Origin of the sequence: Streptosporangium sp. NPDC006007 (assembly GCF_040614315.1) — a bacterium.
In the GTDB taxonomy this organism is placed as follows: Bacteria; Actinomycetota; Actinomycetes; order Streptosporangiales; family Streptosporangiaceae; genus Streptosporangium.
The window spans coordinates 114,076-171,175 of the sequence record NZ_JBEXUG010000008.1; the positions used below are offsets into that span (position 1 = coordinate 114,076).

The following is a 57,100-nucleotide window of genomic DNA, read 5'->3' on the forward strand; positions in this document are numbered from 1 at the left end:
ACGCTCATCAAGATCCTGCTGGGCCTGCTCGAACCCTCCGGCGGAAGCGCCCAGGTGCTCGGCATGGACGTGACCACCCAGGGCGCGGAGATCCGGCGGATCGTGGGATACATGCCCGAGCACGACTGCCTGCCCCCCGACCTGTCCGCCACCGAGTTCACCGTGCACATGGGCCAGATGTCGGGCCTGCCCCGTACGGCCGCCCGGGAGCGCGCCGCCGACGTGCTGCGCCACGTGGGCCTCTACGAGGAGCGCTACCGCGCGATGGGCGGTTACTCCACCGGCATGAAACAGCGGGTCAAGCTGGCTCAGGCCCTGGTGCACGACCCGCGCCTGGTCTTCCTGGACGAGCCGACCAACGGCCTGGACCCGCAGGGCCGCGACGAGATGCTGGCGCTGATCCGCAGGATCGGCACCGAGTTCGGCATCAGCGTGCTGGTCACCTCACACCTGCTGGGCGAGCTGGAGCGGGTCTGCGACCACGTCATCGTGATCGACGGCGGCACGCTGCTGCGCTCCTCGTCCATCTCCGAGTTCACCCAGACCACCCAGACCGTCACGGTGGAGGTGGAGGAGGGGCAGGCCGCCCTGGCCGCCCGCCTCACCGAGCTGGGCGAGACCGTCACCCCGCACGGCCGGATGCTGCTGGTCCACGTCCGCGCGCCGGAGACCTTCGACGCGCTCCGCGACGCCGTCTGCGAGCTCGACCTCTGCCTGATCCGGATGGAACAGGGCCGCCAGCGCATCGAGGACGTCTTCCGGGAGCCCGCCCATGTCTGAGCCCACGGGTGTCATTCACGACATCGGATACCGCCACTACGACGGGGTACGGCTCGGCCGGGGCCACGCCGCCGTGGCGCTGGCCGTGCACAGCCTGCGCGGGGTGTTCGGGCTGGGCCGCACGGCTCGGGCGAAGATCATCCCGTTCCTGCTCGTGGGCGTCATGCTGCTGCCCGCGGTCGTCTCCATCGCGGTCATGGCGATGCTCAAGCAGGAGGCGATCACCTACACCTCCTACGCCGTCACCATGCAGGCCGTACTGGCGATCTTCCTGGCCTCCCAGTCCCCCTACACGGTCGCCCCCGACCTGCGTTTCCGGGTGCTGCCGCTCTATCTGTCGCGGCCGGTGACGCTCTGGGACTACGTCGGAGCCAAACTCACGGCGATGATCACGGCGATGTTCCTGCTGCTGGCCGTGCCCCTCACCGTGCTCTACATCGGCGAGCTGGTCATCGACCTGCCCGGGCCGCCCCACACCTCCGACTATCTGACGAGCATGGCCGGAGCCGTCGTCTACGCGGCGCTGCTCTCCTGCATCGGTGTGGCGATCGCCTCCTTCACTCCCCGGCGTGGCCTGGGCGTGGCCTCGGTCATCGCGTTCTACCTGCTCACCTCGGCCGTCTCGGCCGTCATCGCCGCGACGATGGAGTCGGTGAACAACTACACCGCCGCCGCGTGGGCCTGGATGATCAACCCGTTCTTCCTGGTGGACGCCGCGGTGCAGGTCGGGCTGTTCTCCGCGAAACCCTCGGCGCCCACCGTCTACCCCACGGGAGCGGGCGTCACGGCGGCGATCCTGCTGGTGGCCGGGCTGATCGCCCTGTCGGTGACCGCCCTGATCGCGCGCTACCGGAAGGCGGCCTCACGATGAACCTCGAACTGGCCCAGGTGTCCCGCTGGTACGGCAACGTGGTCGCCGTCAACGACGTCACCATGACCATCGGGCCCGGCGTCACCGGCCTGCTCGGCCCCAACGGCGCCGGCAAGTCCACACTGCTGCACATGATGGCCGGGTTCCTCGCCCCGTCGGGCGGCACGGTCACCCTGGACGGCACGGGCATCTGGCGCAACCACGAGATCTACCGCTCGATCGGCCTGGTCCCCGAGCGCGAGGCCGTCTACGGCTTCCTCACCGGTTGGCAGTTCGTGCTGTCCAGCGCCCGGCTCCATCACCTGCCCAACCCCGACGACGCCGCGCGCAAGGCACTCGCCACGGTCGAGATGGAACCCGCCAAGGACCGCAGGATCGAGACCTACTCCAAGGGCATGCGTCAGCGGATCAAGGTCGCCGCCGCGCTCGTGCACGACCCGCAGGTGCTCCTGCTCGACGAGCCGTTCAACGGCATGGACCCCCGCCAGCGCATGCACCTGATGGACCTGGTCGGCAACATGGGCGCCGCGGGCAAGACCATCCTGTTCAGCTCGCACATCCTGGAGGAGGTGGAGCGCGTCGCCCAGCACATCGAGGTCCTGGTCGCCGGCCGCCACGCCGCCTCCGGCGACTTCCGCGAGATCCGCCGCAGGATGACCGACCGGCCCCACGTGTTCCGGGTCCGCTCCAGCGACGACCGCCGACTGGCGTCGGCCCTCATCGGCGACGCCTCCTCCAGCTCGGTCTCGCTCACCGAGACGGGCCTGGAGGTGCAGGCCGTCGACTTCCGGCGGTTCACCTGGCTGCTGCCCAGGGTCGCCAAGGACGCGGGTGTGCGGATCTGGCAGATCTCCCCCGCCGACGAAGACCTGGAGAGCGTCTTCTCCTACCTGATCAACAGGAGCAGCTGACCTATGAACGGTGTCATCGCCGGAATCTCCTACCGCTCACTGCTCGGCCGGAGAAGGATCTGGCTGCTGGTCGTGTTGCCGCTGGTGCTGATCGGCCTGGCCGTACTGCTGCGCGCCGTCGGCAACGGGAGCGAGGCGACCACGGTCACGCTCATGGAGAAGTTCGCCCTCGGCACCATGCTGCCGCTGCTCGGCCTGATCGCGGGGACCGGTGTGATCGCCCCCGAGATCGACGACGGCACGATCGTCCACCTGCTGGCCAAGCCGATCTCCCGCCCGGTCATCGCGCGGACCAAGTTCCTGGTCGCCGCCTCGATGCTCGCGCTGTTCGCCGCCGTGCCGACCTTCGTCGCGGCCTACCTGCTGGTCAACCTCGAATCAGACATCGCGTACGGCTTCGCCCTCGGTGCCGGAGTCGGCGGGGTCGCGTACGCGGCGGTGTTCATGCTGCTGGGCATCCTGACCCGGCACGCGGTCACGATCGGCATCGCCTACGCGCTCATCTGGGAGGGGGTGGTCGGCAACTTCGTGCCCGGCGCCCGCAGGTTCTCCATTCAGCAGTGGGCCCAGACGGTCGCCGACCAGGTCTCCTCCTCGCCGTTCCTGTCCACCGAGATCACCATCGGCTTCGCCGCGACCGCCCTGCTGCTCGTCACCGTCGGCGCCGTCCTCTGGGCGGGCAGGCGCCTGCGGAGCTTCTCCCTCACCGGCGACGAGTAGCCCTCCCCTCGTGTGCGCCCCCGCCGAAGAGGGCGCACACGTACGGTTCACCAGCGCGGACGCCGGACGGGGTCAGGGGGATCGCCGGAGGCGGGCGGGGAGGTTCGCGCGGCGGCCCGCTCGGACGCCGAGGACCACCAGGATCAGCAGCCCCACCCCCGCGGGGACGTACCACAGGCGGCCGGCGAGGGGGGATGCGTCCCGCCGGGTGGCCTCGGCCGCCGCGGCGCCGGCCGGCAGCTGGTCGGAGTGGGCGGCGCAGACGATGGGCTTTCCCCCGCTTCCGGCGGCGGCGCAGGCGACGGTGGCCAGGCGCAGGAGGTCCTCCGGCGTGGCCTGCACCTGAGCCGTGGTGTGGAAGGTGACGTCCTTGCCCGCCGGCACGTCCACGGTCCACACGACCTGCCCGTCCCGGACCGAGCCGTGACCGTCGGCCGAGACGAACCGGAGGCCGGGGGGCATGCTCTGGGTGAGATGGAGTTTCCGGGCGTCGGTCGTGCCGATGTTACGGATGGCGACGGTGTAGGTCAGCCGGTCGCCCTCCTTGGTGGTCGTACGGCCGTTGTCGACGCTGATGCTCAGCTTGGGGGTGACACCGGCCGCGTCTTTGCCGCCGTTGGTCTCCGGAGGCGGCTTGAGCGCGGACGCCGCCGCCGCGGAGGTGGCGAGGGCCGCGACGAGGACCACGCCGAGCCCGCACAGCGCGGCGGCACGCCTCACGGTGCCGGACGTGGTGGCGCCGGTCGAGGTGATGGCGCCACCGGAAGTGGTGCTGCTGCTGGAAGGGGTTCCTGCCATGGCTTCTCCTTCGCGTGGTTCGTTTCGGGTGCCGGGAACGGCGGCATGTCAGTTGGCCGTCGCGATGTAGTCGAGCGTGGCCGAGTAGCCGCCGGAAGGGACGAACGGAATGTCGACCTCGTAGTCGTTGCCGATCGCGTCCCCGCCGGGGACGGACGCGCCGGACTGCTGGTGGACGAGGAGCGGGGTGGTGGAGGAGAGGGGGGAGAATGTCTGCGCGCCGTTCTCGCGCACCCGCAGATTGCCGATCGGGATGCTGAACGTCTCGCCGGACATCACCGCGGTGAGCTGGGGGGAGTTGGCCCGCACGGTGACGCTGTAGCCGTCGGAGCTGTTCGTGGTGACCGTCATCGTCACGGCCCCGTCGCGCCGCGCGGTCGTCCCCGGGGTGCCGGACAGGGTGAAGGCGTCGGTCAGGTCGGTGAGGGTGATGGTCTCGTCCGTCACGGCGGTCGAGACGGCGCAGCCGGGGTCGGTGCCGCCGGTCGGGCAGGTGCTCCCGGTGATCGCCGAGGTGACCCGGTTGTCGAGGACCCTGTCTCCGGTGACGGGGCCGTCCCGGAGTGCGACGGTGAAGGCGACGACCGTGCTCGCGCCCACGGGCAGCGCCCCGGCCCAGGTCAGACGGTCACCGGCGTAGGTGAGGGTGCCGGTGGTGGCGGTCGCGTCCCCGTTGTAGACGGCGTCGTCCAGCACGCCGCCCAGCAGGCCGACGAAGGTGGCCGCGGTGTAGGGGACCTCACCGGTGTTGGTGGCCGTGATCGTGTATCCGACCCGCCCGTCCTCGACGATGGTCCCGCTGTTGTCCGAGGTCACGGTGATGGTGAGAGCGGGAACGAGGACGGTGACGGTCGTGGTGCACCGGGTGTCGGTCCCTCCGGCGGGGCAGGTGCTCCCCTGCGCGGATGAGGTCACGGTGTCGGTCAGGGTCTTGTTCCCCGGCGGGGGGTAGGAGGCGGTGACCGAGTAGGTGACCGTCGCGGTCGCGCCGACCGCCAGGTCACCGCTCCAGGTCAGGGTGGAGCCGGCGTAGGTCACCGTGCCGGTGGTGGCGGTCGCGTCACCGTTGTAGACGGCGTCGTCCAGCACGTCGGCCAGTGGGTCGGTGAACGCCGCCCCGGCATACGGGGTCTCGCCGGTGTTGGCGAGTGTCACCGTGTAGTGGACGGCGTCGCCCGCGGCGACGGTGCCCGTGTCGGCGATCTTCGTGATCGTCAACTGCGGGACCAGCACCCGCACGAGCGTGGTGCACGCGGGGGCGGTGCCGCCCGCCGGGCAGGTGCTGCCCGGTGAGGACGAGGTCACGGCGTTGGAGATGGCCTTGTCCCCGGTGTCCGGGTCCTTCACCGTGATGGAGTAGGTGATCGTGGCGCTCGCGCCGACCGCGAGGGCACCGGTCCAGGTCAGGGCGGGTTCCGTGTAGCCGACGACACCGGTGGAGGCGCTTATGTCACCGTTGTAGAGAGCGTCGGTGAGCACCCCGTCGAGGCTGTCGGTGACCGAGGCGTTGGAGTAGGCCGTCTGCCCGGAGTTGGTGACCGTGATCGTGTATCCGACCGTGCCGCCGGGGGTCGTGGTCGCCACATCGGCGGTCTTGACGATGCTCAGGGCGGGAACGAGGACGGTGACGGCCACGGCACAGGTCGGATTGCCATTCCCCACGGGGCAGGTGCTCCCCTGGGCGGAGGAGGTGACCACACTCCTCATGACCTTGTCGCCCGGGTCGGGGTCGCGCACGGTGACCGAGTAGGTGACCGTCGCGGTCGCGCCGACCGCCAGATCCCCGGTCCAGGTCAGGGTGGAACCGGTGACCGTCACGCCACCGGAGTCGGCGATCACGTTCCCGTCGTAGACCGCGTCGTCCAGCACCCCGGCCAGCGCGTCGGCGACCTGCACCTCCGTGTACGGGGTCTGCCCGGTGTTCGCGACCGTGACCGTGAACCGTACGGTACCGCCGGGGGTGGTGGTCACCGCGTCCGCGGTGGTGGAGACGGCCAGCCCGGGGATGAGGACGGTCACCGTGGAGGAGCAGGCGGAGGCGGAGCCGCCCGGCGGGCAGGTGCTGCCCGGCGCGCTCGACGAGGCGACGCCGAGCAGGGTCCTGTCGCCCGGGTCGGGGTCGAGCACGGTGACCGAGTAGGTGACCGTCGCGGTCGCGCCGACCGCCAGATCCCCGCTCCAGGTCAGGGTGGAGCCGGCGAAGCCGACCGTGCCGACACTCGCGGTCGCGTCGGCGTTGTAGACCGCGTCGTCCAGCACCCCGGCCAGCGCGTCGGCGACCTGCGCCCCCGTGTACGGGGTCTGCCCGGTGTTCGCGACCGTGACCGTGAACCGTACGGTGCCGCCGGGCGTGGTGCTGACGGTGTCGGCGGTCTTGGTGATGTCCAGGACGGGAAGGAGTACGGTGACCAGCGCCCAGCACTCCGGGGCGGTCGCGCCCGCCGGACAGGTGCTGCCCAGCGTGTCGGAGACCACCGCGTTGATCATCTGCTTGTCACCCGGATCGGGGTCGCGGACGGTGACCGAGTAGGTGACCGTGGCGGACTCGCCGACCGCCAGATCCCCGTTCCAGGTCAGGTGGGAGCCGGTGAGGGTGACCGTACCCCTCGTCGTGGCGGCGTCGGCGTTGTAGACCGCGTCCGTGAGCACCCCGGCCAGGGCGTCGGTGAACGTCGCCCCGGCGTACGGACTCTCCCCGGAGTTGGTGACCGTGATCGTGTAGTGCACCGTCCCACCGGGCGTGGTGGTGGCCCGGTCCGCGGCCTTGACGATGGCCAGGACGGGGGTCAGCACGGTGACGGCGGTGGCGCAGACGGGGTCGGTGCCGCCGACGGGACAGTTGTTCCCGGAGGCGGAGGAGGTCGCGGCGGTGGTCATCAGGTTGTCACCGGTCCGCGGGTTGTTCACCCTCATCGACGCGGTGACGGTCGCCACCTCGCCGACGGCGAGGCCACCGCGCCAGGTCAGCCTGCCCTCTCCGGGGATCAGGACGACGCCGCCCGCCGAGGCCGCCGCGTCACCGTTGTAGGTGGCGTTGTCGAGCGCCCCGGTGAGGAGGGTGTCCACGCTGAGATCGGGATACGGTGTCTGCCCGCTGTTGGTGATCGTGATCGTGTAGTGCACCGTCCCGCCGGGCAGGGCGGTGACGACGTCGGCGGAGTTCACGACCGTCACCCGTGAGACGAGGACCGTCCCGGCGCAGCGCGGGTCCGTGCCGCCTGCCGGACAGGTGCTGCCGGGAGTGGCGGAGGTGACGGTGCCGGTCAGCCTCTCGTCTCCGGTGTCGGGGGCGTTCACCGTGACGCTGTAGGCGATGGTGGCCGTCTGGCCCGGGTTGAGGTTCCCGGTCCAGGTCAGGTCCGAGCCGGCGAAGCCGGCCGTGCCGACGGTCGCGGTCGCGTCGGCGTTGTAGACCGCGTCGTCCAGCACCCCCGCCAGCGCGTCGGTGAACGTCGCCCCGGCATATGGAACCTGTCCGGAGTTGGTGACCGTGACCGTGTAGGGAACCGTCCCCCCCGGTGCGACCGAGGCGACGCCCGCCGTCTTGGCGATGGTCAGGGCGCGGGTGAGGACGACGACCTTCGCGCTGCAGGCCGCGTTCGCGCTGGCGGGCGGGCAGGTGCTTCCCGCGACGGTGGAGACGACCGAGTTGATCAGCAGTTTGTCGCCGGTGTCGGGATCGTTCGCCGTGACCGAGTAGGTGACCGTCGCGGTCGCGCCGACCGCCAGATCCCCGGTCCAGGTCAGGTCCGAGCCGGCGAAGCCGGCCGTGCCGACGGTGGCGGTCGCGTCGGCGTTGTAGGTCGCGTCGTCCAGCACCCCGGCCAGCGGGTCGGTGACCGTCGCCCCGGTGTAGGGGACCTGCCCGCTGTTGGTGACGGTGACCGTGTAGGCCACCGTGCCGCCCGGGACCGTCGCGTTCACGTTGGCGCTCTTGGTGACCGTCAGTCCCGGGGTCAGGACCGTGACGGTGGTCGTGCAGTCGGGGTCGGTGCTCCCGGTGGGGCAGTTGCCTCCCGGCGCGGAGGAGGAGACGGAAGTGGTGATCACCTGGTCGCCCGGGTCCGGGTTCTTCACGGTCAGGGTGCCGGTCACCGTGACGCTTCCGCCCACGGGGATGTTGCCGGTCCACTCCAGCGCGGTGGCGCCGACGGACAGCGATCCCGAGGTGGCGCTCTGGTCCCCGTTGGGGACGGCGTCGTCGAGGGCGTCGGCGGCGTGGAAGAGGACGGTGATCCCGAGATACGGGGTCCTGCCCACGTTGGTCATCACCCCGGTGAACCGGATCACGCCTCCTGGCTGCACGGTGGTCACGTCGGCGGTACTGACGATCTCCAGTCCGGAGACGGTCACCCTGGCCGCGCAGCGGGGGTCGGTACCGAGCAGTGGACAGTTGCCGCCCAGCGAGACCGACGTCAGGGGGTTGGTGAGGATCCCGTCGCCGGGGTTGGGGCTGCGGACGGTCACCGAGTAGGTCACCGTGGCCGATCCGCTCGCCGGAACCGTGCCGGTCCAGGTCAGCTCCGAGCCGATGACGGCGACGAGACCGGTGCTCGCGGTCGCGTCCCCGTTGTAGGTCGCGTCGTCCAGCACCCCCGCCAGCGCGTCGGTGAACGTCGCCCCGATGTAGGGGATCAATCCGGTGTTGGTGACCGTGACCGTGTAGGTGACCGTCCCCGCCTCGACGGTCGAGGTCACGCCGGCCGACTTGACGAAGGTCAGCGTGGAGGCTTGGACAACCGCGACGGTGGCCGTGCAGCGAGAGTCGGTTCCGCCGGCCGGGCAGGTGTTGCCGGGGGTGGCCGAGGAGACGGTGCCGGTCAGCGTCCGGTCACCGGTGTCGGGGTTGTTGACGGTGACCGAGTAGGTGACGGTCGCGGTCGCGCCGACCGCGAGGTTCCCGGTCCAGGTCAGGTTCGGGCCGGCGAACGAGACAGCGCCGGTCGTCGCGCTGCCGTCGGCGTTGTAGACCGCGTCGTCCAGCACCCCGCCCAGCGCGTCGGTGAACGAGGCTCCGACGTACGGCGTCTGACCGGTGTTCGTGGCCGTGACCGTGTAGGTGACCGTGGCGCCCGGTGTCGCCGTCGCCGAGGCCGCGGTCTTCGTGATGGTCAGCGCCGGGGTCAGCACGGTGACGGTCACCGAGCACCGCGAATCACCGCTCGCCGGAGTGCAGTTGGCCCCGACGTTGGTGGAGGTGACGGTGTCGACCAGCGTCCGGTCACCGGTGTCGGGGTTGTTGACGGTGACCGAGTAGGTGACGGTCGCGGTCGCGCCGACCGCCAGATCCCCGCTCCAGGTCAGGGTGGAACCGGCGAAACCGGCCGTACCCGCGCTCGCGGCCACGTCCCCGTTGTAGACCGCGTCGTCCAGCACCCCCGCCAGCGCGTCGGTGAAGGACGCCCCCGCGTACGGGGTCTGGCCGGAGTTGGTGACCGTGACCGTGTAGCCGACCGTGCCGCCGGGGGTGGTGACCGAGGTGTCCGCGGTCTTGGTGATCGTCAGGCCGGGGACCAGCACGGTGAGCAGGGCCGTGCAGCGGGGGTCGGTGCCGCCGGAGGGGCAGTTGTTGCCGGGCGCGGCGGAGACCAGGGTGCCGGTGAGGGTCCTGTCGCCGACGGGCGGGTTCTTCACGGTCAGGGTGCCGGTGACCGTGACGACGCCGCCGACGGGGATGTTCCCCGTCCAGGTGATCGTGCTGGCGCCGAGCACCAGGGTTCCCGAGGACGCGGTCTGGTCCCCGTTGGGGATGGCGTCGTCGAGGGTGCCCGCGGTGGGGCTGGAGACGGTGATCCCCGTGTAGGGGGTCTGCCCGGTGTTGGTGAACGTGGCGTTGAGGCGCACCACGGAACCGGGTGTCGTGGTGGATCCGACGTAGCTCTGGGAGAGGACCAGCCGGGCGACCGGCACGGGAGCCGAGCACCGGGTGTCGGTGCTCCCGCTCCCGCAGTCACTGCCCGGCGTGGCCGAGACGACGGTACCGGTGAGCAGGGCGTCTCCGGTGTCGGGGTTGTTGACGGTCACCGAGTAGGTGACGGTCGCGGTCGCGCCGACCGCCAGATCCCCGGTCCAGGTCAGGTTCGGGCCGGCGAACGAGACACCGCCGGTCGTCGCGCTGCCGTCGGCGTTGTAGACCGCGTCGTCCAGCACCCCCGCCAGCGCGTCGGTGAACGTCGCCCCGGCGTACGGCGTCTGCCCCGAGTTGGTGACCAAGACCGTGTAGTGCACGGTCGATCCGGGCGCGGTGGCGGCGGTGTCCGCGGTCTTGACGATGGTCAGGGCCGGCACGAGGACGGCCACCGTCGTGGTGCACCGGGGATCGATGCCACCGGCCGGGCAGGTGCTGCCGGGGACTCCCGAGACCACCGTGTTGACCATCTGTTTGTCTCCGGGGTCGGGGGCGCGGACGGTCACCGAGTAGATGACCGTCGCGGTCGCGCCGACCGCCAGATCCCCGGTCCAGGTCAGGGTGGAACCGGCGAAACCGACCGTGCCCACGCTCGCGGTCGCGTCGGCGTTGTAGACCGCGTCGTCCAGCATCTCGGCCAGCCGGTCGGTGACGACGGCGCCGGTGTACGGTGTCTGCCCCGAGTTGGCGATGGTGAGCGAGTAGCCGACGGTGCCACCCGGCGTGGTCGTCTGGGTGTCCGCCGTCTTGGTGATGACCAGTGCGGGGACGAGCACGGTGACCCTGGTGTTGCAGGCGGAGGCCGTGCCGGCCGGCGGGCAGGTGCTGCCGGGGGCGGTGGAGGTGACGGAGGTGGTCAGGATCCTGTCACCGAGGTCGGGGTCGTGCACCGTGATCGAACCGATCACGGTGACCGACTGGCCGATCGCCAGATAGCCGGTCCACACCCCCCTGCCGTCGGCGGTCAGGGCGAGGTTGCCCGAGCTGGCCGTGAGGTTGCCGTTGTAGTTCGCGTCGTCGTTCACCCCGGCGCCGTCGATCGTGAAGTCCACCCCGGTGTAGGGGGTCTGCCCGGTGTTGGTCAGCGTGATGGTGTACGACACGACCCCGCCCGGTGTGGTGGTGGTCACGCCCGCGGTGTTGGTGATCGTCAACTGGGGGAGCAGGACGGTCACGGTACTGGCGCAGCGCGGGTCCGTGCCTCCGTCCGGGCAGGTGCTGCCGGGGGTGGCCGAGGAGACGGTGCCGGTCAGCGTCCGGTCACCGGTGTCGGGGTCCTTCACCGTGACCGAGTAGGTGACCGTCGCGGTCGCGCCGGCCGCGAGGTTCCCGATCCAGTTCAGGGCGGATCCGGTGAAGGACACGCTGCCGCTGGTCGCGCCGCCGTCGGCGTTGTAGACCGCGTCGTCCAGCACCCCGCCCAGCGCGTCGGTGAACGCCGCCCCGGCATACGGCGTCTGCCCCGAGTTGGTGACCGAGACCGTGTAGCGCACGGTCGATCCGGGCGTGGTGGTCGAGGTGTCGGCCGTCTTGGAGATCGTCAGCCCGGGGATCAGGACCGGGACGGTGGTGGTGCAGGCGGGGGCCGTACCGGTGGTCCGGCAGGTGCTTCCCGCCGCGGTGGAGGTGGCGGTGGCCGCCAGGAGCCTGTCACCGGGGTCGGGGCTGGTCACGGTGACCGAGCCTGTCACGGTGACCACCGCGCCCAGGGCCAGGTCACCGGTCCAGGTCAGGGTGCCGTTGGCGAAGGTGACGCCGCCCGATGTCGCGACCGCGTCGCCGTTGTAGGTCGCGTCGTCCAGCACACCCGCGAGGGAGAGGGTGAAGCCGGTCCCCGCGTAAGGTGTCTGGCCGGTGTTGGCCGCGGTGACCGTGTAGCGCACGGTCGATCCGGGGGTCGCGGTGGTGACGTCCGTACCGGTGGTGATCGTGAGCGCCGGGACCAGAACCGTGACGGAGGCGGTGCACGGCGCGCCGGGGTTCCCCGCCGGGCAGGTGCTGCCGGGGGTGGCCGAGGAGACGGTGCCGGTCAGCGTCCGGTCACCGGTGTCGGGGTCCTTCACCGTGACCGAGTAGGTGACCGTCGCGGTCGCGCCGGCCGCGAGGTTCCCGATCCAGTTCAGGGCGGATCCGGTGAAGGACACGCTGCCGCTGGTCGCGCCGCCGTCGGCGTTGTAGACCGCGTCGTCCAGCACCCCGCCCAGCGCGTCGGTGAACGCCGCCCCGGCATACGGCGTCTGCCCCGAGTTGGTGACCGAGACCGTGTAGCGCACGGTCGATCCGGGCGTGGTGGTCGAGGTGTCGGCGGTCTTGACGATGGAGAGCCCGGAGACGGTGACCGTTGCGGTGCAGCGGGGGTCGGCGCCGCCGGGCGGGCAGACGCTGCCGAGGGTCGAGGAGGTCACCGTGTTGGCCAGCGTCTTGTTACCGGTGCCGGAGCCGGCCACCGTGACGGAGTAGGTGACGGTGACGGTGGCACCGGCCGCGAGGTTCCCGCTCCAGGTCAGGGTGGGGGTGGTGAACGAGACCGTGCCCGCGGTCGCGGTGGCGTCCGCGTTGTAGGCGGCGTCGTCCAGCACGTCGGAGAGCGGGTCGGTCACCGTCACGCCGGTGAGCGCGCTCGATCCGGTGTTGCCGACGGTGACGGTGTAGGTGACCTTGCCGCCCGGCGTCGCGGCCGAGAGGTCGGCCGTTTTGACGATGACCAGGGGTCCCGCGATGACGGCGAGCGTCACCGCCCTGGTGGCCGTCTGGCCGACCGCGTCGATCACCTGAACCGTGAACGGGTAACCCCCCACGGTGGTGGGCGTGCCGGACAGCACCCCGGTGGCGGTGTTAAGGGTCAGACCCGGCGGCAGACTACCGGCCGTCACAGACCACGCGAACGGCCCCGTCCCCCCGGTCACCGTCAGCGGAACACTGTAGGCCACCCCCACCTGGGCCGCCGCGAGCGCGGGGAACGTCAGCGTCGGCTGCGCCGCGATCGTCAGGGCGACCGTCTTGACGGCGCTCTGGTTCTGGGCGTCGAGCACCTTCACCGTGAAGGTGTAGGCGCCCGCCGTGGTCGGCGTGCCGGACAGCACCCCGGTGGCGGCGTTGACGGTCAGACCCGGCGGCAGACTACCGGCCGTCACAGACCACGCGAACGGCCCCGTCCCCCCGGTCACCGTCAGCGGAACACTGTAGGCCACCCCCACCTCCCCCGCCGGCGGCGCGGGGAACGTCAGCGTCGGCTGCGCCGCGATCGTCAGGGTGACCGCCTGGGTCGCGCTCTGGCCGACGGCGTCGGTCACCTTCACGGTGAAGGTGTAGGTGCCCGCCGTGGTCGGCGTGCCGGACAGCACGCCCGTGGAGGCGTTGAGGGTCACTCCCGGAGGGAGCGTGCCGACGCTGACCGACCAGGTGAACGGCGACGTGCCACCCGTGACGGTCAGCGGGACGCTGTAGGCGGCTCCCACCTCCCCGCTCGGCGGCGCGGGGAAGGACAGGCTCGGCGAGGGGTTGGGGACGACGCTCGCGGAGAGGGCGGACGGCGGGCCGGATCCCGCCGCGTTCTGGGCGGTGACGGTGAACCGATAGGTGGCCCCGGGGGTGAGACCGGTGGCGGTCTGGGTGGTCCCGGTGCCGGTGAACGTCTGGGGCGCTTGCGCCACACCGTTGATGTACGGCGTCACGACGTAGCCGGTGATGGTGCTGCCGCCGTTGCCGGGGGCGGTCCAGGTGAGCGTCGCGGCGGAGTCGCCGGCACTGACCGCGGTGATGACGGGCTGGCCGGGGACGGTGTAGGGGACGACCGCCGCGGACGCCGGACTCGCCGATCCGGTGCCGAAGGCGTTCACCGCCGCCACGGTGAAGGTGTACGACACGGCGGGCGTGAGACCGGTCAGCGTCCTGGTGGTGGCCGAGGCGTCATAGGACACGGGGGTCTGGGCCACGCCGCCGATGTACGGGGTCACCACGTAGCCGGTGATGGTGCTGCCGTTGCCGCTCGGCGCCGTCCAGGTCACCGTGGCGCTGGTCACCCCGGCCGTGGCCGTGGGGGCGGCCGGGGCCGCGGGCGCGGCGGCGTAGACGTAGGTGGCGGCCGAGGCGAGCCCCTGGGTGACGACGGTGACCTTCACCGTCGCGGCGGTGGAGCGGGCGGGCATGGAGGAGATGCCGAGCGTGCCGTCGCCGTTGACGGTGAAGCAGCCGGCGGCGGGACCGGACGCGCAGGGCAGCAGGACCACGGGGGTGCCGGCCTGCTGCTCGGCGGTCGTGCCGATCTCGATGGCGGTCGCGCCCGCGATGTTCGCCCCGCTCACGACCACGGCGTTGCCGCCGGCGGTCGAGCCCAGGGTCGAGCTCAGCGTGATGCCGCTGGGCGCGGTGGGCAGCGTTCCCACAGTCGTGGCCGACGAGTAGCCGGGGTTGGCGTCGATGGACGACGCCGTGGCCACGGTCGTGCTCTGGACCAGCGCCGGTGTGACGGAGCCTCCGGTGACGACGCCCACCACGGTGAGCGAGGGTAACGTCGCCCCGGCCGCGAACGGGGTGTTGCCGTTGGTGCACGTTATGGACCGCCCGGACGGCGCCGCGCAGACCCATCCCGTGCCGTACGCCCCCACGGGCACCGTCCCGGCAGGCAGGGTCTGGGTGATGGAGACCGGGGAGGTCTCCGGCAGGCCCGCCGCGACACCGGCGACGACGTTGTAGGTCACGGGGTCACCCTGCTGCAGTGTCGCGGCGTTGTAGCTGGTCTGCGCGACGGTCAGCTGGGGGACGGCGCTGATGGTGGCCACCTCCGCCTCGTCGACCTCGTGGAAGTCGGTCAGGGCTCCGGTGGAGCCCACCCAGCCGAACACCAGCTGCCGGGGGATCCCGTTGCCGTTCAGCCAGCTCGACGGATAGAGGCCGGCGGGGACCGTGGGCAGCGTGCCGGTCAGCGTCCTGGTCGCGCCGCCCACCAGGGTGACCACCACCTTGTAGCCGCCTGCCGGGATCGTCATGCCGGCGGCGGTGGTGAGGACCGCGTTGGTGGGGTTGACGCCGACCTGGACCGGGACGGCCGTGCGGGCGGTCGCCCGCAGGGCGAGAGCGGTGGCGCTCGTCGAGGAGGCCGTGCTGTTGATCGCGCAGTAGCCGACGGTGCCGTTGCCGGGGCCGCGCACCACGACCTGGCCGGGCACCCGGACGCTGCCCGTCCCGATGTAGGCCGGGTTGGTGCAGCCGCTCCCCTGGTAGGTGGAGTTGCTGAAGTTTCCGTACACGTCGAGGCCGACGCCGAGATAGCCGTAGGCCATGCCGGAGAGGCTGCTGGTCGAGGAGTAACCGAGCCCGCCGCCCAGCTGGCCGATGTTGGCCGGCGACTGGGGGTTGGCCGGGTCGACCGCCGCCAGCACGAAGCCCAGACCGTCGGCGGCGGTCCCGCCGTACTGGTAGGTGCTGAACGTCACGTCGAGGCCCTGCGAGGTGGGCACGCTGGTGGCGCCGAAGACGCCGCCCGCCTTGCTGGCCGCCGCGTTCGTCAGGCGCAGCTTGCCCGAGCCCTGGCTGTCCAGGTTGCCGCTGCAACTGCGCAGTACACCGGTGGTGATGTTTCCGGAGGCGGTCAGACACGCGAAGTTCGTCGTGCTCGAACCGCTCGGCATCGCCGGCAGCACCACGCTGCCGGTGCCGTTCGCCGTGTTGTTGTGGAACGGCTGGTCGAACAGGACGGTACCGGCCGCGGAGGCGGGCGTGGGTGTCACCGTGACCGAGGTGCCGGTCAGCGCCGAGGCGGACAGGGCCAGCACGAGAGTCCTGGCGATCCCCCGCCCGCGCCGGAACATCGGTCCCCTGCGGCCGGGCGTGCGGCGGCGCGGCGGCGCGGATCGCTTTCCCCCGCGGGCGTCGTCAGTCATCGCCGCCCCCGTGGGCGGCACCCATCGCGCCGGCCACCGCGACGACACGGGCCCGATGGCCTCGGCGCACGGACCGGACGAGCAGGAGCGCCAGGGCGAGCGCGATGAGCGGGACGGCGAGGAGATGAGCGGGGAACACCACGATCGTCACCGTCAGGGCCCGGACCAGGCCGCCGGGGAGTGGCACCGAGACCGTAGCCCGGCAGACGCACATGGTCGGTGGATCCCATCGGGTGGTGACCTCGCGGGTCGCGCCGCGCGTCACGGTGAAGCCCGGGAACGGAACGTCGGCCCCGTTCACCCGGACGCTCAACCGGCCGGCGCCGAGGAAGTCCCGGTGCGCCGTCCCGGTGCTGCGGATCCCGGCGGTGATCGGCACGGGCCCGCCCACGGCGAACCCGGGCGCCCGTAGCGCCGTCACCTCCGCCGTGTCGTGGGCGTACCCGGGAACGCCGATGAACAGTGGCACGCCGACCCCCCGGTTGATCCTGATGGCGCCCTCCCGCGCGCCCGCGTCCACCGTGAAGACCAGGGCGACCTGGTGGTCACCGGGCTCCGGGGCGTCCGGCACGGCGATCCGGACCCTGACCCGCCGGGTCGCCCCGGGCGCCAGACGGAACTCCCCCGGGACCGCGGTGACCCAGGTGGACGCCGAGTAGGGCGCCCTCTCCCGGAGGACCACAGTGCCGCCCTTGTCCGTGGTGAAATCCGACTTCTCGACGTGGACGTCGATCGGGGCGTCGCCGCCGTTGGTGACCCGGAGGACCCGGGGGGCGCCAAGCTCTCCGGGAGGGACGACGAGCCGGGCCGGGGTCACCGACAGTGAGAAGCCCGGTCCGGAATCGGAGCCGGCCAGAACCCTCTGGACCACCGGAGCCGCTGAGGCCACCGGAACGGCCAGGACCACCGGAGCCGTCGCCCAGAGCGGGCCCATCGCGACCAGGCCGGATGCGGTCGCGACCGTGAACCGGCTGCGCTGGATCACCGTGAACGCCACGATATGGGGTCACGCCCTACAGGAGGACCACGTGGTGTCCGAGCGGCCGGACGGGCGCCCCTCGTGACGGACGGGCATGGGCATCCGGCCACCGACGAACCCGGCCTGGGAGGGGTACGGCTCCGCGCCGGAGGAGATCACGGCACCCGCCGTCATCGTGACGCCCGCCCCGGCCACGGGCCCGGCCCCGGCCACGGGCCGCCTGAGGCGTGGCCGCCGAATCTCCAAGGGTCCCAGCATTCGTTCCTCATTCACTCGCCGGTGGCATTCCTCCCGACAGGAGGGATCACTACAACCACTGAGAGTTTCTGATCAACTACTGAGAGTGTCAACGAATGCGGGGATTCGGCGTGGCGCCGGACAGGATGTTCCGGCTGTCCCGTCTTCTCCCCCGGCGCGCGGGGCACGCCGGGGGAGAAGACGAGCGTCGTCTCAGACGCAGGCCGTACGGACGACGTGGGCCAGCCGGTCCGCCATCTGCTCGGCCTGCTCCGCGGAGGAGGCCTCGACCATGACGCGGATCATGGGCTCGGTGCCGCTCGGCCGGATCAGCACCCGGCCGGTCTCCCCGAGCTCCGACTCCACCACGGCGACCGCCGCGGACAGCTCCGGAGCCGAGGCCTTCGCCCGGTCCACGTCCTTGACGTTGACCAGGACCTGCGGGAGCCGGGTCATCACCGAGGCGAGCTCCGCCAGCGGCCTGCCCTCCCGGGCGACGACCGCCAGCAGGTGGAGCGAGGTCAGCAGACCGTCCCCGGTGGTGGCGTGGTCGAGCATGAGGACGTGACCGGACTGCTCACCGCCGAGGTTGTGGCCGCCGGCCCTCATGGCCTCCAGCACGTAGCGGTCGCCCACGGCGGTCTCGATCACGTCGATGCCGGCGTTCCGCATCGCGATCTTGAAGCCCAGGTTGGACATGACCGTGGCGACCACTGTGTCGCCCGCCAGCCTCCCCTCGGCGTGCATGGCGGTGGCGAGCACAGCCATGATCTGGTCGCCGTCGATCACCTCGCCGGTGTGCGAGACCGCCAGGCAGCGGTCGGCGTCCCCGTCGTAGGCGATCCCGGCGTCCGCGCCGCGGGAGATCACGATCTGCTGGAGCCTGTCCAGATGGGTGGAGCCGCATCCGGCGTTGATGTTGAGTCCGTCGGGACGTGCCCCGACGGTCTCCACCCTGGCTCCGGCCCTCATCAACGCCTCGGGAGCCACCATGTGGGCGGCGCCGTTGGCGCAGTCGAGGACGATGTCCAGGCCCTCCAGGCGGCCGGAGACCGTGGACAGCACGTGGGACACGTAACGGTCGGCCTCGCCGTACGCCTCGCGCACGCGGCCGACCGAGGCGCCGACCGGGCGGTCCCACTCCTCGCCGAGCCGCCGCTCGATCTCGCCCTCCACCGTGTCGGGCAGCTTGTAGCCACCTTGGGTGAGGAACTTGATCCCGTTGTCCGGGGCGGGGTTGTGGGAGGCGGAGATCATCACGCCCATGTCGGCTCCGAGAGCCGTGGTCAGGTAAGCGACCGCCGGGGTGGGCAGCACGCCGAGCCGGAGAACGTCCACGCCGGACGACGCGAGGCCGGCGACCACGGCGGCCTCCAGGAATTCCCCTGAAGCCCGCGGGTCCCGGCCCACGACGGCGATCGGGCGGCCTCGCCGCCCGACGCCGGCGTTGAACGCCCCGGCGTCGCCGAGGACATGAGCCGCGGCCACGGACAGGTCCATGGCGAGCTCGGCCGTGAGGTCGCGACCGGCGACCCCACGTACCCCGTCGGTGCCGAACAGGCGCCCCAACTTAACGCTTGCTGTACTGCGGAGCCTTGCGGGCCTTCTTGAGGCCGTACTTCTTGCGCTCGGTGGCGCGGGCGTCACGGGTCAGGAAGCCGGCCTTCTTCAGCGGAGCGCGGTTGACCTCGACGTCCAGGGCGGTGAGCGCACGGGCGAGGCCCATCCGCAGAGCACCGGCCTGGCCGGTCACGCCGCCGCCGTCGATCCGGGCGATGACGTCGAACTGGTCCTCGGCGCCGAGCGTCACGAAGGGCTCGTTGACGATCTGCTGGTGGACCTTGTTCGGGAAGTAGACGTCCAGCGGACGGCCGTTGATCGTCCACTTGCCGGTGCCCGGCACGATGCGCACGCGGGCCACGGCCTCCTTGCGGCGGCCGGTGCCGTAGGAGTTGCCCGTCGTGATGGGCTTACGGACGGCGGCCTCGCCGCCGGCGGTGGTGGACTCGGAGGTGTACTCGGAGGGGAACTCCTCCGCGGAATAGGCTTCCTGCTCGCCCTCGACGGGCGTCTCGACACCGGTGGGCTCAGCCACGGTTCTCCTCTTACTTTCCTACTTGGCGTCGGCCGTCGGCCAACGCTACTGGCGATAAGCAGCTAGCGACTACTGGGCGATCTGGGTGAGCTGGAAGGGCACCGGCTGCTGGGCCTGGTGCGGGTGCTCGGAACCCGCGTAGACCTTGAGCTTCTTGATCATCTTCCGGCCGAGGGCGTTCTTGGGCAGCATGCCCTTGATCGCCTTCTCAACGGCGCGGTCGGGACGCTTGTCCATGAGCTCGCCGTAGGTCACCGAACGCAGACCACCGGGGTAGCCCGAGTGACGGTACGCCTTCTTCTGCTGGAGCTTGTTACCGGTCAGTGCGACCTTGTCGGCGTTGATGACGATGACGAAGTCACCGGTGTCGACGTGGTTGGCGAAGGTCGGCTTGTGCTTACCGCGAAGCAGGATCGCGACGTGGCTGGCAAGCCGGCCGAGCACGATGTCGGTGGCGTCGATGATGTGCCACTGACGCTCGACTTCGGCAGGCTTAGGTGTGTACGTGCGCACGGTCGTATGCCTTCTTTGCTCGCGTCTTCGGGGCCGCCGGAGATGACGGCAACGTGGTCGGTAGGTGCGGGCACACGACAGCCCGGACCTTCCGTCTCCCACGGTTCAGGAGATGACGCCGGACGCGCCGCGTATCGGTCCACGGAGGAGACCAATTCGCACACAACGAACTAGCAGGATACCGGCGGGGATGAGCACGGGTCAAAAAGACGGCACACTTCACCGGTGTCCCCGGACAGTCTACCCACGTCCGGGGAGTGCCCGGGGCCCGCCGCACCCCGGCCGGCCCCTCAGCCCTCACAGAACGGTTCCGACACGTTCTCGACATTCTCTTCTTCCTCGCCACAAACATCTCTATCTTTGGCAGCGGTATGTGGCAGTCCTCCAATCCTTGGCATACCCAGCGGACCAGCCTGCGCCGCATGGGGCTGTTCACGTGCCTGATGACGGTGCTGCTGCTCGGGTTCCTGATCGGCCGGGGGAGCCGCGACGAGGCGACACCCGACCAGATCTACCTGAACAACACCGGGCCCGCCAAACCCACCGCCACCCCCGGGGCCGAGTACGGCGGCGCCGACCGCCGCGCCCCGCTCGGCCGGGTCCTGCGCCCCACCGCGTCCCCCGTGGCACCTCGGGAGCAGCCCAGCCCACGCGCCAGCCGGTCCCCCCGCACCTCGGTCGAGGGCTACCAGGGCGACGACGAGTCCCGCCCCATCATCAGCGGCGGGCAGCGGGAGAACGCCGCCCCCTCCTATCCGCTCAGCGCGCTGGAGAACGAGGTCGTCCGGCTGGTCAACATCGAGCGCCGGCGGTCCGGGTGCGCGCCGTTCCGGATCGACCGTCGGCTGACCCGGTCGGCCAGGGAGCACTCCGCCGAGATGGCGCAGGAGGGTGTCTTCTCCCACAGCTCCCCCGACGGCGCGTCCCCCTGGGAGCGGATGGAGGCCGCCGGCTACCGCGACGGGGGCGCGGAGAACATCGGCCGGGGCTACACCTCGGCCACCGAGGCGGTGCGGAACTGGATGACCACCGGCAGCAATCGGAGCAATCTCCTCAACTGCCGGCTGACCACCACCGGCGTCGGGGTCGTGGACGGTCCCGGCGGCCCCTGGTGGACACAGGACTTCGGGTACTCCTGAGTGAATCGGCCGGTGATCAGGGTTAGTCTCTGCCCATGGGTTTTCCGGGGGAGCCGCCGCGCCGCCAGCCGTACGTCCAGCCGGAGGGACAGGTGCCGCCCGCGCAGGGCGAGCGCTGGTTCGAGTCGCCGCAGCCGGGCCACGCACCCGGACGCGCGCCCGAATCCACGGCCACCCCCGGACCGTCCGCTCCGCCGAGGCGCGCCCAGCCGCCGGAGCAGCCGCAGCAGGCGATGTGGAGCCCCTACGACGACGGCCCGCGCTCCCGGCGGCCGATCCTCATCGCGGTCGGCGCGCTCGGCGCGCTGGTCGCCGCGGGCGTCGGCCTGGCCATGCTCGCCGGCTCCGAGGAGCCTCCGGCGTCCGGTACGGCCAGCCCCCCGGCCAGCGCGTCCAGCGCCCCCGCCCCGCACACCCCCGGCGGCAAGTTCGGCTTCGCCGCCGCCCGTGCCACCGACCCTCACCCGCTCACGCTGAGCGAGCTGTTCAAACACAGGAAGGCGTCGTACGGCGGGCAGACCTACCTGATGACCACTCGCAGAACCGACAAGAAGTGCAAGGACGCCGTGGTGGGCGACAAGCTCCAGAAGGCGCTCACCGACGGCAAGTGCACCCAGATCCTGCGGGCCAGCTTCCGCGACGCCTCGGGGAAGATCATCGGCACCGTGGGCGTCGCCAACCTCAGGACGTCCGCGGCGGCGGCCAAGGTCGTCTCGGTCGGGGCCGGCAAGTCTCGGGAGGAGTACCTCAAGGCGCTCCCCGGTAAGGACACCGTCACCAAATTTCTCGGCACGGGTGAGGCGTTCGCGGGAGGGTGGCGGCACGGGCACTACGCGGTGATGGTCTGGTTCCAGTACAAGGACGGCCACCTGCCGAAGAAAGCCGAGGTCAAGCCGCTGAATCGGGCCGCCTTCGGTGCCGCCGACGCGACCGTCACGCCCGCTCTGGAGTCTCGATCGCTGACCGGCAAGCGCCCCTGACCAAAGGTTCAAGCAGTCGTTTTTCCCAATAAAACTGGCGGGCGATACGGCCAGGAACGCCCATACCCGCGTGCCGATCTCCGGCTGTCGCTACGCTTCCCCGTATGCGTGGCCAGGAATCCGGGTCCGAGCACGAGCGTGCAGCCGACGGTTCGGCCGTACCGGCGACGCCTCCGCCGAGTTTCGGCCAGCCATCGCCACACGTGCCACGGGCCGATCTCGCGGGTGACGACGCCCCCTCCTACGCCCCTCCGGCATGGCCGGAACAGGCATCGGGGACGGCCAGGGCGTGGACGGCCCCCGGTGACGACGGCTCCTCCTACGACTGGTTCTCCGACCCCGAGGACGACCTGCCCGCTCCATGGCCGGACACCCCCTACCACAGCCCGCGGCCGGACACCCGGCCCGGCGGGCGTTCAGACCCGCGTTCAGGCGCGCCCGAGGAACCTTCGGACCCGGGTTCAGGCACTCAACCCGGCGTGCGGCCCGTCCCGGGATCAACCCCTCGGCCGGGGGCGCGGTCCGGTCCGCAACCACCGCAGCCCCCGCCCCCTCCACCCGGCTTCCCGGTTCCCGCCCCGGCCCCGGGGTGGTCGGATGTCCCGCCTCCGTGGAACGGCGCACCGGGCGAGACGCCGCTGTCCACCGCGCCGATCGTGCCCGGAGCCCCGCCGTGGCAGCCGCCCCCCGCCTTCACGGCCGCGGCGGCGGGCATGCAGGTGTGGCCCTCCCCTGTCCCGGACGCGCACGGCACCCCGCGCCGGCCCGCGGCCACCGGGGAACCGATCTGGTCCGACCCCGAGGAGACGACGGGCCGACCGGCCGAGCCGGGCGACGTTCCCGTCTGGCCGCCCTCCGCGATCCCCCCTCACGACCCCGGCGCGGACACCGTCGGCGTCCGCACGGCCGGGCCCGCCGTACCCGGCCACCGGGAACCGGCGGATCCCGCGCCACCGCCCGGCCCCGCGGCCCAGCCCGCCGACCCCGCGGCCCAGCCCGCCGGAGCCGCGCGAGACCCCTCACCCGCACCGGAGCCGTCGCCACGGCCCCCCGCCCCTCTCCCCGCCCCCACCTCGGCCCCCGCCTTCGGGCCGCCGCTCCAACCGTCCATCCACCCCCCCGTTCCGGCCGCGCACGCCACCGAGCCGGGCGACCCCACGTCGCCCTCGGAGTCCGTGGAGTACGTGGAGTCCGTGGACCAGCCAACCCCTCCGGGAGGCATACCGGTGATCTCGCCGTCGTTCCCCCCCACCCCGACACCGCCGGCCTCGCCGCCCCCCACCTCCGGTGAGGTGGCGCTCCGCGGCGCGTTCACCCCGCCGTCGGCGGTCGTGGTCAAACCCCCCGCCGAACCGCCACCCCCGGTTCGCAGCCGGGGCGACATCATGCTGATCGCCACCGTGGTGACGCTGGTGATCAGTGGCATCGGCACCGGCGCCTTCTTCGCCTACGAGTCGTTCAGCGCCAAGAAGTCGGTCAGCGCGGCCGATCCGCCCTCCGGCTCCACCCCCTTCGACTCCGAGGGGGGTGTGACGAGCCCGATCGAGCCGGATCCGATCAACACCGAGGTACTCAACTCGGAGAGGACCGATCCGGGCAGGCTGACCGTGGCCGACGCCTTCGCCAAGAGGGTGACCCTGGCCGGGACCGTGTTCGTCCGGGTCAAGGCCGAGACCACCCAGAGATGCCAGGAGGCAGCGGCCGGCCAGTTCGCCGACACGTTGCGCAGCCAGGACTGCCGCCAGGTGCTACGGGCCACATACGTGGACGGCAGGAAGAAGTACGCCGTGACCACGGGGATCGCGGTGCTGCCCACCCGGGAGTCGGCGGTCGAGGTCGACCAGGCCAAGAACCTGAACAGCAACCTGTGGTTCCGCGGCCTGCCCGGGGCCTCGAACAGCGGAGCCGAGCGCGTTCACATGGCGGGCGGCTACGCGGCCGGGCTGCTCTGGGGCCGCTACATCGTGTTCAGCTACGCCACCTTCAGCGACGGCCACACCCCGACGGTGAAGGAGAAGGCGCTCGGAAGGGTCAGCGGCGCCTTCCGGGACGAGACCGCCAAGGTGGTGGAGCACCGCCTGACAGGCTGAGCGGGCGCCCGCCCGCCGGGCACACCCCCCGGGGGTTTCCCCGGGCGCGGCCCGCTCGGGGCGCAGGGCGGTCTCAGGCGCCGAGGGTACGGACCCGGCGGGTCTCGGCGGCCCGCCTGGCCAGCTCCCCCGCGTCCGGGTAGCGCACCTCCTCCAGGCAGAGGCCGTGCGCCGGTGCCACGTGCACCCCGGAGTCCCGTACGGCCCGCGTCAGCACCTGGCCGGGCCAGGCGGCCGGCAGGCGTCCCTCTCCCACCGGGAGCAGCGACCCGACGAGCGCCCGGACCATCGAATGGCAGAAGGCGTCGGCCACCACCGTCGCGACCAGGAGGTCGTCCCGCCGGACCCAGTCGAGCCGCTGGAGTTCGCGGATCGTGGTCGCGCCCTCGCGTTTCCTGCAGAAGGCGGCGAAGTCGTGCTCGCCCAGCAGGGCGGCGGCCGCCGCGTTCAGCCGGTCGGCGTCGAGGGGGCGGGGGTGCCAGACGACCTCGTGGCGGCGGAGCGGGTCGCCGCCGCCGGGGGCGTCGCAGATCCGGTAGGCGTAACGCCGTGACATCGCGGAGAACCGGGCGTCGAAGCCCTCGGGGGCCCTGGTGACACCGTGGACCCGGACATCGGACGGCAGAAGACCCGACAGTCTCCTGACGAGCAGAGGAAGGCGCTCGTCGACGCCCTCGGGGGTGGTGGGGTCGGCGAGGCCGTCGCCGGCGGGCGCCCCCCGCCGCTGCCGCCACTCCAGCGCGCCCAGCGCGCCGGTCTCCAGGTCGACGTGGGCCACCTGGCCTCGGGCGTGGACCCCGGCGTCGGTCCGCCCGGCCACGGTCAACGTCGGCGGCTCGGGAAACCTGAGGATCCTGCCGAACGCCTCCTCGATCTCGCCCTGGACCGTCCGCCGGGCCGGTTGCTTGGCCCAGCCGGAGAAGCCGGTGCCGTCATAGGCGAGATCCAGGCGCAGCCGTACCACGATGTTCCTTTCGGAGAACGTAAAACGGGTCCGGCGTCTCCCCCTAGGGGATGCCGGACCCGTTCACAGAGCCTGAAAAATCAGGCGTTGTCCTTCTTGGCCTCGGTCTCCTCGGCCGGAGTCTCGGCGGCCTCCGGCTCCTCGGCGGCCTCGGCCTTGGTCTCCTCGACGGGAGCCTCGGTGACCTTCGGCTCCTTCTTGGCCGCGGCCGGGGCCTGGCTGCCGACGCGGACCGTGTTCAGCGGCTCGGCCACCAGCTCGATGACGGCCATGGGGGCGGCGTCGCCCTTACGGAGGCCGATCTTCGTGATGCGGGTGTAGCCACCGGGGCGCTCGGCGAAGGTCGGCGCGATCTCGGTGAAGAGGTGGTGGACGACGCTCTTGTCACGGACGACCCTCAGCACCTGGCGACGGTTGTGCATGTCGCCCTTCTTCGCCTTGGTGATCAGCCTCTCCGCCAGCGGACGGAGGCGCTTGGCCTTCGTCTCGGTGGTCTTGATCCGGCCGTGCTGGAACAGCTGGGTGGCGAGGTTCGCCAGAATCAGCCGCTCGTGAGCCGGGCTGCCGCCGAGACGGGCACCCTTGGTAGGCCTGGGCATTTCGTTCTCCTTGAGAGTTAACCCGCCGCGGCCGTACGAGGTACCGCGGTCGGGCCGGGGATCCGCGGACCCCCGTCAGTAGTAGAAAATCAGTACTGCTCGGTCTCGGCGTACGCGCTGTCGTCGTCGTCGTAGCCGCCGCCGGCCACCGCGCTGGGGTCGAACCCGGGCGGGGAGTCCTTCAGCGCGAGCGTCATCTCGTGCAGCTTCTGCTTGACCTCTTCTATGGACTTCGCGCCGAAGTTCCTTATGTCGAGGAGGTCCTGCTCGCTGCGGGCGACGAGTTCACCCACGGTGTGGATGCCCTCGCGCTTGAGGCAGTTGTAGGAGCGGACGGTGAGGTTCAGCTCCTCGATCGGCAGCGCCAGGTCGGCGGCCAGGGCCGCGTCCGTCGGCGACGGGCCGATGTCGATGCCCTCGGCCTCGACGTTGAGCTCGCGGGCGAGACCGAACAGCTCGACCAGGGTCTTACCGGCCGAGGCCACCGCGTCGCGGGGCTTCATGCACGGCTTGGTCTCGACGTCCAGGATCAGACGGTCGAAGTCGGTGCGCTGCTCGACACGGGTCGCCTCGACCTTGTAGGTGACCTTGAGGACCGGCGAGTAGATGGAGTCGATCGGGATGCGGCCGATCTCCTGGCCGGGCTGCTTGTTCTGCGCGGCGGAGACGTAGCCGCGACCGCGCTCGACGGTCAGCTCCATCTCCAGCTTCGCCTTGCCGTTCAGCGTGGCGATGCGCAGCTCGGGGTTGTGCACCTCGACACCGGCCGGGGGCGCGATGTCGGCGGCGGTGACGTCACCGGGGCCCTGCTTGCGCAGGTACATGACCACCGGCTCGTCGTGCTCCGAGGAGACGACCAGTTCCTTGAGGTTCAGGATGATGTCGGTGACATCCTCCTTGACACCCGGCACGGTGGAGAACTCGTGCAGCACGCCCTCGATGCGGATGCTGGTCACGGCCGCACCCGGGATGGACGACAGCAGGGTGCGCCGGAGCGAGTTGCCGATGGTGTAGCCGAAACCCGGCTCCAGCGGCTCGATGATGAACTTGGACCTGGTCTCCTCAAGGGCTTCCTCAAGAAGGGTCGGTCGCTGAGCGATCAGCATGTGGGATCTCCCCCTGAATGGCGACGCCCGCTATTTGACGTCGCTCGTACAACAGCATAGGTGCCGTACGGCGAACCGCACGGCACCTGGCAGGAGCCGCTACTTGGAGTAGAGCTCGACGATCAGCTGTTCCTGGACCTGGGTGTCAATCTGCTGACGGACCGGGAGCTGGTGCACCAGGACGCGGAGCGCGTCCGGGACGACGCCCAGCCACGCCGGGTACGTCTTGTCACCGGCGGTGGCGCGGGCGACCTCGTAGGGCAGAAGGTTGCGCGACTTCTCACGGACCTCGACGATGTCGTGCTCACGCACGCGGTACGACGGGATGTCGACCTTCTTGCCGTTCACCAGGATGTGGCCGTGCCGGACCTGCTGACGGGCCGCGTCGCGGGACTCGGCGAAACCGGCGCGGTAGACCACGTTGTCGAGACGGCTCTCCAGGATCTGGAGAAGGTTCTCGCCGGTCTTGCCGGTCTTGCGGTTGGCTTCCTCGTAGTAGTTGTGGAACTGCTTCTCAAGGACGCCGTAGATGCGACGGGTCTTCTGCTTCTCGCGGAGCTGGAGCTGGTACTCAGACTCCTTGGGCCGGCCGCGGCCGTGCTCACCCGGCGGGTAAGGACGGATCTCGATGGGGCATTTCGCGGACTCGCACTTCTTGCCCTTGAGGAAGAGCTTGGTCTTCTCCCTACGGCAGAGCTTGCAGTCCGCACCCGTGTAACGAGCCATTTTCTATCTTCTCCTGGGCGTCAGACGCGACGGCGCTTGGGCGGACGGCAACCGTTGTGCGGAACGGGGGTGACGTCTTGGATGGAACCGACCTCAAGGCCGGTCGCCTGCAGCGAACGGATCGCGGTCTCACGGCCGGAACCGGGGCCCTTGACGAAGACGTCGACCTTGCGCATGCCGTGCTCCATGGCCCGGCGCGCGGCGTTCTCGGCGGCCATCTGCGCGGCGAACGGGGTGGACTTACGGGAGCCCTTGAACCCGACGTGGCCGGCGCTGGCCCAGGAGATCACGTTCCCGCTCGGGTCGGTGATCGAAACGATGGTGTTGTTGAACGTGCTCTTGATGTGGGCGTGCCCGTGAGCGACGTTCTTCTTTTCCTTGCGGCGCACCTTCTTCGGGGCACCCTGACGGCTCTTAGGAGGCATTCTTTGCCTTCACTCCTGAGGTCTTCGGTCCTGCGGCTACGCGGACTACTTCTTACCGGGCTTCTTCTTGCCGGCCACGGTCTTCTTCTTGCCCTTACGGGTGCGTGCGTTGGTCTGCGTGCGCTGACCGTGCACCGGAAGGCCACGGCGGTGCCGGATGCCCTGGTAGCACTGAATCTCGATCTTGCGACGGATGTCGGCCTGAACTTCGCGGCGGAGGTCACCCTCGATCTTGAAGTTCGCCTCGATGTAGTCGCGCAGCGGCACGAGCTCTTCGTCGGTGAGCTGGTGAACCCGGAGGTCTCCGCTCACGCCGGTGGCCTTGAGGGTTTCGAGCGCGCGAGTGCGACCGATCCCGAAAATGTAGGTGAGAGCGATCTCCAGCCGCTTGTCGCGGGGGAGGTCGACGCCAACCAGGCGAGCCATGGTCGGGCATTCTCCTTCGTTGTGGCGGAGGTCCTGCGCCTCACCTCCCCTCCCCATGCCCGGGGTGAGGGCCCCGGCCTCCGACCGGGGGTCTCCTGCGGGGTACGGCCGTGGCCGCCTGCGCAGGTGTGAAACGCGATTACTTTGTGGCCCCACATGGGTCGAGTCCGCCACTGATGAGCGGACTCCATGGGGACCTGTTGGCTGCGACTAGCCCTGACGCTGCTTGTGGCGCAGGTTGTCGCAGATCACCATGACACGACCGTGCCGGCGGATCACCTTGCACTTGTCGCAGATCTTCTTGACGCTCGGCTTGACCTTCATAGTCCCTTGTTCGTCCCTCAGACGCTTACTTGTATCGGTAGACGATCCGCCCACGACTGAGGTCGTAGGGGCTCAGTTCGACGACAACCCTGTCGTCAGGAAGGATCCGGATGTAGTGCATCCGCATCCGCCCGCTGATGTGGGCCAGGACCTTATGGCCGTTGTCGAGCTGCACCCGGAACATCGCGTTCGGGAGCGACTCAACCACAGTGCCCTCGATCTCGATGGCGCCGTCCTTCTTGGCCATGTCCCTCGCGTTTCACTGATCGGTCGTCTGAGGCTTCGGAACACTAAGCAGCCGCGACCCAGCGCTTCGATGAGAGCGGCGGTTGCGACACCGCCGACGCGCAATGGGCCATAGTGAACCGAAAAAGGAGTGTACGGCACCAGGCGAGGAAATACGAAGCAGACGGCCGGTGCCTTGACACAACCGCTATTCAGGATACCGCAGATCTGAGGTGAGATATGCCGCACGGTACACCGCGTGGACGATCACGTTGTCGGCATAGGAGCGTCTTGCCTGGTCGAAGGCGCCGCCGCAGGTGACAAGCCTGAGCCGCCTGCCGCCCGTCGACCCGTACACCCGGTCGGCGGGAAACCGGCTCTTGGGGGCCTGCTCCAGCCGTTCCACCGCGAAGACCGCCACGGTGCCGTCCCCGCGCGCCACCCCGATCGAGTCCCCGGACCTCAGCTCACCGAGCCGGGCGAACACCGCGGGCCCGGTCCTGGTGTCGAGGTGGCCGACGATGACCGCGGAGCCGGGCTCTCCCGGCGTCGGGCCCTCGCCGTACCAGCCCGCGGCGTCGGCGTGGTCGAGCGGCGGCACGGCCAGCCGGCCGCCGCCGTCCACTCCGAGCACCACCAGCGGGGCGTTCACCCCGATCCTCGGGATCATGACGCGGGTCGGCTCGGCGCGGCCCGGCAGCCGGGTGAGCGGCGTCGGCCAGCCGGGGCCGCCGAACCCGGTCCACCCCGGTGACGCGTCCACCCGGACGCCCACCGGCCACCGCGCCCCGTCGCCGGGCACGGCTCCGCCACACCCGGTCATCAGGATGAGGCCCGCCAGCGCGCAGGCGAGGGGGATGGATCCGTGCCCGCCCGGAGCGCGGTCCCGCCGATGACCCGCGTAAGCAGTCCCGGACGGGCACGGAAGTCTAGTGATCGCTCCTTCTGCGGTGTCCGCGCGCCAGCGCGAGACCCGCCCCCAGAACCGTCACGACCATGACGAGCGCCCCGAAGAGCCAGGCCGTGCGCGCGGGGCTGTCGGAGACCGTCATGGCGAGGCCGCCCCCGCCGGTGTCGGGGGCGGCGGTGGGGTGCAGGTCGTCCACGACGAAGGTGCCGTTGTACGGCCCGCCCCTGACGCAGCGGACGGTGATGGCGTAGGTTCCGGGCGCGGCGTGCGAGCTGATGCGGGCGGTGCCCCGCATCGTCTCGGCGCCCTCCCTGAGCCGTGCCGAGGTGGCGTGGAACGCGGCCGAGTAGGCGGTCGCCGGAGCGACACACGAATTCGCCGAGATGCTCACAAGCTGCCCGGGACGGACCGTGGACGGCGTGACCCGCACATCGCCGGCCCCGCCACCGGTCCCGGTGGCGCCGGCGACCCCGGCCGTACCGCCCACGAACACGGAGAACACGGCGACACCCGCCGCCGCCGCGCCCGTCACGGCCCTGCCCGACGCCACCGGGTCTCGCCTGAGGCCCATCCCCCACCTCCACCTCACGGCGTGCCCCGACAACGATCACCTACCCTGCCTCACCTGCCCCAACTGCCCCTGGCGGTAAAGTTCTGACAGAACGCGAAAAGCCCTCCGATGACCTGATCATCGGAGGGCTTGCCGACGTTGTCAGTGTTGGCGGCCCGGCCGGCGCCGGTGGGCGGCGCGCGCCCCGGTGAAGATCCGTGATCACCGCATCAGAAGGCGTCACCCCAGCCGCCGCAGTCGTCGAAGCGGTTGCCGCCCTCGCAGACCCGGACCTTGAAGTCGTCGAAGCCGTCGTCCTTGCTGAAACCGCCGAACCTGTCGAAGTGCCGGCCGCCGGAGGTCTTGTAGTACTTGACGTGGCTGCCGGAGTCGTCATGCCACTTGAACCACACGTAGCTGGACTCGCGGTCGTGGTCCCGGTCGGACAGGTCGCCGAAGAACCAGTAGTGGCCGCTCTCCTTGTACCAGTACCCCTTGAACAGGGACCGGTGACCGGAGTCCTCGCCACCGCCGAAGCGCGAGTAGTAAGGGCCGAAGAAGTGTTTGCCCGGAGCCTGCGCCGACTGGGCGGCGGCCGTGCCGGCGGTCGCGGCCTGGGCGGGCGCCGCGGCCAGGCCCGCGGCGAGGAAACCGACGAGGGCGGTGCCGACGACAAGGGTGGGGATCTTTCGCATGTCTTCCTCCGGTGAGGGGTGCCGCTCTTCCGAACACCGCCCACACTAGGAAGCCCTCTCGCCCCGGTCTGCGGAGGAATACGCACTCACCCCGCAGAGTGGACTATTACCGCTTCGCCTTGCCGTCCGGGTCGGCGAAGAACGTGCTGAGCAGCAGCACCACCCCCCACGGCCCCATCACCCAGAGCGGCCACGGATAGGGGAAGTCGAGGCCGTTGGTCACGCCGAGGATGAACCAGATCGTCCAGTTGACACCGCTGGCCACCGCCCAGGTGGCCCAGAGCGCCTTGACGCCCTTGTGCCGCGCCTCACTCCGCCGCTCCGGGTGGTTCTGGGAGGTCGCGGGGAGTCGTCGCAGGTCGACGTCGGGAAGGTCGGAGGTGAGCGTGGCGAGCTCGCCGTACGTCTTGCTGGTGTAGAGCCGCTCCAGCCGCTCGTCGAACTCCTCGCCGGTGAGCCGGCCCTGGGCATAGTGCTCGCGCAGCACGGTGGCGACCTTGTCCCGGTCTCCATCCGAGGCTCGCATCTCCGGACCAGGCACCATCGTCGACCACATCCACTCGTGAACGGGCAGGTCAGCTACCCGTATCTCCCAACAGTCCGGTAAGCCGCTCTTTACCTCCGTCAAGGGCGGTCAGTACCCAAGGTCCATTATGTGTCACGGCGACGCTGTGCTCGAAGTGCGCGGACGCTTTGCCGTCCACGGTGACAACGGTCCAGTCGTCGGCCAGCACCTTGGTCCGGTCGGTGCCGAGGTTGACCATCGGCTCGACCGCGAAGCACATGCCCGGCTCGAAGCGCGGCCCCCTGCCCGGCTTGCCGTGGTTGGCGACCCAGGGGTCCATGTGCATCTCGGTGCCGATGCCGTGCCCGCCGTACTCCTGGGGGATGCCGTAGCGGCCCTGGGAGCGGACGTATCTCTCCACCTCGTGGCCGATGTCGGACAGGTGGCGGCCCACGGTGAGCGCGGCGATCCCCCGCCACATGGCCTCCTCGGTGACCCGCATCAGCTCGGTCAGCCCGGGGCTCACCTCGCCGACCGGGACGGTGATGGCCGAGTCGCCGTGCCAGCCGTCCAGGATGGCGCCGCAGTCGATGGAGATGACGTCGCCCTCCCGCAGCGCACGCCGGCTGCTCGGAATGCCGTGAACGACCTCGTGGTTCACCGACGCGCAGATCGTGGCCGGGAAACCCTGGTAACCCTTGAAGGAGGGAACGGCGCCCTCACCCCGGATGGCCTTCTCCGCGATCCCGTCGAGATCCAGGGGTGTCATCCCCGGCTGGACGCTCTCGCGGAGCAGCTGCAGGGTCCGGCCGACCACCAGGCCCGCCGCCCGCATCCTCTCCAGTTGCTCGGGCGTCTTTATCTGGATTCCGTGCCTGTTCTTTTTGAACACGTGCTCCCCCCCTGGGGTGATTCAACGGACAATTCGGGAGCCCAATTCCCCCAATTGTGCCCTAAACGACAGCACGCCATCCATGAGACGTCATGGATGGCGTGCTAGAGAGACGCAGCTAACCCGCGAAGGGGCTCAGAGCCTCCATCGCGCGCTGGGTGACCTCTTCCACCGGACCGGTCGCGTCCACCCCGACCAGGATGCCCTCGTCGGCGTAGAAGGAGACGAGCGGGGCGGTCTGCTCCTGGTAGACCTCCAGCCGGTGCCGGACGGTCCGTTCCTTGTCGTCGTCGCGCTGGTAGAGCCGCCCGCCGCAGGCGTCGCAGATGTCGTCCTTCTTGTCGTCGAAGTCGACGTGCCAGATACGCCCGCACTGGCTGCAGGTCCGGCGCCCGGCCAGCCGGCGCACGACCTCCTCGTCGTCCACCACGAGCTCCAGGACGAGGTCCAGGCCGACCCCGAACTCGGCGAGCATCTTCTTCAGGATCTCGGCCTGGGGCACGTTCCTGGGGAAGCCGTCGAGCAGGAAGCCGTCGAGCGCGTCACACTCGGAGAGGCGGTCTCGCACCATCGCGATGGTCACCTTGTCGGGTACAAGGTCGCCACGGTCCATGTACTCCTTGGCAAGTCTGCCGAGTTCCGTGCCACCCGAGACATTGGCGCGGAAGATGTCACCTGTCGAAATCTTCGGGATGGACAGGTTCGATGCGATGAACTGGGCCTGCGTCCCCTTACCCGCTCCGGGGGGCCCGACCAGGACAAGGCGCACTATTTCAGGAAACCTTCATAGTTGCGCTGCTGGAGCTGGCTCTCGATCTGCTTCACGGTGTCCAGGCCGACACCAACCATGATCAGAATGCTCGTCCCTCCGAACGGGAAGTTCTGGCTCGCACCGACGAGGGCTAGAGCGACGATCGGCACCATGGAGATCAGGCCCAGATAGAGCGCACCAGGAGCGGTGAGTCGCGTGAGCACGTAGTTCAGGTACTCAGCCGTCGGCCGGCCCGGGCGGATACCCGGGATGAACCCACCGTACTTCTTCATGTTGTCGGCGACTTCAACGGGGTTGAAGGTAATGGACACATAGAAGTAGGTGAAGAAGACGATCAGCAGGAAGAAGGTCAGCATGTAAGCCGGGGTGTCGCCCGAGACCAGGTTCTGGTTGATCCACTGGACGACGGCGTTCGGCTCCTCCTGGGAGTTGGTGAAGAGCGTGGTGACCAACTGCGGGAGGTAGAGCAGCGAGGAGGCGAAGATGACGGGGATGATGCCCGCCTGGTTCACCTTCAGCGGGATGTAGGTCGAGGTCCCGCCGTACATCCGGCGCCCCACCAGGCGCTTGGCGTACTGCACCGGAATCCGGCGCTGGGCCTGCTCGACCATGACCACCAGGCCGATCATCGCGATGCCTGTGACGATCACCACGCTGAAGACGAAGAGGCCCTTGGTGCGGGCGATGGTCATCAATTCGACCGGGAAGACCGCGATGACCTGGGTGAAGATCAGAATGGACATGCCGTTGCCGACGCCTCGGTCGGTGACGAGCTCACCCAGCCACATGATGACCGCGGTACCGGCGGTCATGGTGAGCACCATCGTGAGGATGGCGAAGATGTTGTCCTTGTCCAGCAGGATGTCCTCGCGGCACTGCGGGAACAGCTGCCCGCTGCGCGCGAGGGCGATGAAGGCGGTTGATTGGAGAACCGCAAGGCCGATGGTCAGATAACGCGTATACTGTGTGATCTTGGTCTGGCCGGCCTGGCCCTCCTTCTTGAGGGCCTCCAGACGGGGGATCACCACGACCAGAAGCTGAAGGATGATGCTTGCGGTGATGTACGGCATGATGCCGAGGGCGAACACCGACAGCTTCAGCAGCGCGCCACCGCTGAACAACTGCACCATTCCATAGATGTTGCCCGCGTCTCCGGCCTTCGCCTGGTTGAGACAGCGGCTGATGTTCTCCGTATGCACGCCCGGAGTCGGAAGAACCGAACCGAGTCGGAACAGCGCGATGATGCCCAGGGTGAAGAGCAACTTCTTGCGCAGGTCCGGCGTACGGAACGCTCGGGTAAACGCGGTCAGCACGGTCCCTCCTGCGCGCCTAAAAGGCGAGGTCGGTCAGCGATGGTGCGGGGGTGTTCCATCTTTGCCACATCAAGTCAACGAGCTCGTGGAAACGAGTTGAGTCTTGCTGTCCAGCGAACTCTAACGCACTACGGGCGCGGGGGCCCATAATGAGCCCCCGCGCCGCGTATTCATGCCTACAGCTTCATCTACAGCTCGGAGACGGAGCCCCCGGCAGCGGCGATCTTCTCCTTGGCACTGGCGGAGAAGGCGTGCGCCCGCACGTTCAACGCCACAGAGAGATCACCGGTTCCCAGGACCTTCACCAGCTGATTCTTACGGACCGCGCCCTTGGCGACCAGCGCCTCGACGGTGACGTCGCCACCCTCGGGGAACAGCTCGCCGAGCCTGTCCAGGTTGACGACCTGGTAGGTCGTCTTGAAAAGGGCGTTGGAGAAGCCCTTCATCTTGGGCAGGCGGCGCTGGAGCGGAACCTGGCCACCCTCGAAACCGAGGGGAACCTTGTTCCTGGCCCTCGTGCCCTTGGTACCGCGACCGGAACTCTTGCCCTTGGACGCCTCGCCACGACCCTTGCGGACCTTGGACTTGTTGGCGCCGGGGGCCGGACGCAGGTGGTGGATACGGAGCGGAGTGTTCTCTGCCATGTCAGTCGACCTCTTCCACGGTGACGAGGTGCGTCACCACGGAGACCATGCCGCGGATCTCCGGGCGGTCCTCCTTGACGACGACGTCGCCGATTCGCTTCAGACCGAGCGAACGCAGCGAGTCACGCTGGTTCTGCTTGCCGCCGATCTTGGAGCGGACCTGCGTGATCTTCAGGCGTGCCATCGGTTCAGCTCACCGCCTTGGCTGCCGCGGCCTCGGCGAGGCCCTCGGCGCGAGCCTTGAGCATCGCCTTGGGGGCGACGTCCTCGATCGGCAGGCCACGGCGGGCCGCGATCTCCTCGGGGCGGCTGAGGCCCTTCAGAGCGGCCACGGTGGCGTGCACGATGTTGATCGGGTTGTCCGAGCCAAGCGACTTGGACAGGACGTCGTGGATGCCGGCGCACTCCAGGACGGCGCGCACCGGGCCACCGGCGATGACGCCGGTACCGGGCGAGGCCGGACGGAGGAAGACGACACCCGCGGCCTCTTCACCCTGCACGATGTGCGGGATGGTGCCCTGGATGCGGGGCACCCTGAAGAAGTGCTTCTTGGCCTCTTCGACGCCCTTGGCGATGGCGGCCGGAACTTCCTTGGCCTTGCCGTAGCCGACGCCGACCATGCCGTTGCCGTCACCGACGATGACGAGGGCGGTGAAGCTGAAGCGACGACCACCCTTCACGACCTTGGCCACTCGATTGATCTTTACGACGCGCTCGATGTACGAGACGCCCTTGTCGGCGTTGCCACCGCGGCGATCGTCACGACGACCATCACGCCGCTCGCCACCGGCGGCGCCACCGCGACGCGGAGCTCCAGCCATCAGTGGTTCCTCTTCTCGTTGCTCTTGTTAGAACGGGCCATCAGAACTCCAGCCCGCCTTCACGGGCACTGTCCGCGAGAGCGGCCAGGCGGCCCGCGTAACGGTTTCCACCACGGTCGAACACGACCGCGGTGATCCCGGCGGCCTTGGCCCGCTGAGCGAGAAGCTCGCCGACCTGCTTCGCCTTGTCGGTCTTGGCGCCCGGCGCCGTGCGCAGGGAGGCGTCCATGGTGGAGGCGCTCACCAGCGTGTGACCCTGGGAGTCGTCGACGATCTGCACGAACAGGTGTCGCGTGGAACGATTGACGACCAGGCGCGGACGCTGGGCCGTACCGACCACCTTCTTGCGGACTCGGCCGTGGCGGCGGGCCCGCGAGACGGCGCGGGCGGCCGTGTGCTTGCCGAACGCAGTCTTGCCAGCCATGCCTACTTACCAGCCTTTCCGACCTTGCGGCGGATAACCTCGCCCTGGTAACGCACGCCCTTGCCCTTGTAGGGGTCGGGCTTGCGCAACTTACGGATGTTCGCGGCGATCTCGCCGACCTTCTGCTTGTCGATGCCGTCCACATGGAACAGGGTCGGCTTCTCCACGCGGAAGGAGACACCCTCGGGGGCGTCCACGATCACCGGGTGGCTGAAGCCGAGAGCGAACTCAAGCTGAGTCGGGCTCTTGGCCTGCACACGGTAACCGACACCCACGATCTCCAGGGTCTTGGAGTATCCCTGGGTCACACCGGTCACCATGTTGGCGATCAGCGTGCGGGACAGCCCGTGCAGCGCACGGACCTTGTTCTCGTCGTTGGGGCGCGTGACGGTTACCACACCGTCGTCACCCTTGGCGACGTCGATCGGCTCAGCGATCTTCTGAAAGAGGGTGCCCTTGGGACCCTTGACCGTGACGTCCCGGCCGTCGATGGCGACGTCCACGCCGTTCGGTACAGGGATGGGCAGCCGTCCGATTCTCGACATGCTGTGATTTCTCCCTTCTACCAAACGAAGGCGAGGACTTCCCCGCCCACTCCACGCTTGCCGGCCTGCTTGTCGGTCATGAGTCCACCGGACGTCGAGATGATCGCGACGCCCAGTCCACCCAGGACCCGGGGCAGGTTGTCCTTCTTCGCATAGACCCGCAGACCGGGCTTGGAAACCCGGCGCAGGCCAGAGAGCGACCGCTCACGGCTCGGCCCGAACTTGAGCTCCACCACGAGGTTCTTTCCGACCTTGGCGTCCTCGACGCTCCAGGCCTGGATGTAACCCTCCTGCTGGAGGATCTCGGCGATGTGCGCCTTGATCTTCGAGTACGGCATCGCCACGGTGTCGTGGTACGCCGAGTTCGCGTTTCGCAGACGCGTCAGCATGTCTGCGATCGGGTCGGTCATCGTCATGGCCGGTGGCCTTCCTCACCGCGGTTTCCGCAAGGGACCTTCGGTGCGGTCATGGGCGCTTGAGGCAGCGCCCGGTGAATACGACTTCTCTATGGGGCTGGTACCGCGCGGCCCGCGGTGCTCGCGGGCCGCGCGGTCGTACTACCAGCTCGACTTGGTGATGCCGGGCAGCTCGCCCCGGTGCGCCATCTCACGGAAGCAGATGCGGCACAGGCCGAACTTCCGGTAGACGGCGCGGGGACGACCACAGCGCGAGCACCGAGTGTACGCCCGGACCTCGAACTTGGCCTTGCGAGCAGCCTTGACCTTGAGCGACGTCTTCGCCATGATCAGGCCTCCTTGAAGGGGAATCCGAGAAGCTTGAGCAGCGCCCGGCCCTGGTCGTCGGTCTTAGCGGTGGTCACGACCGTGATGTCCATGCCACGCTGGCGGTCGACCTTGTCCTGGTCGATCTCGTGGAACATGACCTGCTCGGTGAGACCGAAGGTGTAGTTGCCGTTGCCGTCGAACTGCTTGGGCGACAGACCGCGGAAGTCACGGATGCGGGGCAGCGCCAGCGAGAGCAGCCGGTCGAGGAACTCCCACATGCGGTCACCGCGGAGCGTGACGTGGGCGCCGATCGGCATGCCCTCGCGCAGCTTGAACTGGGCGATGGACTTGCGTGCCCGGACGACCGCCGGCTTCTGACCGGTGATCGCGGTGAGGTCACGGACCGCGCCGTCGATGAGCTTCGAGTCGCGCGCGGCCTCGCCGACACCCATGTTCACCTTGATCTTGGTGATCGTGGGCACCAGCATGATGTTCTCGAACCCGAACTGCTCGTTCAGCTTCGCGATGATCTCTTCGCGGTAGCGCTGCTTGAGGCGCGGAACGGGACGGCCGACCTCGACGGTCTCTGTGGTGTTCGCGGTCATCAGTTGTCCTCACCCGACTCGTCAGAGCCGGCCTTCTTGGCCGGCTCCTTCTTGGCAGGCTTCTCGTCATCCTTGAGCTTCTTGACGTTGCTCACGTGGATGGGAGCCTCCATGGTCTGCACACCGCCGGTCTTGGCGCCGCGCGGTCCCTGGTGGGTCTCCTTGGAGTGCTTCTTGATCATGTTGACGCCCTCGACGACCACGCGGTCCTCGCGCGGGAAGGCGGCGATCACACGACCCTGGGTACCCTTGTACTTGCCGGCGATGACAAGGACCAGGTCGCCCTTCTTGACATGCAGCTTCGGCATTACAACACCTCCGGCGCGAGCGAGATGATGCGCATGAACTTCTTGTCACGCAGCTCACGTCCGACGGGACCGAAGATACGCGTACCACGAGGGTCGCCGCTGTCCTTGATGATGACGGCGGCGTTCTCGTCGAAGCGGATGTAGGAGCCGTCGGGCCGGCGGCGCTCCTTGACAGTACGGACGATGACCGCCTTGACGACGTCGCCCTTCTTCACGGTGCCGCCGGGAATGGCGTCCTTGACCGTGGCGACGATGATGTCGCCGATTCCCGCGTAGCGCCGACCCGAGCCGCCGAGAACGCGGATGCAGAGGACTTCCTTCGCACCCGTGTTGTCGGCGACCTTGAGTCGCGACTCCTGCTGGATCACTTGTACTCCTGTTTGTCTCGCCGGTTCTCACCCTCGGGTGAGCCTTGCGGAACCTGATGTGGTCTTTTTCCCCCGGCGACAGTCCTGCCGGGCCGAGCCTGCCTCACCGTGCCCCGGCGGTACGGCTCGCGCCCTCCGCCGGATCCGGCCTGGCCTGCTCCTCCCCGGACCGCGGCCACGGGCGGAACGGAGATCAACTCCGCCCCCTTGGACACCGTCGTGGGGGGTGACATGGCCACCCCCCACGAGGCGCGTCGTTACTTGGCCTTCTCCAGGATCTCAATGACCCGCCAGCGCTTGCTGGCCGACAGGGGCCGGGTCTCCATCAGGAGAACCCGGTCACCGATGCCGCACGAGTTGGCCTCGTCGTGTGCCTTGTACTTGGTCGTCCGACGGATGACCTTGCCGTACAAGGGGTGCTTGACGCGGTCCTCGACAGCGACGACGACGGTCTTGTCCATCTTGTCACTGACGACCAGACCCTCACGGGTCTTGCGGTAGTTCCGCGCCTTGGTCGTGCTCTCAGCGGCTGTCTCAGCCATCGATCGACTCCTTCTCAACCGTCACAATGCCGAGCTCCCGCTCGCGCATCACGGTATAGATACGGGCGATCTCGCGGCGGACAGCACGCAGCCGCCCGTGGCTCTCCAACTGGCCGGTCGCGGCCTGGAAGCGGAGGTTGAACAGCTCCTCCTTGGCTTCCTTCAGCTTCTGGACCAGGGTGTCCTGGTCCTCCACCCGCAGCTCACCGGCGGTCAGGCCCTTAGCCATCACGCCTCACCCACTTCACGCTTAACGAACCGGCACTTCATCGGGAGCTTGTGCATCGCACGACGCAGGGCTTCGCGGGCCACCGGCTCCGCGACACCCGACAGCTCGAACATGACGCGGCCGGGCTTGACGTTGGCGATCCACCACTCCGGCGAACCCTTGCCGGAACCCATCCGGGTCTCGGCCGGCTTCTTGGTGAGGGGGCGGTCCGGGTAGATGTTGATCCAGACCTTGCCGCCACGCTTGATGTGACGGGTCATGGCGATACGAGCCGACTCGATCTGGCGGTTGGTCACATAGGAGTGCTCAAGTGCCTGAATGCCGAACTCGCCGAACACGACCCTGGTGCCGCCCTTGGCGGCACCGTGACGGTCGGGCCGGTGCTGCTTGCGGTGCTTGACCCTGCGCGGGATCAGCATGGTCAGCTCCCTTCAGCACCCGGCTGCGCAGCCGGGCCGGTCTCGGGGGCAGCCTGAGAGGCCGCCTCGGTCCTGGGGGCGCGGTCGCCACGGCCACCGGCGCCACCGCCACGGCGGGGACGGTCGCCACCGGCGCCGCCACCACGACGGGGACGGTCGCCACCGGCGCCGCCACCACGGCGGTCGTCACGGTCCCGACGCTGACCGGCACGGGCACCGGCGGCGGCCGCCTCGCGCTCGGCGCGGCTGGTCGGGGCCTCACCCTTGTAGATCCACACCTTCACGCCGATGCGGCCGAAGGTGGTACGGGCCTCGTACAGGCCGTAGTCGATGTCGGCGCGGAGCGTGTGCAGGGGCACGCGGCCCTCGCGGTAGAACTCCGAGCGCGACATCTCGGCGCCACCCAGACGACCGGAGCACTGCACCCGGATGCCCTTGGCGCCGCTCTTCATGGCCGACTGCATGGCCTTGCGCATGGCCCGACGGAACGAGACACGGCTGGACAGCTGCTCGGCGACACCCTGGGCGACGAGCTGCGCGTCGATCTCGGGGTTCTTGACCTCAAGGATGTTCAGCTGGACCTGCTTCTTGGTCAGCTTCTCAAGGTCACCGCGGATCCGGTCGGCCTCGGCGCCGCGGCGGCCGATGACGATGCCCGGACGGGCGGTGTGAATGTCGACCTGAACCCGGTCGGTGGTCCGCTCGATCTCCACCTTGGAGATGCCGGCCCGCTCCATGCCCTTCTTGAGCATGCGGCGGATCGCCACATCCTCGGCCACGTACGACTTGTAGAGCTTGTCGGCATACCACCGGCTCTTGAAGTCGGTCGTGATGCCGAGGCGGAACCCGTGCGGGTTAACCTTCTGACCCACTAGCGGGTCCTCCCCTTCGGCTCGCGGGACTCCACGATCACGGTGATGTGGCTCGTCCGCTTGTTGATCCGATAGGCACGACCCTGAGCGCGGGGACGGAACCGCTTCAGCGTCGGGCCCTCGTCGACCCAGGCGCGGCTCACGAAGAGCGTGCCACGGTCGAGTTTGAAGTTGTGCTCCGCGTTGGCAATGGCGCTGGACAGCACCTTGTACACGGTCTCGCTCGCCGACTGGGGAGCGAACTGCAGCACGGCCTGCGCCTCCGAAGCGGGCAGCCCGCGAATGAGGTCCACCACGCGGCGGGCCTTCATGGGCGTGTGGCGCGCGAACCGCACCTGAGCCCTGGCTTCCATCGCTTACTCCTCTTACCTTCTGCTTCGTGTGGGCCGAGTCCGTCTCGCCTCACGGGTGATCGGTGCGGCTCTCGCCTTCCGACCGTTCCCGGCTCGACGTCCTCTTCCCAAGGCGCTTATCGCCGGCTGCGGCGGTCTTCCTTGACGTGGCTGCGGAACGTCCGCGTGGGCGCGAACTCACCGAGCTTGTGGCCGATCATCGACTCGGTGACGAACACCGGGACGTGCTTGCGGCCGTCGTGAACGGCGATCGTGTGACCGAGCATGTCGGGCACGATCATGGAGCGCCGTGACCACGTCTTGATGACGTTTTTGGTGCCCTTCTCGTTCTGGGCATCCACCTTCTTCTGAAGGTGGTCGTCCACGAAGGGACCCTTCTTAAGGCTACGTGGCATTTGGGCTGCTCCTACCGCTTCTTCCGCTTAGTCCGACGACGGATGATCAGCCGGTCGCTGGCCTTGTTCGCCGCACGAGTACGACCCTCGGGCTTGCCCTTCGGGTTGACGGGGTGACGACCACCGGAGGTCTTACCCTCACCACCACCGTGCGGGTGGTCGACCGGGTTCATCGCGACACCGCGGACGGTGGGGCGCTTGCCCTTCCACCGCATACGGCCGGCCTTACCCCAGTTGATGTTGGCCTGCTCGGCGTTGCCGACCTGGCCGATGGAGGCCCGGCAGCGGACGTCGACCTGGCGCATCTCACCGGAGGGCATACGCAGCGTGGCGTACTGGCCCTCCTTGGCGAGAAGCTGGATCTGCGCGCCGGCGGACCGGCCCAGCTTGGCGCCGCCGCCCGGACGGAGCTCCACCGCGTGGATGAAGGTACCGGTCGGGATGTTGCGCAGCGGGAGGCAGTTACCCGGCTTGATGTCGGCCGTGGGGCCGTTTTCAATCTTGTCGCCCTGCTTCAGGCCGGTCGGGCAGAGGATGTAGCGCTTCTCCCCGTCGGCGTAGTGCAGCAGCGCGATGCGGGACGTGCGGTTCGGGTCGTACTCGATGTGAGCGACCTTGGCCGGGATCCCGTCCTTGTCGTGGCGCCGGAAGTCGATGATCCGGTACGCGCGCTTGTGGCCGCCACCCTGGTGGCGGGTGGTGACTCGGCCGTGGACGTTACGGCCGCCCTTGCTGTGCAAGGGCGCAAGCAGCGACTTCTCGGGCGTGCTGCGCGTGATCTCGGCGAAGTCCGAGACACTGGCGCCGCGGCGACCCGGGGTCGTCGGCTTGAGTTTACGGATGCCCATCTTTTTCGTTCATCCTTCGTCGGTTAATCCGGGCGAGTGCCCCCGCCTCTCAGCGGGGGCGTTCGCCGTTACTTACTGAGCGAGCGGGTCAGCCGACCTGGCCGAAGATGTCGATCCGGTCGCCCTCGACCAGGCTCACAATCGCGCGCTTGGTGCTGGGGCGCTGACCGTAACCGAACTTGGTCCGCTTGCGCTTGCCCTGGCGGTTGATGGTGTTGACGCTCGCCACCTTGACGCCGAAGATCTGCTCAATAGCGATCTTGACCTGCGTCTTGTTGGCCGTCTTCCGCACCAGGAACGTGTACTTGTTGTGCTCGTCGATCAAGCCGTAGCTCTTCTCGGAGACAACGGGCTTGATGATGATGTCCCGCGGGTCGGCGATCTTCTCCATCAGGCGTCTTCCTTCCCGCTCTTGCTCAGACGCGAGACGACCTGGTCGTACGCCTCCTGAGTGAAGACGACGTCGTCGTAGCAGAGCACGTCGTAGGTGTTCAGCTGCCCGGAGTCCAGCAGGTGGACCTCGGGGGCGTTGCGCAGGCTCAGCCAGGTGAGCTCGTCGCCCTCGTCGACCACGACCAGGACGCTACGGGCCTGGGTGATCTTCCGCAGCGCCTCAAGGGCCGTCCTGGTCTTCGGGGTCTCCCCCACGACCAGGCCGCTGACCACGTGGACGCGACCGCCGGTCGCCCGGTCGGACAGGGCACCGCGCAGGGCGGCGGCCTTCATCTTCTTCGGGGTCTTCTGGGTGTAGTCCCGCGGAACCGGACCGTGGACGGTGCCACCGCCGGTGAACTGCGGAGCGCGGGTCGAACCCTGACGGGCGCGGCCGGTGCCCTTCTGACGGTACGGCTTCTTGCCGCCGCCCCTGACCTCACCGCGGGTCTTGGCCTTGTGGGTGCCCTGCCGGCGAGCGGCGAGCTGGGCCACGACGACCTGGTGGATCAGCGGAATGTTGACCTTGGCGCCGAAGACGTCGCCGGGCAGGTCGACCGTGCCGGACTTCGCGCCGCTCACGTCGAGGACGTCAATGGTGCTCACTTGGCAGCCCCCTTCTTGGCAGCGGTGCGGACGAGAACCAGACTGCCGTTGGCGCCGGGGATCGCACCCTTGATCAGGATGAGGCCCTTCTCGGCGTCCACGGCGTGGACCTTGAGGCTCTGGATGGTGGTGCGGACGTTACCCATCCGACCGGCCATGCGCATGCCCTTGAAAACGCGGCCCGGGGTGGCGCAGCCACCGATGGAACCCGGCGAGCGGTGCTTGCGCTGGGTACCGTGCGAGGCGCTCAGACCCCCGAAGCCGTGACGCTTCATGACACCGGCGAAGCCCTTGCCCTTGCTCTTGCCCGTCACGTCGACGAACTGGCCGGCCTCGAAGGTGTCGGCCAGAAGCTCCTGGCCGAGGGTGTAGTCGCTCGCGTCGTCGGTACGGATCTCCGCGAAGTAACGGCGCGGGGTGATGTCGTGCTTGCGCAGGTAGTCGCCGAGCGGCTTCTTGACCTTCCGCGGGTCGACCTGCCCGAAGCCGAGCTGTACGGCGGAGTAGCCGTCCTTCTCGGAAGTACGGACGCGGGTCACGACGCACGGACCAGCCTCGACGACGGTCACCGGGACCATCCGGTTGTCCGCGTCGAAGACCTGGGTCATGCCGAGCTTCTTGCCCAGGACGCCCTTGATCTGCTTAGCCATGTCAGTGCGTTCCCTCAGAGCTTGATCGAGATGTCAACGCCGGCGGGGAGGTCGAGTCGCATGAGCGAGTCGACCGTCTTCGGCGTCGGGTCGATGATGTCAATCAGCCGCTTGTGCGTGCGCATCTCAAAGTGCTCGCGGCTGTCCTTGTACTTGTGCGGCGAGCGGATGACGCAGTACACGTTCTTCTCGGTCGGCAGCGGCACCGGGCCCGCGACCTTAGCGCCAGTCCGCGTGACCGTCTCCACGATCTTCTTGGCCGAGCTGTCGATGACCTCGTGGTCATAGGCCTTGAGCCGGATGCGGATCTTCTGTCCCGCCATAATGGCCTCGGTGTCCTTCGCTGTCGTCTGAAAAAGTTACGTGCGGCCTGTTGCCGCTGTGAGCACGTCCCACGTAGCAGACGCAGTCGATCTGCGCTTTCTTCCGTGATCTGGCAGTCGGTTCGGTCACAGAGTGGCCGAACCAATTGCGAGATCACGGTTCGTGGGCCGTTCCGAGGTGCGGGCCGTACGGCCCGAGCCCCGTCGTGGCGCGGCGGTCGGTCCTGCGATGAGGGCCGACCGCCACTCCGCGGTCGTACTACTTGAGGATCTTGGTAACGCGACCGGCACCGACGGTGCGGCCACCCTCGCGGATGGCGAACTTGAGACCGTCCTCCATCGCGATGGGCTGGATCAGCGAGACGTTCATCTCGGTGTTGTCACCGGGCATGACCATCTCGGTGCCCTCGGGCAGGTTCACAACACCGGTCACGTCAGTCGTACGGAAGTAGAACTGGGGACGGTAGTTGTTGAAGAACGGCGTGTGACGGCCGCCCTCGTCCTTGGACAGGATGTAGACCTGCGCCTCGAACTCGGTGTGCGGGGTGGTCGTGCCCGGCTTGATGATGCACTGGCCGCGCTCGACGTCCTCGCGCTTGATGCCACGCAGGAGCAGGCCGACGTTGTCGCCCGCCTGGCCCTCGTCGAGGAGCTTGCGGAACATCTCGACACCGGTGACCGTGGTGGTGGTCTTGGTGTCCTTGATGCCGATGATGTCGACGGTCTCGTTGACCTTGACGACGCCACGCTCGATACGGCCGGTCACGACGGTGCCGCGGCCGGTGATCGAGAAGACGTCCTCGATCGGCATGAGGAACGGCTTGTCGGTCTCACGGGTCGGCTGCGGAACGTTCTCGTCCACGGCCGTCATGAGCTCGATGATGCTGTCGCCCCACTTGGCGTCGCCCTCAAGCGCCTTCAGCGCCGAGACGCGGATGACCGGCAGGTCGTCGCCGGGGAACTCCTGGGCCGAGAGAAGCTCACGGACCTCAAGCTCGACGAGCTCCAGGATCTCCTCGTCGTCCACCATGTCGGCCTTGTTCAGGGCGACCACGATGTAGGGGACGCCGACCTGGCGGGCCAGGAGGACGTGCTCCTTCGTCTGCGGCATCGGACCGTCGGTGGCGGCGACCACGAGGATCGCGCCGTCCATCTGAGCCGCACCGGTGATCATGTTCTTCACGTAGTCGGCGTGACCGGGGCAGTCCACGTGAGCGTAGTGGCGCTGCTCGGTCTGGTACTCGACGTGCGCGATGGAGATCGTGATACCACGAGCCTTCTCCTCGGGCGCCTTGTCGATCTTGTCGAACGGGGTCGCCTCATTGAGGTTCGGGTAACGCTCGTGGAGCACCTTGGTGATCGCCGCGGTCAGAGTGGTCTTGCCGTGGTCGATGTGCCCAATGGTGCCGATGTTTACGTGCGGCTTGGTCCGCTCGAACTTGGCCTTGGCCACTGCTCTGTCTCCTTAGAGATTCTGACTTGACTTGCGTCTTTTCACTCGGGCTCGGGAAGGCCGGTTCCTTCGGGAACCGGCCGACGAGAGAACTACTCGCCCCGGACCTTCGCGACGATCTCCTTGGCGATGTGCGTAGGCACTTCCGCGTAGGAGTCGAACTGCATGCTGTAGCTCGCGCGTCCCTGCGTCTTGCTACGGAGGTCACCCACGTAGCCGAACATCTCGGAGAGCGGCACGAGCGCGTTGACGACGCGGTTGCCACCGCGCTCGTCCATCGCCTGGATCTGCCCGCGGCGACCGTTGAGGTCACCGATGACATCGCCCATGTAGTCCTCAGGCGTGGTGACCTCAACGGCCATCATCGGCTCCAGGATTACCGCGTCCGCCCTGCGCGCGGCCTCCTTGAAGGCCATCGAGCCAGCGATCTTGAAGGCCATTTCGGACGAGTCCACCTCGTGGTAGGCGCCGTCCTGCAGGGTGACCTTGACCCCGACCATGGGATAGCCGGCGAGAACGCCGAACTCGGCGGCCTCCTGGGCGCCCGCGTCGACCGACGGGATGTACTCCCTCGGGATGCGGCCACCGGAGACCTTGTTGGCGAACTCGTAGCCGTCGTTGCCCTCGCCCAGCGGCTCGATGTCGATGATGACCTTGGCGAACTGGCCCGACCCACCGGTCTGCTTCTTGTGGGTGTAGTCGACCTTCTCCACCTTGCGGCGGATGGTCTCGCGATAGGCCACCTGCGGCCGGCCGACGTTGGCCTCGACCTTGAACTCGCGGCGCATCCGGTCGACGAGGATCTCCAGGTGGAGCTCGCCCATACCCCAGATGACCGTCTGCCCGGTCTCCTCGTCCCTGCGGACCTGGAAGGAGGGGTCCTCCTCCGCCAGGCGCTGGATCGCGGTGCCCAGCTTCTCCTGGTCGCCCTTGGTCTTGGGCTCGATGGCGACGTTGATGACCGGCGCCGGGAAGTTCATCGACTCAAGGACGACCGGCTTGGCCGGGTCGGCCAGGGTGTCACCGGTCGTGGTGTCCTTCAGACCCATGACGGCGACGATCTGACCGGCGACGGCCGACGGGCGCTCCTCGCGCTTGTTGGCGTGCATCTGGTAGATCTTGCCGATCCGCTCCTTGCGCCCCTTCACCGCGTTGACCACGGCGGTGCCGGTCTCCAGCGTGCCGGAGTAGATGCGGATGTAGGTGAGACGCCCCAGGTGCTGGTCACTCATGATCTTGAATGCCAGCGCGGAGAACGGCTCGTTCGGGTCCGCGTGACGCTCGATGACCTCGTCCTCGTTGCCGACCGCGTGACCCTTGAAGGCCGGGATGTCGGTCGGTGCGGGGAGGTAGGCGACGATCGCGTCGAGCAGGGGCTGGATGCCCTTGTTCTTGAACGCGGTGCCGGTCAGGACCGGGTTGATGGCGCTGGCCAGCGTGGCGCGGCGAATGGCCGCCACCAGCTGCTCCTCGGTGGGCTCGACACCCTCAAGGAAGAGCTCCATCAGCTCGTCGTCGTGCTCGGAGACGGTCTCGACAAGCTTGTCACGCCACTCGCGGGCGGCCTCGGTGTGCTCGGCCGGGATCTCCACGACCTCGTACATCTCGCCCTTGGCCGCCTCGGCGCTCCAGAGCAGACCCTTCATCCTGACCAGGTCGATGACGCCCTTGAAGTCGGCCTCGACTCCCCAGGGAAGCTGAAGGACCGCGGGGGTCGCGTGCAGGCGGCTGACCATCATGTCGACGCAGCGGTGGAACTCCGCGCCGACGCGGTCGAGCTTGTTGACGAAGCAGATGCGGGGCACGTTGTAACGGTCGGCCTGACGCCACACCGTCTCGGACTGGGGCTCCACACCGGCGACGCCGTCGAACACGGCGACGGCACCGTCGAGGACGCGGAGCGAGCGCTCCACCTCGATCGTGAAGTCCACGTGACCGGGCGTGTCGATGATGTTGATCGTGTGGCCGAGCCACTCGCAGGTCGTGGCCGCGGAGGTGATGGTGATCCCCCGCTCCTGCTCCTGCTCCATCCAGTCCATCGTGGCTGCGCCCTCGTGGACTTCACCGATCTTGTAGTTGATACCGGTGTAGAACAGGATGCGCTCGGTCGTCGTGGTCTTGCCCGCGTCGATGTGGGCCATGATGCCGATGTTTCGGAACTTGGCCAGGTCAAGAGCGGTCGTGGTGGCCACTTCTCTCGCGTCCTCGTCGTCTCGTGGAACCCGCTGTTACCAGCGGTAGTGGGCGAAGGCCTTGTTGGACTCGGCCATCTTGTGGGTGTCCTCGCGCTTCTTGACACTGGCGCCGAGGCCGTTGCTGGCGTCGAGCAGTTCGTTCATGAGGCGCTCGGTCATGGTCTTCTCACGGCGGGCGCGGGAGTACTGCACCAGCCAGCGCAGGGCCAGGGTGGTGCTGCGCGCGGCGCGCACCTCGACCGGGACCTGGTAGGTCGCGCCACCGACACGGCGGCTGCGGACCTCAAGGGTGGGCTTGACGTTGTCCAGCGCCCGCTTCAGGGTGACGACCGGGTCGTTGCCGGTCTTGTCCCTGGCACCCTCAAGGGCGCCGTACACGATGGACTGGGCGATGGAACGCTTGCCGTCCAGGAGCACCTTGTTGATGAGCGCGGTGACCAGCGGCGAGTTGTGGACCGGGTCGGCCATGAGCTGGCGGCGGCCAGGAGAACCCTTGCGAGGCATTGTTACTTCTCCTTCTTCGCGCCGTAACGGCTACGGGCCTGCTTGCGGTTACGGACACCCTGGGTGTCCAGCGAGCCGCGGATGATCTTGTAGCGAACACCCGGCAGGTCCTTCACACGACCACCGCGGACGAGCACGATGGAGTGCTCCTGAAGGTTGTGACCGACACCCGGGATGTAGGCCGTGACCTCGATACCGTTGGTGAGCCGGACACGCGCGACCTTGCGGAGCGCGGAGTTCGGCTTCTTGGGGGTCGTGGTGTAAACGCGCATGCAGGTGCCGCGTCGCTGGGGGCTGGCCTTGAGCGCCGGGGTTTTGGTCTTGGTGACCTTGTCCTGGCGGCCCTTGCGGACCAGCTGCTGAATCGTGGGCACCGCGTCTCCGTTCGTGCTTGCCGGTGATTCGAATATTGATGCTTTTGCAGGCACTGCCGGTGTCATGACCTGCGGTTTTTCCATCCACTCCGACCCACGCGCTCGGGCGTGTCGCGCACTGGTCGCGCCACTCCCGGCCAGGCCGGTCCAGTGGAAGAGCCACACGGCGCCTCTGCCGACTCCCCGATGGGAAACCTGTCGACGCGCACGCATGAGAGCCCGTGAAGCCACGGGCACGAAGGGAAAGACTACCCAGTCCAGCGCAACACGTCAAAACGGTTGCGCTCGCCGGCCGCTGTAGTGAGCGCCCGTGTTCGTGTCCCGGCTCCGCGATCGGTTTCCGGCCGACCGCTGTTGGGTCCGCTACGAGTTTACCTGTCGCGAGAGACTTCTCCGGCCGTTCCCGCCATCGTCTACAGCTTTCACCGCAACATTCCGGTCAAGAAAGATCCTCAGTAACGAACCCGGACAGACGGACGGCGCCCGGCCCCCTCGATGAGGGACCTGGCGCCGCCTGCGATCGTCTAGCGGTTGTACTGACCGAAGTCGTACTCCTCCAGCGGGACGGCCTCGCCGGAGCCCGAGCCGAAGGTGTAGTCCGCCGCGGAGCCGTCGTAGCCGCCGACGGTGTACATCGCCGACTTGGCCTCCTCGGTGGGCTCGACCCGGATGTTGCGGTACTGCGGCATGCCGGTACCGGCCGGGATGAGCTTTCCGATGATGACGTTCTCCTTGAGACCGAGCAGCGAGTCCGACTTGGCGTGGATCGCCGCGTCGGTGAGCACCCGGGTCGTCTCCTGGAAGGACGCCGCGGACAGCCAGGACTCGGTGGCCAGCGACGCCTTGGTGATACCCATCAGCACCGGACGGCCGGAGGCCGGCGTACCGCCCTCGGCCACGCACTCGCGGTTGATCCGCTCGAAGCGCGGCCGCTCGACCAGCTCGCCGGGCAGCATGTCGGCGTCACCCGACTCAAGCACGTTCACCCGCTTGAGCATCTGCCGGACGATGATCTCGATGTGCTTGTCGTGGATCGACACACCCTGCGAGCGGTAGACCTGCTGGACCTCTGCCACCAGGTGCAGCTGCACGGCCCGGGGGCCGAGGATGCGCAGCACCTCGTTGGGGTTGACGGCGCCGGCGATCAGCTGCTGGCCGACCGTGACGCGCTGCCCGTCCGAGATGAGCAGGCGCGACCGCATGGACACCGGGTAGGCGATCTCCTCGGAACCGTCGTCCGGGACGATCACGATCTTCCGGGTCTTGTCGGTCTCGTCGATGCGGGCCCGGCCCTCGGCCTCGCTGATCGGGGCGACGCCCTTGGGAACGCGCGCCTCGAAGAGCTCCTGCACACGGGGCAGACCGTGGGTGATGTCGGCACCCGCCACACCACCGGTGTGGAAGGTACGCATCGTCAGCTGGGTGCCGGGCTCACCGATCGACTGGGCGGCGATGATGCCGACCGCCTCGCCGACGTCCACCAGCTTGCCGGTCGCGAGCGAGCGGCCGTAGCAGGTGGCGCAGACACCGATCTTGGCCTCGCAGACGAGGGCGCTGCGGGTCCTGACGGTCTCCACACCGGCCTCGACCAGCGCGGTGACGTGGATGTCGTTGATGTCGACACCCGCGCTCACGATGACCTTGCCGTCCACCTCGACGTCCTCGGCCAGGATGCGGCCGTGCACGTTGCTCTCGGCGTTCTCGGCCTTGACCAGGTTGCCCTGGGCGTCGCGGTCGCCGACGTGCAGCGGCACGCCGCGGTCGGTGGCGCAGTCGATCTCGCGGACGATGACGTCCTGCGCGACGTCCACCAGACGACGGGTCAGGTAGCCCGAGTCGGCGGTCCGCAGCGCGGTGTCCGCCAGGCCCTTGCGCTGTCCGTGGGTGGAGATGAAGTACTCCAGCACCGACAGGCCCTCACGGAACGAGGCCTTGATCGGACGCGGGATCGTCTCACCCTTGGTGTTGGACACCAGACCGCGGATGCCGGAGATCTGCCGGACCTGCATCAGGTTCCCTCGGGCGCCCGACTGGACCATCATCCAGACCGGGTTGGTCTTCGGGAACGCCTTCTGCATGTCGTCGGTCACGTCACTGGTCGCGTGCGTCCAGATCTCGATGAGCTCCTGACGGCGCTCCTCGTCCGTGATGAGGCCGCGCTCGTACTCCCGCTGGACCTTGTCGGCCCTGCGCTCGTACGTCTCCATGATCGTGGCCTTGTTCGGCGGCGCGATGACGTCCTCGATGGAGATCGTCACACCTGCCCGGGTGGCCCAGTAGAAGCCGGCGTCCTTGAGCGCGTCAAGGGCGGTGGCGACCTCCACCTTGGGGTACTTCTCGGCCAGCTCGTTGACGATGAGCGACAGCTGCTTCTTGCCGACCTGGGAGTTCACGTACGGGTAGTTCGCCGGCAGCGTCTGGTTGAACAGGCAGCGGCCGAGCGTGGTCTCCAGGCGGTAGCTCTCGCCCGGCTCCCAGCCCTCGGGGGCGGCCCAGCCGCGGGGCGGCGGGACGTCGCCCTTCAGCCGGATCTGGATCCTGGCCTGGATGTCCAGCTCGCGCCGGTCGTAGGCCATGAGCGCCTCGGACACCGAGCCGAAGACCCTGCCCTGGCCGACCGCGTTCTCGTCGTCGTCCTTGAGAGTGGTCAGCGAGTACAGACCGATGATCATGTCCTGGGTGGGCATGGTCACCGGCTTGCCGTCGGCCGGCTTCAGGATGTTGTTGGTGGACAGCATCAGGATGCGGGCCTCGGCCTGCGCCTCGGCCGACAGCGGCAGGTGCACGGCCATCTGGTCACCGTCGAAGTCCGCGTTGAACGCGGTGCAGACGAGCGGGTGGATCTGGATGGCCTTGCCCTCGACCAGCTGCGGCTCGAACGCCTGGATGCCCAGGCGGTGCAGGGTGGGGGCCCGGTTGAGCAGCACGGGGTGCTCGGTGATGACCTCTTCGAGGACGTCCCACACCACGGGGCGGGCGCGCTCGACCATCCGCTTGGCCGACTTGATGTTCTGCGCGTGGTTCAGGTCGACCAGGCGCTTCATCACGAACGGCTTGAACAGCTCCAGCGCCATCTGCTTGGGCAGACCGCACTGGTGCAGCTTCAGCTGCGGGCCGACGACGATGACCGAACGGCCGGAGTAGTCGACTCGCTTGCCCAGGAGGTTCTGGCGGAACCGGCCCTGCTTGCCCTTCAGCATGTCGCTGAGGGACTTCAGCGGACGGTTGCCGGGACCGGTGACCGGACGGCCGCGGCGGCCGTTGTCGAACAGCGCGTCGACGGCCTCCTGGAGCATCCGCTTCTCGTTGTTCACGATGATCTCGGGCGCGCCGAGGTCAAGGAGACGCTTGAGGCGGTTGTTCCGGTTGATCACCCGGCGGTAGAGGTCGTTCAGGTCCGAGGTCGCGAACCGGCCACCGTCGAGCTGCACCATCGGGCGCAGGTCCGGCGGGATGACCGGGATGCAGTCCAGGACCATGCCGTTGGGCGAGTTGCGGGTGTTCAGGAACGCGGAGACGACCTTGAGACGCTTGAGCGCGCGGGCCTTCTTCTGGCCCTTGCCGCTGCGGATCGTCTCCCGCAGGTTCTCGGCCTCAAGTTCGAGGTCGAAGTTGGTCAGACGCTCCTGAATGGCCTGGGCGCCCATGCCGCCGCGGAAGTAGCGGCCGAACCGGTCACGCATCTCGCGGTAGAGCAGCTCGTCGCCCTCCAGGTCCTGGACCTTGAGGTTCTTGAAACGGCTCCACACCTCGTCCAGCCGGTCCAGCTCACGCTGGGCCCGGTCGCGGATCTGCCGCATCTCGCGCTCGGCGCCCTCACGGACCTTGCGACGCTGGTCGCCCTTGGCGCCGGCGGCCTCAAGCTCGGTCAGGTCGGCCTCAAGCTTCTTCTGCCGGGCCTCGACGTCGGCGTCGCGCCGCTGCTCGATGTGCTGCCGCTCGACGGAGATCTTCGCCTCCAGCGACGGCAGGTCACGCTCGCGCATGTCCTTGTCGACGTGCGTGATCATGTAGGCCGCGAAGTAGATGACCTTCTCAAGGTCCTTCGGGGCCAGGTCGAGCAGGTATCCCAGCCGGGACGGGACACCCTTGAAGTACCAGATGTGCGTGACGGGCGCGGCCAGCTCGATGTGGCCCATCCGCTCACGGCGCACCTTGGCCCGGGTCACCTCGACGCCGCAGCGCTCACAGATGATGCCCTTGAAGCGGACGCGCTTGTACTTGCCGCAGTAGCACTCCCAGTCCCGGGTAGGACCGAAGATCTTCTCGCAGAAGAGTCCGTCCTTCTCGGGCTTGAGGGTGCGGTAGTTGATGGTCTCGGGCTTCTTGACCTCACCGTGCGACCACTGGCGGATGTCGTCAGCCGTCGCGAGGCCGATCCGAAGCTCGTCGAAGAAGTTGACGTCCAGCACTTGTATTCCCCTCCTCAGCTTCTAGATCAGACCTCTTCGACGCTGCTCGGCTCACGCCGAGACAGGTCGATGCCGAGCTCTTCCGCAGCGCGGAAGACGTCCTCGTCGGTGTCGCGCATCTCGATGGACATGCCGTCGCTGGAGAGCACCTCGACGTTCAGGCAGAGCGACTGCATCTCCTTGATGAGGACCTTGAACGACTCGGGAATGCCCGGTTCGGGGATGTTCTCGCCCTTGACGATGGCCTCGTAGACCTTCACGCGGCCCAGGACGTCGTCGGACTTGATCGTCAGCAGCTCCTGCAGGGCGTAGGCGGCGCCGTACGCCTCCAGTGCCCACACCTCCATCTCACCGAAGCGCTGACCACCGAACTGCGCCTTACCGCCGAGCGGCTGCTGAGTGATCATGGAGTATGGACCGGTCGAGCGCGCGTGGATCTTGTCGTCGACCAGGTGGAGCAGTTTCAGGATGTAGATGTAGCCGACCGAGATCGGGTGCGGGAACGGCTCACCCGAGCGGCCGTCGAAGAGCCTGGCCTTGCCGTTCGAGCCGACCATGCGGCTGCCGTCCCTGTTGACCAGGGTGCTGTCGAGGAGGCCGATGATCTCTTCCTCGTTGGCGCCGTCGAACACCGGGGTGGCCATGTTCGTGCGCGGCTCGACCTCGGCGAAGCCCTTGTCGCACAGCCGCTCGGCCCACGCCGCCTCGATGCCGGAGATGTCCCAGCCCCTGGCGGCGATCCACCCGAGGTGGGTCTCCAGGACCTGGCCGACGTTCATCCGGCCGGGCACGCCCAGCGGGTTGAGGATGATGTCGACCGGCGTGCCGTCCTCCAGGAACGGCATGTCCTCGACGGGCAGGATCTTGGAGATGACGCCCTTGTTGCCGTGACGGCCGGCGAGCTTGTCACCGTCGGTGATCTTACGCTTCTGGGCCACGTAGACGCGGACCAGTTCGTTGACCCCGGGGGGAAGCTCGTCGCCCTCCTCGCGGCTGAAGACGCGAACCCCTATGACCTTGCCCTGCTCGCCGTGGGGCACCTTCAGGGAGGTGTCACGGACCTCGCGCGCCTTCTCACCGAAGATCGCGCGAAGCAGGCGCTCCTCGGGGGTCAGCTCGGTCTCGCCCTTGGGCGTGACCTTGCCGACGAGGATGTCACCGGGGACGACCTCGGCGCCGATGCGGATGATGCCGCGCTCGTCGAGGTCGGCCAGGACCTCCTCGGAGACGTTCGGGATGTCCCGGGTGATCTCCTCGGGGCCCAGCTTGGTGTCGCGGGCGTCGACCTCGTGCTCCTCGATGTGGATCGAGGAGAGGACGTCGTCCTGGACCAGCCGCTGGGACAGGATGATCGCGTCTTCGTAGTTGTGACCCTCCCACGGCATGAACGCCACGAGCAGGTTCTTGCCGAGCGCCATCTCACCGTCGTCGGTGCAGGGGCCGTCGGCGACGACCTGGTTCACCTCGATCCGGTCGCCCTCGGCGACGATCGGCTTCTGGTTGAAGCAGGTGCCCTGGTTGGAGCGCTTGAATTTGGCGACGCGATAGGTCGTACGGGTGCCGTCGTCGTTCATCACGGTGACGTAGTCGGCGGAGACCTCCTCGACCACACCGGGCTTGTCCGCGGTGATGACGTCGCCCGCGTCGGTCGCGGCACGGTACTCCATGCCGGTGCCGACCAGCGGCGCCTCACTCTTGAGCAACGGCACCGACTGGCGCTGCATGTTGGAGCCCATGAGCGCGCGGTTGGCGTCGTCGTGCTCCAGGAAGGGGATCATCGCGGTCGCGACGGACACCATCTGGCGCGCCGACACGTCCATGTAGTCGACCTCGTTGCCACGCAGGGACTCGAACTCGCCGCCCTTACGGCGGACGAGCACGCGACTCTCCAGGAACGTGCCATCGGAACCGATCGGCGTGTTCGCCTGGGCGATGACGTATCGGTCCTCCTCGTCGGCCGTGAGGTAGTGCACCTCGTCGGTGACCCGGCCGTCGACGACCTTCCGGTACGGCGTCTCGACGAAGCCGAAGGAGTTGACCCGGCCGAAGGAGGCCAGCGAGCCGATCAGACCGATGTTCGGTCCTTCCGGCGTCTCGATCGGGCACATGCGGCCGTAGTGGGACGGGTGAACGTCACGGACCTCGAAGCCGGCCCGCTCACGGGACAGACCACCGGGGCCCAGCGCGGACAGACGACGCTTGTGCGTCAGGCCGGCCAGGGGGTTGGTCTGGTCCATGAACTGCGACAGCTGGGAGGTCCCGAAGAACTCCTTGATCGACGCCACGACCGGACGGATGTTGATCAGGGTCTGCGGCGTGATCGCCTCGACGTCCTGGGTGGTCATCCGCTCACGGACGACCCGCTCCATCCGGGCCAGGCCCAGGCGGACCTGGTTCTGGATGAGCTCGCCGACCGTCCGCAGACGGCGGTTGCCGAAGTGGTCGATGTCGTCGGTCTCGACGACGATCTCGCGACCGGCGCCCGGCATCGAGTGCTCGCCCGCGTGCAACTTGACGATGTACTCGATCGTGGCGACGATGTCGTCCTCGGTCAGCGTGCCCTGGGTGATCTCGCTGTCGACACCGAGCTTCTTGTTAATCTTGTAACGGCCGACCTTGGCCAGGTCGTAGCGCTTGTGGTTGAAGTAGAGGTTCTCCAGCAGTGTCTGCGCCGACTCCTTGGTCGGCGGCTCTCCCGGACGCAGCTTGCGGTAGATGTCCAGCAGGGCGTCGTCCTGGCCGGCCGTGTGGTCCTTCTCCAGGGTGGCGCGCATGGACTCGTACTGCCCGAACCGCTCAAGGATCTGGTCGCTGGTCCATCCGAGCGCCTTCAGCAGGACCGTGACGGCCTGCTTGCGCTTACGGTCGATCCGGACGCCGACGCTGTCACGCTTGTCGATCTCGAACTCAAGCCAGGCGCCCCGGGAGGGGATCACCTTGCAGCCGTAGAGGTCCTTGTCGGAGGTCTTGTCGACGCTGCGGTCGAAGTAGACGCCCGGGGAGCGGACCAGCTGGGAGACCACGACACGCTCGGTGCCGTTGATGATGAACGTTCCCTTGCCGGTCATAAGCGGGAAATCGCCCATGAACACGGTCTGGCTCTTGATCTCGCCAGTGGTGTTATTGATGAACTCCGCCGTCACGAACATCGGGGCGGAGTAGGTCATGTCCTTGTCTTTGCACTCATCGACTGAGTACTTGGGCGGCTCGAACCGGTGGTCACGGAACGACAGGGACATGGTCCCGGAGAAGTCCTCGATGGGACTGATCTCCTCGAAGATCTCTTCGAGGCCCGACTGGGCCGGAACGTCCTTGCGCCCGGCCTGGCGAGCCGCCTCGACCCGCCCCTTCCACTTCTCGTTGCCAAGCAGCCAGTCGAAGGACTCGGTCTGCAGGGCGAGAAGGTCAGGAACTTCGAGCGGCTCCTGAATCCGTGCGAAAGACACACGACGGGGACCAGCGGGTACGGCGGAGGCGTTGCGCGAGGCTGCCAACAGATGTCCTTCCGAGGGCTCGCGGCGGACTGACTACACGCACGCCAGACGACCATGCATCAGAGCACCAAAAGAAGCGGGTCGTCAAAGGGCAGCGCAAAGGGGCAGTGTAGCCGAATGGCATACACCTGTCCAGTCCAGTCTCGCTGCAAGCTCCACGTTGGTCGCAGCATCGCCCGTCAGAGCCAAAACGTCAAGCCCGTGAGCCGACATTTCAGCCAAGG

The 57,100-nt window shown here is 68.6% G+C and carries 56 protein-coding genes (1 of these 56 cut by a window edge); 7 read left to right on the forward strand and 49 right to left on the reverse strand.

Going from position 1 to position 57,100, the window contains the following annotated elements:
• The 4 genes in view from ABZ194_RS09360 to ABZ194_RS09375 are tightly spaced (at most 3 nt apart) and all read left to right on the forward strand, a layout consistent with a single transcriptional unit that may run on beyond the window.
• On the forward strand, positions 1-780 hold the 3' portion of the coding sequence (locus ABZ194_RS09360; protein WP_355594135.1) for an ABC transporter ATP-binding protein. It extends 126 nt beyond the left edge of the window; 780 of the gene's 906 nt are visible here — the last part of the coding sequence; its start codon lies off the left edge, out of view; the stop codon is at positions 778-780.
• Positions 773-1,651, forward strand: a complete 879-nt coding sequence (locus ABZ194_RS09365; RefSeq protein WP_355594137.1) for an ABC transporter permease — start codon at positions 773-775, stop codon at positions 1,649-1,651. Before ABZ194_RS09360 ends, ABZ194_RS09365 begins: the two co-directional genes overlap by 8 nt.
• On the forward strand, positions 1,648-2,562 hold the full coding sequence (locus tag ABZ194_RS09370; RefSeq protein ID WP_355594139.1) for an ABC transporter ATP-binding protein: 915 nt from the start codon (positions 1,648-1,650) through the stop codon (positions 2,560-2,562). The genes ABZ194_RS09365 and ABZ194_RS09370 overlap by 4 nt, the downstream gene beginning before the upstream one ends.
• A 3-nt stretch (positions 2,563-2,565) precedes the next feature.
• The gene (locus tag ABZ194_RS09375) at positions 2,566-3,282 is read left to right on the forward strand and encodes an ABC transporter permease subunit (RefSeq protein ID WP_355594141.1); all 717 of its coding nucleotides are present in this window, start codon (positions 2,566-2,568) and stop codon (positions 3,280-3,282) included.
• 72 nt (positions 3,283-3,354) lie between these two features.
• On the opposite strand, the gene ABZ194_RS09380 is transcribed toward ABZ194_RS09375, so the two are convergent.
• The 7 genes from ABZ194_RS09380 to rplM all read right to left on the reverse strand — a co-directional run bounded on the left by ABZ194_RS09380 (position 3,355) and on the right by rplM (position 19,694).
• The gene (locus tag ABZ194_RS09380) at positions 3,355-4,080 is read right to left on the reverse strand and encodes a hypothetical protein (RefSeq protein WP_355594143.1); all 726 of its coding nucleotides are present in this window, start codon (positions 4,078-4,080) and stop codon (positions 3,355-3,357) included.
• 48 nt (positions 4,081-4,128) lie between these two features.
• Positions 4,129-15,870, reverse strand: a complete 11,742-nt coding sequence (locus ABZ194_RS09385; RefSeq protein ID WP_355594145.1) for a putative Ig domain-containing protein — start codon at positions 15,868-15,870, stop codon at positions 4,129-4,131.
• Positions 15,863-16,855 carry a hypothetical protein gene (locus tag ABZ194_RS09390; protein WP_355594147.1) on the reverse strand — a complete coding sequence of 331 codons (993 nt, stop codon included), beginning with the start codon at positions 16,853-16,855 and terminating at the stop codon, positions 15,863-15,865. The genes ABZ194_RS09385 and ABZ194_RS09390 overlap by 8 nt, the downstream gene beginning before the upstream one ends.
• A gap of 21 nt (positions 16,856-16,876) precedes the next feature.
• On the reverse strand, positions 16,877-17,107 hold the full coding sequence (locus tag ABZ194_RS09395) for a hypothetical protein (protein ID WP_355594149.1): 231 nt from the start codon (positions 17,105-17,107) through the stop codon (positions 16,877-16,879).
• Between the two features lie 192 nt (positions 17,108-17,299).
• A complete protein-coding gene (glmM, locus tag ABZ194_RS09400; protein WP_355594151.1) occupies positions 17,300-18,655 on the reverse strand; it encodes a phosphoglucosamine mutase in 1,356 nt (451 codons plus the stop codon).
• A gap of 1 nt (position 18,656) precedes the next feature.
• On the reverse strand, positions 18,657-19,181 hold the full coding sequence (gene rpsI / locus ABZ194_RS09405) for a 30S ribosomal protein S9 (protein WP_355594153.1): 525 nt from the start codon (positions 19,179-19,181) through the stop codon (positions 18,657-18,659).
• Between the two features lie 69 nt (positions 19,182-19,250).
• Positions 19,251-19,694 (reverse strand): 50S ribosomal protein L13, encoded by a 444-nt coding sequence (gene rplM, locus ABZ194_RS09410; protein WP_355594155.1) that lies wholly within the window; start codon positions 19,692-19,694, stop codon positions 19,251-19,253.
• A 422-nt stretch (positions 19,695-20,116) separates the two neighbouring features.
• Between rplM and ABZ194_RS09415 the strand changes: the two genes are divergently transcribed.
• The 3 genes from ABZ194_RS09415 to ABZ194_RS09425 all read left to right on the forward strand — a co-directional run bounded on the left by ABZ194_RS09415 (position 20,117) and on the right by ABZ194_RS09425 (position 23,903).
• Entirely contained in the window at positions 20,117-20,833 is a 717-nt protein-coding gene (locus tag ABZ194_RS09415) for a CAP domain-containing protein (RefSeq protein WP_355594157.1), read from the forward strand.
• Between the two features lie 35 nt (positions 20,834-20,868).
• Positions 20,869-21,813 (forward strand): hypothetical protein, encoded by a 945-nt coding sequence (locus ABZ194_RS09420; RefSeq protein WP_355594159.1) that lies wholly within the window; start codon positions 20,869-20,871, stop codon positions 21,811-21,813.
• 104 nt (positions 21,814-21,917) lie between these two features.
• Entirely contained in the window at positions 21,918-23,903 is a 1,986-nt protein-coding gene (locus tag ABZ194_RS09425; protein ID WP_355594161.1) for a hypothetical protein, read from the forward strand.
• A gap of 73 nt (positions 23,904-23,976) precedes the next feature.
• Here the strand turns inward: ABZ194_RS09425 and truA are convergent, their stop codons facing one another.
• From truA to rpoB, 42 genes are all read right to left on the reverse strand, one after another.
• On the reverse strand, positions 23,977-24,867 hold the full coding sequence (gene truA / locus ABZ194_RS09430; protein WP_355594163.1) for a tRNA pseudouridine(38-40) synthase TruA: 891 nt from the start codon (positions 24,865-24,867) through the stop codon (positions 23,977-23,979).
• Positions 24,868-24,947: 80 nt separating this feature from the next.
• On the reverse strand, positions 24,948-25,466 hold the full coding sequence (gene rplQ / locus ABZ194_RS09435) for a 50S ribosomal protein L17 (RefSeq protein WP_355594165.1): 519 nt from the start codon (positions 25,464-25,466) through the stop codon (positions 24,948-24,950).
• Between the two features lie 89 nt (positions 25,467-25,555).
• A complete protein-coding gene (locus ABZ194_RS09440; RefSeq protein ID WP_355594167.1) occupies positions 25,556-26,572 on the reverse strand; it encodes a DNA-directed RNA polymerase subunit alpha in 1,017 nt (338 codons plus the stop codon).
• A 99-nt stretch (positions 26,573-26,671) separates the two neighbouring features.
• Entirely contained in the window at positions 26,672-27,298 is a 627-nt protein-coding gene (gene rpsD / locus ABZ194_RS09445; RefSeq protein WP_030912875.1) for a 30S ribosomal protein S4, read from the reverse strand.
• Positions 27,299-27,318: 20 nt separating this feature from the next.
• Entirely contained in the window at positions 27,319-27,723 is a 405-nt protein-coding gene (gene rpsK / locus ABZ194_RS09450; protein WP_012887860.1) for a 30S ribosomal protein S11, read from the reverse strand.
• Positions 27,724-27,768: 45 nt separating this feature from the next.
• On the reverse strand, positions 27,769-28,149 hold the full coding sequence (gene rpsM / locus ABZ194_RS09455) for a 30S ribosomal protein S13 (protein ID WP_355594169.1): 381 nt from the start codon (positions 28,147-28,149) through the stop codon (positions 27,769-27,771).
• Positions 28,150-28,359: 210 nt separating this feature from the next.
• Positions 28,360-28,473: a 50S ribosomal protein L36 gene (gene rpmJ, locus ABZ194_RS09460; protein ID WP_003956441.1), complete on the reverse strand. Its 114-nt coding sequence runs from the start codon at positions 28,471-28,473 to the stop codon at positions 28,360-28,362.
• Between the two features lie 25 nt (positions 28,474-28,498).
• Positions 28,499-28,720, reverse strand: coding sequence for a translation initiation factor IF-1 (gene infA, locus ABZ194_RS09465; RefSeq protein ID WP_012887858.1), 222 nt, complete (start codon positions 28,718-28,720; stop codon positions 28,499-28,501).
• A gap of 186 nt (positions 28,721-28,906) precedes the next feature.
• The gene (locus tag ABZ194_RS09470; RefSeq protein WP_355594171.1) at positions 28,907-29,521 is read right to left on the reverse strand and encodes a class F sortase; all 615 of its coding nucleotides are present in this window, start codon (positions 29,519-29,521) and stop codon (positions 28,907-28,909) included.
• A 106-nt stretch (positions 29,522-29,627) separates the two neighbouring features.
• Positions 29,628-30,179 carry a hypothetical protein gene (locus ABZ194_RS09475; RefSeq protein WP_355594173.1) on the reverse strand — a complete coding sequence of 184 codons (552 nt, stop codon included), beginning with the start codon at positions 30,177-30,179 and terminating at the stop codon, positions 29,628-29,630.
• A gap of 209 nt (positions 30,180-30,388) precedes the next feature.
• Complete coding sequence (locus ABZ194_RS09480; protein WP_355594175.1) at positions 30,389-30,853, reverse strand: hypothetical protein; 465 nt, start codon at positions 30,851-30,853, stop codon at positions 30,389-30,391.
• A 106-nt stretch (positions 30,854-30,959) separates the two neighbouring features.
• The gene (locus ABZ194_RS09485; RefSeq protein ID WP_355594177.1) at positions 30,960-31,379 is read right to left on the reverse strand and encodes a DUF1707 domain-containing protein; all 420 of its coding nucleotides are present in this window, start codon (positions 31,377-31,379) and stop codon (positions 30,960-30,962) included.
• Positions 31,380-31,428: 49 nt separating this feature from the next.
• Positions 31,429-32,250 (reverse strand): type I methionyl aminopeptidase, encoded by an 822-nt coding sequence (gene map / locus ABZ194_RS09490; RefSeq protein WP_355594179.1) that lies wholly within the window; start codon positions 32,248-32,250, stop codon positions 31,429-31,431.
• Between the two features lie 118 nt (positions 32,251-32,368).
• A complete protein-coding gene (locus ABZ194_RS09495; RefSeq protein ID WP_355594181.1) occupies positions 32,369-33,019 on the reverse strand; it encodes an adenylate kinase in 651 nt (216 codons plus the stop codon).
• Positions 33,019-34,335, reverse strand: coding sequence for a preprotein translocase subunit SecY (secY, locus tag ABZ194_RS09500; protein WP_355594183.1), 1,317 nt, complete (start codon positions 34,333-34,335; stop codon positions 33,019-33,021). The genes ABZ194_RS09495 and secY overlap by 1 nt, the downstream gene beginning before the upstream one ends.
• A 188-nt stretch (positions 34,336-34,523) precedes the next feature.
• Positions 34,524-34,979 carry a 50S ribosomal protein L15 gene (rplO, locus tag ABZ194_RS09505; RefSeq protein ID WP_355594185.1) on the reverse strand — a complete coding sequence of 152 codons (456 nt, stop codon included), beginning with the start codon at positions 34,977-34,979 and terminating at the stop codon, positions 34,524-34,526.
• A gap of 1 nt (position 34,980) precedes the next feature.
• A complete protein-coding gene (gene rpmD / locus ABZ194_RS09510) occupies positions 34,981-35,163 on the reverse strand; it encodes a 50S ribosomal protein L30 (RefSeq protein ID WP_068896549.1) in 183 nt (60 codons plus the stop codon).
• A 4-nt stretch (positions 35,164-35,167) separates the two neighbouring features.
• On the reverse strand, positions 35,168-35,800 hold the full coding sequence (gene rpsE, locus ABZ194_RS09515; protein WP_271220150.1) for a 30S ribosomal protein S5: 633 nt from the start codon (positions 35,798-35,800) through the stop codon (positions 35,168-35,170).
• Positions 35,801-35,840: 40 nt separating this feature from the next.
• Entirely contained in the window at positions 35,841-36,224 is a 384-nt protein-coding gene (gene rplR, locus ABZ194_RS09520) for a 50S ribosomal protein L18 (protein WP_355594188.1), read from the reverse strand.
• A 2-nt stretch (positions 36,225-36,226) separates the two neighbouring features.
• A complete protein-coding gene (rplF, locus tag ABZ194_RS09525; RefSeq protein WP_355594190.1) occupies positions 36,227-36,769 on the reverse strand; it encodes a 50S ribosomal protein L6 in 543 nt (180 codons plus the stop codon).
• A 17-nt stretch (positions 36,770-36,786) separates the two neighbouring features.
• Positions 36,787-37,185 carry a 30S ribosomal protein S8 gene (rpsH, locus tag ABZ194_RS09530; RefSeq protein ID WP_355594192.1) on the reverse strand — a complete coding sequence of 133 codons (399 nt, stop codon included), beginning with the start codon at positions 37,183-37,185 and terminating at the stop codon, positions 36,787-36,789.
• A gap of 141 nt (positions 37,186-37,326) precedes the next feature.
• Positions 37,327-37,512 carry a type Z 30S ribosomal protein S14 gene (locus ABZ194_RS09535; RefSeq protein ID WP_012887844.1) on the reverse strand — a complete coding sequence of 62 codons (186 nt, stop codon included), beginning with the start codon at positions 37,510-37,512 and terminating at the stop codon, positions 37,327-37,329.
• Between the two features lie 2 nt (positions 37,513-37,514).
• Complete coding sequence (rplE, locus tag ABZ194_RS09540; protein WP_355594194.1) at positions 37,515-38,099, reverse strand: 50S ribosomal protein L5; 585 nt, start codon at positions 38,097-38,099, stop codon at positions 37,515-37,517.
• Positions 38,099-38,398, reverse strand: a complete 300-nt coding sequence (gene rplX, locus ABZ194_RS09545; RefSeq protein ID WP_355594283.1) for a 50S ribosomal protein L24 — start codon at positions 38,396-38,398, stop codon at positions 38,099-38,101. The genes rplE and rplX overlap by 1 nt, the downstream gene beginning before the upstream one ends.
• An 8-nt stretch (positions 38,399-38,406) precedes the next feature.
• Complete coding sequence (gene rplN, locus ABZ194_RS09550; RefSeq protein WP_012887841.1) at positions 38,407-38,775, reverse strand: 50S ribosomal protein L14; 369 nt, start codon at positions 38,773-38,775, stop codon at positions 38,407-38,409.
• A 257-nt stretch (positions 38,776-39,032) separates the two neighbouring features.
• On the reverse strand, positions 39,033-39,317 hold the full coding sequence (gene rpsQ / locus ABZ194_RS09555) for a 30S ribosomal protein S17 (RefSeq protein ID WP_355594196.1): 285 nt from the start codon (positions 39,315-39,317) through the stop codon (positions 39,033-39,035).
• Complete coding sequence (rpmC, locus tag ABZ194_RS09560) at positions 39,310-39,546, reverse strand: 50S ribosomal protein L29 (RefSeq protein ID WP_012887839.1); 237 nt, start codon at positions 39,544-39,546, stop codon at positions 39,310-39,312. The genes rpsQ and rpmC overlap by 8 nt, the downstream gene beginning before the upstream one ends.
• On the reverse strand, positions 39,546-39,965 hold the full coding sequence (gene rplP, locus ABZ194_RS09565; protein ID WP_012887838.1) for a 50S ribosomal protein L16: 420 nt from the start codon (positions 39,963-39,965) through the stop codon (positions 39,546-39,548). Before rplP ends, rpmC begins: the two co-directional genes overlap by 1 nt.
• A 2-nt stretch (positions 39,966-39,967) precedes the next feature.
• Positions 39,968-40,837, reverse strand: coding sequence for a 30S ribosomal protein S3 (rpsC, locus tag ABZ194_RS09570; protein ID WP_355594198.1), 870 nt, complete (start codon positions 40,835-40,837; stop codon positions 39,968-39,970).
• The gene (gene rplV, locus ABZ194_RS09575) at positions 40,837-41,190 is read right to left on the reverse strand and encodes a 50S ribosomal protein L22 (RefSeq protein ID WP_089210179.1); all 354 of its coding nucleotides are present in this window, start codon (positions 41,188-41,190) and stop codon (positions 40,837-40,839) included. Before rplV ends, rpsC begins: the two co-directional genes overlap by 1 nt.
• Before the next feature lie 116 nt (positions 41,191-41,306).
• Positions 41,307-41,585, reverse strand: coding sequence for a 30S ribosomal protein S19 (gene rpsS / locus ABZ194_RS09580; RefSeq protein ID WP_030451498.1), 279 nt, complete (start codon positions 41,583-41,585; stop codon positions 41,307-41,309).
• An 11-nt stretch (positions 41,586-41,596) separates the two neighbouring features.
• Entirely contained in the window at positions 41,597-42,433 is an 837-nt protein-coding gene (gene rplB, locus ABZ194_RS09585; RefSeq protein ID WP_271220144.1) for a 50S ribosomal protein L2, read from the reverse strand.
• Positions 42,434-42,521: 88 nt separating this feature from the next.
• A complete protein-coding gene (gene rplW, locus ABZ194_RS09590) occupies positions 42,522-42,824 on the reverse strand; it encodes a 50S ribosomal protein L23 (RefSeq protein ID WP_355594200.1) in 303 nt (100 codons plus the stop codon).
• Positions 42,824-43,471, reverse strand: coding sequence for a 50S ribosomal protein L4 (rplD, locus tag ABZ194_RS09595; RefSeq protein WP_355594202.1), 648 nt, complete (start codon positions 43,469-43,471; stop codon positions 42,824-42,826). Before rplD ends, rplW begins: the two co-directional genes overlap by 1 nt.
• Positions 43,468-44,121: a 50S ribosomal protein L3 gene (gene rplC / locus ABZ194_RS09600; RefSeq protein ID WP_355594204.1), complete on the reverse strand. Its 654-nt coding sequence runs from the start codon at positions 44,119-44,121 to the stop codon at positions 43,468-43,470. The genes rplD and rplC overlap by 4 nt, the downstream gene beginning before the upstream one ends.
• A 14-nt stretch (positions 44,122-44,135) precedes the next feature.
• Positions 44,136-44,444, reverse strand: a complete 309-nt coding sequence (gene rpsJ, locus ABZ194_RS09605) for a 30S ribosomal protein S10 (protein ID WP_012887830.1) — start codon at positions 44,442-44,444, stop codon at positions 44,136-44,138.
• 259 nt (positions 44,445-44,703) lie between these two features.
• Positions 44,704-45,897 carry an elongation factor Tu gene (gene tuf, locus ABZ194_RS09610; RefSeq protein ID WP_355594206.1) on the reverse strand — a complete coding sequence of 398 codons (1,194 nt, stop codon included), beginning with the start codon at positions 45,895-45,897 and terminating at the stop codon, positions 44,704-44,706.
• Positions 45,898-45,989: 92 nt separating this feature from the next.
• On the reverse strand, positions 45,990-48,089 hold the full coding sequence (gene fusA, locus ABZ194_RS09615) for an elongation factor G (protein ID WP_355594208.1): 2,100 nt from the start codon (positions 48,087-48,089) through the stop codon (positions 45,990-45,992).
• Between the two features lie 36 nt (positions 48,090-48,125).
• Entirely contained in the window at positions 48,126-48,596 is a 471-nt protein-coding gene (rpsG, locus tag ABZ194_RS09620; protein WP_355594210.1) for a 30S ribosomal protein S7, read from the reverse strand.
• A gap of 2 nt (positions 48,597-48,598) precedes the next feature.
• Positions 48,599-48,970 carry a 30S ribosomal protein S12 gene (gene rpsL, locus ABZ194_RS09625; RefSeq protein WP_012887826.1) on the reverse strand — a complete coding sequence of 124 codons (372 nt, stop codon included), beginning with the start codon at positions 48,968-48,970 and terminating at the stop codon, positions 48,599-48,601.
• 524 nt (positions 48,971-49,494) lie between these two features.
• The gene (locus ABZ194_RS09630; RefSeq protein WP_355594212.1) at positions 49,495-53,382 is read right to left on the reverse strand and encodes a DNA-directed RNA polymerase subunit beta'; all 3,888 of its coding nucleotides are present in this window, start codon (positions 53,380-53,382) and stop codon (positions 49,495-49,497) included.
• A gap of 26 nt (positions 53,383-53,408) precedes the next feature.
• Positions 53,409-56,876: a DNA-directed RNA polymerase subunit beta gene (gene rpoB, locus ABZ194_RS09635; RefSeq protein WP_355594214.1), complete on the reverse strand. Its 3,468-nt coding sequence runs from the start codon at positions 56,874-56,876 to the stop codon at positions 53,409-53,411.
• Between the last annotated feature and the right edge of the window lie 224 nt (positions 56,877-57,100).

Coding starts and splice junctions, on each gene's coding strand:
- rpmC (WP_012887839.1), bottom strand. CDS start 39,546: ATGGCTAAGGGCCTGACCGCCGGTGAGCTGCGGGTGGAGGACCAGGAC.
- rplO (WP_355594185.1), bottom strand. CDS start 34,979: ATGGCAGAGAACACTCCGCTCCGTATCCACCACCTGCGTCCGGCCCCC.
- ABZ194_RS09375 (WP_355594141.1), top strand. CDS start 2,566: ATGAACGGTGTCATCGCCGGAATCTCCTACCGCTCACTGCTCGGCCGG.
- rplC (WP_355594204.1), bottom strand. CDS start 44,121: ATGGCTAAGCAGATCAAGGGCGTCCTGGGCAAGAAGCTCGGCATGACC.
- rplE (WP_355594194.1), bottom strand. CDS start 38,099: ATGACCGCGAACACCACAGAGACCGTCGAGGTCGGCCGTCCCGTTCCG.
- ABZ194_RS09395 (WP_355594149.1), bottom strand. CDS start 17,107: ATGCTGGGACCCTTGGAGATTCGGCGGCCACGCCTCAGGCGGCCCGTG.
- ABZ194_RS09425 (WP_355594161.1), top strand. CDS start 21,918: ATGCGTGGCCAGGAATCCGGGTCCGAGCACGAGCGTGCAGCCGACGGT.
- ABZ194_RS09370 (WP_355594139.1), top strand. CDS start 1,648: ATGAACCTCGAACTGGCCCAGGTGTCCCGCTGGTACGGCAACGTGGTC.
- rpmJ (WP_003956441.1), bottom strand. CDS start 28,473: ATGAAGGTCAAGCCGAGCGTCAAGAAGATCTGCGACAAGTGCAAGGTG.
- rpsQ (WP_355594196.1), bottom strand. CDS start 39,317: ATGGCTGAGACAGCCGCTGAGAGCACGACCAAGGCGCGGAACTACCGC.
- ABZ194_RS09385 (WP_355594145.1), bottom strand. CDS start 15,870: ATGACTGACGACGCCCGCGGGGGAAAGCGATCCGCGCCGCCGCGCCGC.
- rplF (WP_355594190.1), bottom strand. CDS start 36,769: ATGTCGAGAATCGGACGGCTGCCCATCCCTGTACCGAACGGCGTGGAC.
- ABZ194_RS09420 (WP_355594159.1), top strand. CDS start 20,869: ATGGGTTTTCCGGGGGAGCCGCCGCGCCGCCAGCCGTACGTCCAGCCG.
- rplQ (WP_355594165.1), bottom strand. CDS start 25,466: ATGCCCAGGCCTACCAAGGGTGCCCGTCTCGGCGGCAGCCCGGCTCAC.
- ABZ194_RS09365 (WP_355594137.1), top strand. CDS start 773: ATGTCTGAGCCCACGGGTGTCATTCACGACATCGGATACCGCCACTAC.
- ABZ194_RS09480 (WP_355594175.1), bottom strand. CDS start 30,853: ATGCGAAAGATCCCCACCCTTGTCGTCGGCACCGCCCTCGTCGGTTTC.
- ABZ194_RS09380 (WP_355594143.1), bottom strand. CDS start 4,080: ATGGCAGGAACCCCTTCCAGCAGCAGCACCACTTCCGGTGGCGCCATC.
- ABZ194_RS09485 (WP_355594177.1), bottom strand. CDS start 31,379: ATGCGAGCCTCGGATGGAGACCGGGACAAGGTCGCCACCGTGCTGCGC.
- ABZ194_RS09415 (WP_355594157.1), top strand. CDS start 20,117: ATGGGGCTGTTCACGTGCCTGATGACGGTGCTGCTGCTCGGGTTCCTG.
- rpsG (WP_355594210.1), bottom strand. CDS start 48,596: ATGCCTCGCAAGGGTTCTCCTGGCCGCCGCCAGCTCATGGCCGACCCG.
- rpsS (WP_030451498.1), bottom strand. CDS start 41,585: ATGCCACGTAGCCTTAAGAAGGGTCCCTTCGTGGACGACCACCTTCAG.
- rplB (WP_271220144.1), bottom strand. CDS start 42,433: ATGGGCATCCGTAAACTCAAGCCGACGACCCCGGGTCGCCGCGGCGCC.
- rpsK (WP_012887860.1), bottom strand. CDS start 27,723: ATGCCTCCTAAGAGCCGTCAGGGTGCCCCGAAGAAGGTGCGCCGCAAG.
- rpsD (WP_030912875.1), bottom strand. CDS start 27,298: ATGGCTCGTTACACGGGTGCGGACTGCAAGCTCTGCCGTAGGGAGAAG.
- rpsH (WP_355594192.1), bottom strand. CDS start 37,185: ATGACGATGACCGACCCGATCGCAGACATGCTGACGCGTCTGCGAAAC.
- rplP (WP_012887838.1), bottom strand. CDS start 39,965: ATGCTGATCCCGCGCAGGGTCAAGCACCGCAAGCAGCACCGGCCCGAC.
- rpsE (WP_271220150.1), bottom strand. CDS start 35,800: ATGGCTGGAGCTCCGCGTCGCGGTGGCGCCGCCGGTGGCGAGCGGCGT.
- rpsM (WP_355594169.1), bottom strand. CDS start 28,149: ATGGCTCGCCTGGTTGGCGTCGACCTCCCCCGCGACAAGCGGCTGGAG.
- rplR (WP_355594188.1), bottom strand. CDS start 36,224: ATGGCTGGCAAGACTGCGTTCGGCAAGCACACGGCCGCCCGCGCCGTC.
- rpmD (WP_068896549.1), bottom strand. CDS start 35,163: ATGGCACGCCTGAAGATCACGCAGGTCCGCTCCAAGATCGGCGGCAAG.
- infA (WP_012887858.1), bottom strand. CDS start 28,720: ATGGCCAAGAAGGACGGCGCCATCGAGATCGAGGGCACTGTGGTTGAG.
- ABZ194_RS09470 (WP_355594171.1), bottom strand. CDS start 29,521: ATGACCGGGTGTGGCGGAGCCGTGCCCGGCGACGGGGCGCGGTGGCCG.
- ABZ194_RS09535 (WP_012887844.1), bottom strand. CDS start 37,512: ATGGCGAAGACGTCGCTCAAGGTCAAGGCTGCTCGCAAGGCCAAGTTC.
- rplV (WP_089210179.1), bottom strand. CDS start 41,190: ATGGAAGCCAGGGCTCAGGTGCGGTTCGCGCGCCACACGCCCATGAAG.
- ABZ194_RS09440 (WP_355594167.1), bottom strand. CDS start 26,572: ATGCTGATCGCTCAGCGACCGACCCTTCTTGAGGAAGCCCTTGAGGAG.
- rpsJ (WP_012887830.1), bottom strand. CDS start 44,444: ATGGCGGGACAGAAGATCCGCATCCGGCTCAAGGCCTATGACCACGAG.
- ABZ194_RS09475 (WP_355594173.1), bottom strand. CDS start 30,179: ATGGGCCTCAGGCGAGACCCGGTGGCGTCGGGCAGGGCCGTGACGGGC.
- rplW (WP_355594200.1), bottom strand. CDS start 42,824: ATGGAGAAGATCGCCGACCCGCGGGACATCATCATCAAGCCCGTTGTC.